Source organism: Nostoc sp. 'Peltigera membranacea cyanobiont' 232 (genome assembly GCF_002245985.1).
Classification (GTDB): Bacteria; Cyanobacteriota; Cyanobacteriia; order Cyanobacteriales; family Nostocaceae; genus Nostoc.
In genome coordinates, this window is the sequence record NZ_NOLK01000035.1 from 1 (window position 1) to 57,671 (window position 57,671).

Here is a 57,671-nt window from a genome sequence, read left to right on the forward strand (position 1 = left end):
AAAAGCAGAATGAAGTAATTCTTCAAAAGCAGCACGACCTTCAAAAGCAGAATGAAGCGATCCTTCAAAAGCAGCATGACCTTCAAATCCGTGAGTAATTTACGATCGTTACCCTCTGGGGATTCATGCTAAGTAACGCGAAATATTTAATTACAACGCAATTAAGCTATTCTGCTGTGCATATTCGGAAATAACTAGTTTGTGGAAGCGAATAGTGTCTTCCAACATAGATTCAAATTTGAGTACTATTAAGTCAACGCCAACGGCTTCGTATTCTTTCAGGCGTTGAATAATAGTATAGCGATCGCCAACGAGTTGAGCAGATAAACCGAGGTTGGCTTCGATGGTTTGACTGATATCTAGTTTGTTGTGGGCAACGACGTTAGGATCGATTTGCTCTTGAAAGTACTTAATTTGCTGTTCATCGGCAGAACGATAAATCGCTTCTAATCTGGCTTCAGCTTGGGCTGTGTGTTCCCGAACGATCGCAAAGGCACTCATGGCTACTTTAATCTGGCGTTGGTAGCGATCGCTAGCTAATCTTTTCACTTTCTGCACCAATGCTGCCGTTTTTTCAGGTTCATCAGCATTGATAAATAGATAATCTCCCTGACGAGCCGCTAAGTCAATCGCCCGATCTGATTCGCCAGCGATGAAAATAGGTGGTGTTGGTGTCGGCTTATCTGTGAGAATACCACCCGTAATATTGTAGTATTTGCCAACATAATTAAAGTCTTCAACTGTCCACAGTCCCTTAATTACATCAATGTACTCTTCTAATCGCGCGTAGCGATCGCTATGGGGTAGCCAGATATCTCCATAGCTTTCTACTTCTAATTTCCACCAACCTGCAATACCACTCAGAGCAAATCTGCCATTACTAAGTTGATTTTGAATGTTTGCACTCAGCTTGGCAACGACCGCAGGTAATTTAAAACCAGGTTGTACAGCTGCAACAATCTTGATATTCTTGGTGTTCAAACTTGCTAAAGCTGCTGTAATCCAAGCATCAGCGACATTATAGTTAGGCCCATGAACTGCATTTAAGTAATGTTCAGGAATGTAATAAAAGTCATAACCTAACTCGTCTGCCTGAACTGCCAGCTTGACCAAATCTTGAGTAGATAAATTAGCCTCATGGTTGACAACTCGCAACCATCCACCACAGACAGGCGACCAAATTCCAAACTGAAGTGCCATAAATCTTCTTCCTGTGCCTTTTTTTACGAGACATTCGCATAACTACGATACCCATATCTTTTTACCGTAGTTCAGTAGTTCACACTACCACATTTATTTCTGCTATGTACAGTTGCTTATCACGATCTGGAATAGTATCGAAACTTAGTTGAGTCCTGATTTCTGGTTGCTCTGACTGAATCAGGTTGATAACCAGCAAATATCAAACTCAGTGAAATTGGGCAGTATTCCATTTTGGAATATGGAAATGGAATTTAAGTATATTGAGTCACGACATCAGAAAAATTCTCGTGATAAAGTCTGATTCATCAAAAACTACGGTAGTTCAGTCGGCTTATGGTATATTACGACCATAAGAATCTGAAATTGTCTAATTGTAAACTCAGAGTAGTTTCTAGCCGCTCTCAAGCTTTCAATTTTGCCCTATCATTCTCGCTTGGATGCAATATACTTTGACCTCTGTCCAAACCTCTCTCCTTTCAGGAGAGAGGCTTTAAATCTTACTACCCTTCCCTACTTCCTCCTGCCTTCTCTTATAACCAAGCAGTTTCAATTACAAGCGCACAATTATGGTAGATATTAAGTTCGCATACTGGATTCCCAACGTTAGCGGCGGGTTAGTTGTTAGTAAAATTCCCCAACGCACAGATTGGACTTATGAATATAATGCTCAACTAGCTCAGACGGCTGAAGAAGTTGGGTTTGAATATGCTCTAGCACAAGCCAGATTTATCGCCAGCTATGGCGCTGAGTACCAGTTAGAGGCATTAACAACCGTATCAGCCTTGGCTCCAGTCACCAAGAAATTAAAGCTAATTGCAGCAGTTCACCCTGGATTGTGGCATCCGGGAGTAGTTGCTAAAATCGGTGCTAGCATTGATTTTCTTTCTAACGGACGGTTCGCTCTGAATGTAGTTAGCGGCTGGTTCAAAGATGAATTCACTATATATGGTGAACATTGGTTAGATCACGATGAGCGCTATCGTCGTTCAGAAGAATTTATCCGCGTTCTCAAAGGTTTGTGGACTGAGGATGAGTTTCACTTTAAGGGCGACTTTTACCGGATTAACGGCGGTTGGGTGAAGCCTAAACCAGTTAATCAAAATCCACACCCGGAGATATTTCAAGGTGGTAACTCGAAAGCAGCGCGGCGCATGGCTGGCCGCGTCTCTGATTGGTATTTCATGAATGGCAACACCATAGAAGGGGTGCGAGAGCAGATTGAAGAAGTGTCTGCATTAGCTCGTGATGAAGGACGCACAATTAAGTTTGGATTGAATTCCTTTATCATCGTGCGAGATACGGAAGCAGAAGCCCATGAAGTATTGCGCGATATTATTGCCCAAGCCGATGTAGAGGCGGTGAAAGGATTTGGTGAAGCAGTGAAACAGGCAGGAGCTTCGACTCGCGAACGTCAGGGAATGTGGGCGAATTCCAATTTTGAAGACTTGGTGCAGTATAACGATGGCTTCCGTTCCGGCTTGATTGGTACTGCTGAACAAGTAGCAGAAAAGATTCGCCAGTTCCATGAAGTGGGAGTTGATTTAATTCTTGGCGGCTTCTTACACTACACAGATGATTTACCTGCATTTGGTAAGACAGTAATTCCGATTGTGCGCGAACTTGAAGCTAATCGTCGGACAGCTGATGAGTTGGTTGGGGTGTAGATTAACCGGAACATAATTTGTCGGATTGGGCATCAGGGTTGTGGTCATAAATTGATTCGCCCAAACTCAAAATCATATAAAAGGCTAGAAATTAAGGAGTTTTACCATGACATCAGTAATTAATACTGAACAGAAGGCGCATATTATTCGGGATGATAAAGAAGCGATCGCGATCGCTCACGAACTAGCAGCGGAGTTTGCCAAGGGAGACTCAGAACGCGACCAAAATCGGCGTTTACCTGCTGAGGAAGTGCAAAAGTTCTCCCAGAGTGGATTGTGGGGAATTACAGTCCCGAAAGAGTATGGCGGTGCTTTTGTATCGAGTGCCACCTTGGCAGAAGTAATTAAAATTATCTCCGAAGCCGATTCTAGCCTCGGTCAAATTCCCCAAAACCACCTCTATATGGTGGAAGCAGTTCGCTTGGATGGCACTGACGATCAGAAGAAGTTCTTCTTTGATTTGGCTCTACAAGGCAAGCGCTTCGGTAACGCCTTCTCTGAAATTGGCACTAAGTCTGTCAACGATGTCCAAACAAAATTAACACCAGATGGATCTGACTTCGTACTCAACGGACGCAAATACTACTCTGCTGGGGCACTATTGGCACATTGGGTTCCTGTCATTGCCAGTAATCCAGATGGTAAGACAGTGGTGGCATTTGTAGAGCGAGATGCTGAAGGACTAACCCTACTTGATGATTGGACAAGCTTCGGACAGCGTACCACTGCTAGCGGCACTACCATTATTGAAAATGTGAAAGTTAAGGCAGAACACGTCATACCGCACTACTTGGCTTTTGAGCGGGCTACACCAATGGGTGCGATCGCGCAAATCATCCAAGCCGCCGTAGACGTAGGGATTGCTAAAGCCGCAGTCCGTGATACCATCCACTTTGTCCGCAAGCATACCCGCCCTTGGGTTGACAGCAATTTAGAAAAAGGCTACGAAGATCCTCTGACGCTCTATAACTTAGGCAATGTCCAAATCCAAGTTCACGCTTCTGAAGCATTGCTGCGTCGTGCAGGCGAATTTCTCGACATCGCCAACGAGTCAGGTTTAGAAGAACCCAAGGTAGTTGAAGCATCGATCGCAGTTGCTGAAGCTAAAGCACTAGCAACCGAAGCTGCATTACTAGCTACTAACAAGTTGTTTGAACTAGCAGGTACAAAGTCCACATTAGAAGAATTCAACTACAATCGCCACTGGCGAAATGCCCGCGCTCACACACTCCACGATCCCGTGCGTTGGAAATACTACGCTGTTGGTAACTACTTCCTCAATGGTGTCTATCCTCCGCGCCATCCTTGGCTGTAATTGCTGCATTCTCTACTGGGGTCAATCAATTTAGGATTAGAGAATCTTTTCAATCTTAGGATTTACGCAAAAGTACACGCAGTAGGGGCAATTCATGAATTGCCCCTACCTGATGAATCCAACATTATTTAAGTTGATACTATGAGTGTTGCAAACCCAACTCAGAGGCGGAGCATTTGGAAAAATCAGCCATTTAAGGGGCTGCTTTTTATTGCTGTAATTGCTGTAATTAGCTATATTTTTGAACTCATTTTTGGTCAAATTCTTCAGCTAAATGTGGGAACAAAATTGACTTACATCACAATATGCTTCGTCTGGTGGTGGCATCTCGGTTTTTCCCTCAACGGCTATCCAGGTTCTCGCTTTTCCTCTACCCGATTTGGACGAGGAACAGTGAATTTAGTAATCCTGTTGGCGCTAGTTTACATAACTGGAGAAGCCTGGAAATTTATCTTTGCAAAAGCAACTTTTGTTGATACACCTATTGGCTTATGGGGACAAACAGCAATCATCACAGCAGCCGCCAGTTTGTTCTTCTTTGACAACACAATTGTCACCACCGAGGAAGTACGTAACTGGCATCCAGTGAGCGGTTTTCTCAATATATTTTTTGCCATCTTCTTTATTGCTCCTGCACTTACCTTTTTGCCAGCAATGTGGGGACTGCAACCTTTTTATATCCCTTGGTACTGGTATCCTTGTTCCACAGTGTTTGGTAGTTTTTTTGAACGTTGGCCTTTAAACAAATTGGAACTACCGCAGCCACGTTTAGGGTTACTCCATGCAGGTGTTGTTTTATTACTGACTCTGATTACAGAATTATTCCTCAAACAGCTAGGAATGGATTTGTTTAAAACAACAACAGGCCCAACCTTTGCAGCAATTTGGACAACAGTTGGTTTAGGCTTTGTTTGGCAATTCAATATGTGGCCTTTTACAGATTTACCACAGCCGACAAAAGGTATAGTTGCATCTGTTGCTAGTTTAATAATTTCGGTCTTGTTTTATCTGGTGACAGTATCTCTGGTAGGTCAAGAAAATATTATCCAAGGGCTTTACTGGTGGTTTAATATCCTTTGGGTTCAAGTATTCTTAATGGCTCCGGGATTATACGATGGAATTAGCCTTTGGCAGGATGTACCGCCACTAATTGAAGAACAGCAACCCCTCAGCTTGAATCGTGAAGGACGGTAGAATAATTCGTAATTCGTAATTCGTAATTCGTAATTCGTAGTTAAATTACGAATTAGTAATTGTTGTTATCTCTGCTTCCTCAAAAATAGTGAAATCAGTGCGTAAATATGCAACACCGGAGAGTTTTTTAGCCTTTATATCTGCATTGCAGATATAAAGGCTAAAAAACTCGCCGACTTTCGATGAATTATTCTTTACACCTCTGCTGATTATCTAAAAGGTGAAAGTTGTTCTTACAGTGCCAATTACAGCATCCTGATTATCATTGTTTTGAGCAGGAGCCGTAATCCAAATTACGCCAGGAGTGATGGCAATGTTATCTGTAAGCTGATACTTGTAAAAGCCTTCAATATGTAAAGATAAATCATTTGCAGGTGCTGGATTCCCACCCCGATAAGGTTCTGCACCCACAAGAATACCACCAAGGTTACCTTGTTTACCTAAATCTGGGAATGCCAATCCCAGAGCATAGTACCAAATATCTGCACTACCACTACCTGCCAGATTCTTGGCGTTTGTGTAGCCAAAGAAGCCATTGACTGCAAATCGAGGACTAAATTTATAGAAAGCTTCGACTCCGTAAGAGTTGGTAATCATTCGGTCAAATGGAGTATTGGCTTGTTGTGTTCCGACAAGTGTAAAACCACTACCCAGGTCAAATATTGCTCCCCTATTTTGGTAGGCATTTACATAAGTCAAACCAATGCCAGAGTTCTTGTTTGGGTTCCATGCTATTTGTCCAAATGCGCTATATTGACCATTAAAAAAACCACTGTCTGGCTGAGGACTGGCATGATCTCCTGCTAAGTAACCCAAGCTCAATATCAATTGGTCGCTGAGTCGATAATTGAATCCCCCACCAGCACCACCACCAATGCGGTAGATAGGACTAGAGGAAGCAAATTCTGTCAAAGCGCGACCGCCGCCTGTAGCACTATCGAGATAGGGACTCAGAGTCGGAACAAAATCAAAATATACTCCGTTTACTGCTCCTATATAAGCATCTATTTTGCTACCTACTGGGAAATAGTAAGAGAGCCAATCTACAGCTACTTGGTTGTTACTAGGAGCAAGATTGAAGGTTTGTAAACCTTCGGCTGAACCACCAGGAAGCTGCAAAGTAGTAGTGTTTCCAGCAGTTAAACGAGTATTTAGAGTATCTCTACCTGTAAAACTAGTTTTGAAAACGAGGCGAACTCTATCTTGAAAAACTGTGTTATCACCATTAACTGAGCCTTGGAAGGCATTTGTAATTACAAAAATGGCTTCCGCAGAAAGCTTTGTAGTTGTTGAAAACTGATTGGCTTCTAGTTCCGCAGTGCGAGATTCTAAATTATCAACACGACCCCGTAGAGTTGCTAGTTCAGCAGTAAATTCTTCTTGTAGCCTTTGTACAGTAGTTAAGTCTTCTTTGCTAACTAAGTCAGATGTAGCTGTTGCAATTAGCTCGTTAATCCGAGATAAACAAGCATTTAAGCCTGCTGCAAATTCATAGCGAGTTATGGCGCGGTTTCCCCGATAAGTACTATTTGGATATCCCGCAATACATCCATAACGCTCAACTAAAGACTGGAGTGCTTGAAAAGCCCAATCACCTGGTTGCACATCTGAAAACTGAGATACAGATGTTACCTGAGACATCTTGTTTGTCTGTGGAATAGTTACATCACTATCGATTGCAGGAATTTTAGGCGTTTGTGCGATCGCAGTTGGTATATTTGCTTGAGTCCCAGTGGTCACTAAATTCCTATCTTCAGCATAAGCTGATGTGCCAGCTAGCAAAGTAGCCCCCACAATCATCGATTCGATGAATAAATTATGAAATGAACGATTGAACATTTCTATCACTCCTCACATTTTTGGTTTGAAAAATTTAGTGCAAGTCATCAGATATTTAAATGACTTGACAAGCTAGAAGATTATGGCTATCCCTGAAAAATGTTGACTTAATCTAACACTCAAAAATTTGCACTAATCTCGTTATACTTCCAGAGATTCACTGATATATCTGGCATTCTAATCCGCATATTTCAGTGGAGAAAAGACTTGTTTGCACAGAAATATAATCCCTATATAAGCTGGCCTATTTACTAAGGAAATATATATCTGTAAAAAATATTTAAACTTTAGGTATTGTAGGGTGTGTTAGAACGAAGTTCGTAACGCACCATTATCAAGGGTTTGGTGCCATACTCTCCGCGATAATACCCTACCAATCTTTTCAGAAATCAAACCGGATTCCTATATTTTTGCAACCTAGTTATTATCTACTGTTTGAATATCCAGTTAAAGTAGATTAGCAGATTCAATTTATTAATATTGCATATATTACCTGAAAAAACAAGTGTATTAAAATAATATTTTCAATTTGTTTTTTCTTTTTGACTCTCAACCAAATATTTTTTGGTATTGCATTAAGAGCTTATAGATTTATTAAAATTAATTTAATTTAAACTTGCATTTTTATCTATAATATGCAATTATATTTCTATTAGTACGGTAGTTTTATCAAAACACTGTAGATTAAAAATTTTCCAGCAAAATTTATAGTTGCTCCTCACAGAAGGTTAGCAGGAGAAGTTGCAAGATATGCAATTAATAGAAACGAAAGAGTCTCAAAATTATCTTGATATAGCTAAGTCTTTAGCAAAGGAATTTGCCCAAACTGCTGTAGAGCGGGATGCCCAAGGGGGAACACCAAAGCATGAACGCGATCGCTTGCGTCAAAGCAACTTATTGAAACTAATTATACCCACAGAGTACGGGGGGTTAGGGCAAAGCTGGATTACCGTTCTGCAAATTACCCGCGAGTTTGCCAAGGTTGATAGTTCCATTGCTCACGTCTTTTCTTATCATCATTTAGGTGTAGTTATTCCTCATATCTTTGGTTCGGCAGAACAAAAACAGCGATATTATTCAGAAACTATTCAAAACAAATGGTTTTGGTGCAATGCTCTCAACCCTTTAGATAAAAGAACTACTCTGACACCGGAAAATGATTATTTCCGTCTGAACGGGATTAAAAGCTTTTGCTCTGGCTCTCAAGACTCGGATATATTACCGATTTCTGCCACTAATCAAGAAACTGGGGAATTAAGTATTTTGGCAATTCCCACCCAACGGCAAGGCGTTATAGTTCATCATGATTGGAACAATATGGGGCAACGCCAAACAGACAGTGGTAGTGTGACTTTTGAAAATGTATTGGTATATCCTGAAGAAATTCTTGGTAGTAGAGACAAATCCGGTAAACCCTTTAGCACTATTCGCGCCTGTTTAACTCAATTAAATCTTGCTAATATCTATCTGGGAATTGCACAGGGAGCATTTGAAGCTGCTAAAACATATACTTCCACTAATACCAAACCTTGGCTGACATCAGGTGTAGAGAGTGCAACCCAAGATCCTTACATCCTTCAGCACTATGGCAAAATTTGGGTCGATCTGCAAGCAGCCGTGTATCTCACTGAGCAGGCGGGAGAATTACTGCAAGCAGCTTGGGAGCGAGAATGGTCACTTACCGCCGAACAACGGGGAGAATGTGCGCTTTTGGTTGCTACGGCTAAAGTTTTCGCCACTAAAGTTGGTTTAGACATTACCAACCGGATCTTTGAAGTTATGGGCGCACGCGCTACTAGTGCCAAATATGGCTTTGATCGTTATTGGCGTAATCTCCGCACATTTACTCTGCACGATCCAGTAGATTACAAAATCCAAGATATAGGAAAGTGGGCATTAAATGATGAACTGCCAAAACCCAACTTTTATTCTTAGAGTGTTCCAAAAAATAAATGATCCAAAACCCGTCGTTGCGAGCGAAGCGAAGCAATCGCAGCCCTTGGGATTGCTTCGCTTCGCTCGCAACGACAATTGGGCATTTTCTTTCTTGGAGTACTCTTAGTAGTCTGTCAAGCTAGTAATGAAAAGTTTGTAGTAAGCACTTTAGTGCTTAGAAAATAAGGACTGAAGTCCTTACCCTTCGGGTTCGTTAGTCGCTCATGGGGGAAACCCCCAAGACTGCGCTAACTTACTACGAACTTTTTTACCCATCAATTTAATAGTCTTGACAGACTAATAGCTATAGCGATTCTTTCACTAAGCCAAACGGTATTACGCAAAACTACACGCGGTAGAGGCAATTCATGAATTGCCCCTACCAGAAACTCAAGGTTTGGGCTATTTTTTGCGTAAGTCCTGGATATTTTCAGGCTAACCATAGACTTTCAGCTTAAAATAACTAAGTCAATCTTCAAACCAAGCTTAATCTCAGTATTTAAGTTTGTAACCCGTAAAACTTCTCATACTGGGTAAATCAGGCAAAAATATGGCTACGAAAATTCCTGTCACAGTGATTACAGGCTTCTTAGGTAGTGGAAAAACCAGCCTAATTCGCCACCTGCTACAAAACAACCAAGGCCGCCGCATTGCCGTTTTAGTTAATGAATTTGGCGAACTCGGTATTGATGGCGAATTGTTAAAATCTTGTCAAATTTGCCCAGAAGATGGTGAGGGCGACACTAATATCTTTGAATTAACCAACGGCTGCTTATGCTGCACCGTGCAGGAAGAATTTTACCCGATGATGCAAGAGTTAATCAAGCGGCGAGATAGCATCGACTGCATTTTGATTGAAACCTCTGGTTTAGCTTTACCAAAACCACTGGTGAAGGCTTTTCGCTGGCAAGAAATTCGCAACGCCGCCACTGTGGATGCGGTAATTACGGTAGTAGATTGTGCGGCGGTTGCAGCAGGGACATTTGCTAGCGATCCAGATGCGATCGCAGCCCAGCGACAAGCTGATGATAATCTAGAACACGAAACACCCTTGCAAGAACTGTTTGAAGACCAACTTGCTTGTGCAGACTTGGTGGTGTTGAATAAAATTGACTTGGTGGATGCCGAAACAAAAGCCAGAGTTGAGGAATTGATTAAGCAAGAGTTACCCAGAGTGGTGAAGATTGTCGAGAGCGATCGTTCTCAACTAGACGCATCTATATTATTAGGATTTCAAGCCGCAGTTGAAGACAATTTAGATAGCCGTCCCAGTCATCACGATACCGAAGAAGACCACAATCACGACGAAGAAATTATCTCAACTAATCTAGTTTTGGATCGGACTTTTGATCCAGAAAAGCTGCAACAGCAGTTAGAGAAATTAGCACAAGAACAAGAAATTTACCGAATTAAAGGCTTTGTGGCAGTGCCAAATAAATCCATGCGTTTGGTAATGCAAGGCGTAGGAACCCGATTTGATAAATTTTACGATCGCCCCTGGAAACCCGAAGAGGCGCGGCAAACCCGCTTAGTTTTCATCGGACGTGATTTGAAGTCTTCAGAAATTGAATCACAACTTGTAGCTTTGTAAGTATACCCAGATCCCCAACTGATTAGAGAAGTCGGGGATCTATATCCTGATAGTTACAAGTTATGAATAATTAGTTAATTCAAAACAATAACTTAAAATTCTTCACTTTACCACAATATGACGATCTCTCAACTTTTTAACGTCGCCAATCTTTTTGTGTTACCTTTTTGGGCGTTGATGATTTTATTGCCAAATTGGAAAGTTACACGGCAGATAATGTCATCATATTTACCCTTTGTGCTGTTAGCTGGGGCATATTTGTATTTATTTATCAACAGCATTACGCCAGAAAATGCCCAAGCTTTAGCGAATCCTCAATTAGCTGATATTGCCCGATTTTTCGGAGATGAGACGGCTGCTGCGACAGGTTGGATTCATTTTTTAGTAATGGATTTATTCGTCGGGCGCTGGATTTATTGGGAAGGGCAAAAAACAGGTGTTTGGACAATTCACTCTCTTGCACTGTGTTTGTTTGCTGGCCCTATGGGATTACTTTCTCACATCTTGACTGACTGGATTGTTAAGACATTTTTCCCAAAATCTCAGCATAATGAAACAGTGACGGGAGAAGAAAAAGCTGCCTCATAATCTGGCACGTAGCCATACATTAATTATTTTGCCATCCCCCCACCTCCCTTAAAAAGCTTGTCAACGAAGAGGCAGGGGCAGGGGGAAAGAGGTTTTCCGATTTTTGCATAGAGATGGCAATCATAACTCATTAAGGGCTTTCCAAGAAATAAATTATTCATTTGTGGGATGGGCAAGATGCCCATCCCACAAGAAAATTTGGGATATTTTTTTTATTTGGAAGTCATTAACCGGACATGTATGAGATGTTCTTGGATGTAGATTAACCGCTTCACCTGACTAACTGCGCGGCGGAATTGAAAAATTGACGACACAATCCTTTCGTGACTAAAACTGTTGTCAACAAGTTAGCGAAAGCCACCATGAACATAATTAAAATTTCGTAAGATACTGCATCGAGAGGTTTTACGCCAGCTAGTAACTGTCCGGTGGTAATGCCTGGTATTGCCACCATCCCGATAAGTATCATTTGATTCAGAGTCGGAATCAATCCGGCTCTGATAGCGTCTTTGCGGTACTGGCTAACTGCTTGCTGGGGCGTTGCACCTAAACTCAAGTGGGTTTCTATTTCGAGATGGCTGGAATTAATGGTGCTGACAAGACGTTCGCCTGCTAACGCAGCTGCATTGGTAGCGTTACCTAAGACTATCCCTGCTAGGGGAATTATATACTGTGGTTCGTACCATCTTTCTGGTTGAATAATCAAGAAGTTGATGTAAAACACCGTCAGGGCAGTACTAATTAAAATTGAACCCCACACCAAAGGCAATAGATGAGGAATTTTTTGGCTGATGCGATTTCGTGCGACAATCGCCGTAATTGTCAGCATTATTGCTAATAGCGCCAAAACTGCCCAAGCATTGTCTAAAGCCAAGATGAAATCTAAAATGTATCCCAATACAAGAAGTTGTAAGATAGTTCTCCCAGTAGCAAGCGCTAGGTTCAACTCTAATCCTAATTTTTCCCAGGCAGATAAACCAATGGCGATCGCCATCAATCCCACAGCAATAGCTAAATCCACGAAATTCAGCTCGATCAGATCCTGCATGGGTTCTCTATCTCCTAGTATTTTCTTTTCAAAGCAGCCCACACACCTGGAACTTTGATCCGATGTGTTGGATCTTGGTTGATATATATCACTTTCATCAATTCAAATTTCAAAAATGGTACAACCTTAACATGACAAACTCCTAGTATGTCTACTATCTGTAAATTAAATGTGCGGCAGTCTAGCTCGCCAAAATTTAAGTAAAAACCCTAATAGATGCGTATCTTGGGCGATAGTCTTTTAGTTGCTTCTTTTTGATTAATAATTCAATCAGCAAAAATTGACTCTCGAAGTGCATCCTTTGTATCTTCCGATAAAATGAGAACTCATGATCCAAAGTGTAAATCCCATCCCTGCCTTTGATATTAAGCAGCAATACACCACCATCGAAGCAGAAGTAAGTGCAGCCGTCTTAGAAGTTCTGGCTTCTGGGCGCTATATCGGCGGCCCTCTAGTAGAAGGCTTTGAGCAACAGTTTGCTGCTTATAATACTGTTACTGAATGTGTGGCTTGTAATTCTGGTACTGATGCGCTCTACTTAGCGTTACGAGTCTTGGAAATCGGTGCAGGCGATGAAGTGATTACAACGCCTTTCACCTTTATTGCTACCTCTGAAGTAATTAGCGCCGTCGGTGCAAAGCCTGTTTTCGTTGATATTGATGCTACTACGTTTAATTTGGATGTGGAGCAAGTAGCGGCGGCGATTACACCTAAAACTAAAGCGATTATCCCGGTTCACCTATTTGGACAACCCGTGGATATGACATCATTAATGGCGATCGCTCAATCTCACAATTTATCAATAATTGAAGATTGCGCTCAGTCTACAGGCGCAAGGTGGGCTGATACAAAAGTAGGAAGTATTGGACATATTGGTTGCTTTAGTTTCTACCCTACCAAAAATCTTGGTGGTTGCGGTGATGGCGGAGCAATAACGACTAAAGATCCTGCGATCGCTACTAAACTGCGAATCCTCCGAGATCATGGTAGTAAAGTTCGATATTTACACGAGAAAATCGGTGTAAATAGCCGCTTGGATGCTCTCCAAGCAGCTATCTTGCAGATTAAGCTGCGTTATTTAGATATTTGGAACGATCGCCGCCGAGATATCACCAATTATTACTATCAGTTCCTGAGCCAAATTCCGGGAATCGTCCCGCCTCAAGAATTACCTGGGGGTATTGGGGTATGGAATCAATACACTATTCGCATTTCAGGCGAAGGGCGAAATGGTTCTACCGCCAAATATCGAGATTGGGTACGTAGTCAATTACAAGAACAGGGTGTGAGTTCAATGATTTACTACCCCCACCCTTTACATTTGCAGCCAGTTTATCAAAATCTAGGTTATCAAATTGGGGACTTACCAATAGCAGAGCAAGCTTGCCATGAAGTCATAGCTTTGCCCATGTTCCCAGAATTGACACAACACCAGCAAGACCAAGTGATTTATGCGTTGAAAGAAGTTATGAGTTAGAAGTAGAGACGCGATTAATCGCGTCTCTACAGTTAGGAGTTTTGAATGAATAAGTTTCTTCAACTCATCACTCATCCCTCCCAACTCCTAACTTATTTCACTACTACATTCGCAGCTGCCAAGGCTTCTACCAAGCCACGCACAGCCGCAATCATTGCTATTTCACTATTAAGTTGGTTGATGGCGGAACCAACACCAACACCAGCCGCACCAGCTGCGATCGCTAATGGTGCAGTAACGTTAGAAATGCCGGAAGCACACAATACTGGTACTGACACCACACGGGATATTTCAAAAGCTGCTGCCAAGGTGGGAGCAGCTTTTTCAATTAATCCTAAAGTTCCAGGATGAACTGGGTTACTGCTAGTACCGCCTTCGGTTTGGATAATATCTGCTCCAGCTTTCACCAGTTCTTCGGCTAACTGTACCTGTTGATCTAGTTCCAAAATGTGGGGAACGGTGACAGATAAGGTGATTTCTGGGAGAAGGGCGCGGGTTTGCTTAGTCAGCGCTAGCACTTCTGGAGCCTCAAAGCGGCGACCTTGAGCATAAAAGGAATCGAAATTCCCGATTTCAATTAAATCAGCACCAGCTGCCACAGCTTGCACAAATTTTTCTGGTTCTACTGCTGAAACACAAATTGGTAATTTTGTAAAACTTTTAGCTAATTGTACCAAAGCGCGATCGGCGGCAATATCAACAAAAGTAGCACCGCCAAATTCAGCAGCTTTGACAGTAGCAGCAACGCTAGCAGCGTCGAAGTTATTCAAGCCGCTAATTACTTTCAGAACGCGGCGGTTAGTAAATGCACGTTGGAGTGTAGAATGCATCGTCATGGTTAGGCTTTTGAAGCTATGAAGATTATAAATTAGGTATATTCTACCGTCACTCAGTTGATGAGGAACTAAATCGCGATCGCAGTTGCCAAATTTTGATAGTTTTATGCTTTTTCTCGGATTAGCGATCGCTATCTTGTAAAAATTTTTACTGAACGCCGTCATTTACCATCCCTCTATAGCCCGGATTTCTCACCACATCTCAATAATTAAATAAGTAATGAGTAATGAGTAATGAGTAATGAATCTTACTTATTACTTATTACTTGTTACTTATTACTTCGCCCGTGAGGTTCGCTAGTGGGAGAGTTCAATCTGCCAAGTTCAATCCCTTCTCTCATGCGTGAGAAATGCGGGTATAGGGTGTTGAGTAACCGTCCTTTGTAATAAAATATAATCATCTCATTGTCCCATCACTTTTGCTTATATTCACTGACCCCCATATAATATGCCAGAACAAAACGATGTTGATGATATTAGAAAGAAGCTTGGAATTGTATCTGGTAGGGATTTCCTTGCCCAAGGAGAAGCCAATCAAAAAGAACGTCTTCAAAATGGAGTTACTATTAACAGCTTGAAGGTTTTCTTTCAAAAAAGTGATCTAACTATCCAGTTCAGAGGAACTAAGCTAGTTTCCTATGAAGTTTATTTGGAGAGATGTTGCAATAGTGATGAATTATTAGATTGGGTATTTCAGTTAAAAGGTAAAAGCTGGGAACTAGGTTTGATATACGCCTTTCTTGAAATTCTGAATGATGCTTGTCAGGATGTTTTTGGATCTCCGGCACGAACATTGTATCAACCTGGCAATCATCTAGATTGGAGAAATGGAACCTGGCATCAAAGCAGTTGAGAAGATGATAAAGGAGTATGATGAGTGAAAAACGTTTTAGAAAATGTAAATAGCGTAAAACTGTCTTTAGTTGTACGTTATACACATTGTAAACGACATAAATACGCTATCCTAGTCAAACTCTAAAGGCCACAAATCTGCAATTGGTACTTCCCATCCTGGTAGCAAATCGGGAACTGTTAAAATATCGCCATCACGAAGTATTATTGCTTCTTGTCCAAGGTTGTAAACTTCAACAATCCGCTCATCTGGATTGAGCAAAATTCCTACCTTAGTTCCCAAACTCAGAAATTCTTGAATCTTGGCTCTCAGATCCTCTAAATTATCACTAGGGGACTTCACCTCTACAGTCAAATCGGGAGCCAACTGAGCAAAAGATTTGGGACTGCGACGCAAGCGTTCGGCTAAAACAAATGACGCATCGGGTGCGCGTAAATCTGAATTTGGCAATCTGAAACCAGCGCTAGAAGCTGCTGTTCGTCCCAGTTTGCGCGGTCTAACCCAGTTACGTAACTGGGCTACCATTTCAGCTGCGACTTCATCCGATTCATATCCTGATGGACTCATGACAATAATATTACCCTTAACTAGTTCCATGCGATAGTCAGGGTGCTGTTGCTGCATTTTTTCAAAGTCTTCAAGCGTTAGGGACATAAAAACCTCTAATTATCACACGGCTTGTATATATATTATGGAGACAACAGACCTCTTGAGGAGCGATCGCCCATAAATTCCCCAGTCATTGCCAAATCTATCACTCCAAAGACTTCCTATATTCTGCTGTATTAAGCAGTAAAGTCGAATATTATTGCCTATTTTTCAAAACATTCCATTGCTGTTTGAACCTTCTCAACTTGCCTGGGTGCTTGCATTTCGTTAAACAGTGCGTATGCGTAGCCCGTCGCAGACATCGCTTGCACAAAATTTTCCCTACTTTGATCGATTTCACCCATTTTTTTATGAGTCAATGCTAACTGATAATAAGCCTCAGCCAAGTCTGATTTAGCACCAATTTTATCAAGAATTTCTATTGCTTCGGAATGATGAAAAATTGCTCTTGCAAATTCTCCCTGTTCTCGAAAAAGTTCAGCCAGACAACTTATAGCTTTAGCCTTAATTTGGGTAAAGTTATTTTCTTCAGAATGAAATATAGCTCGTTGGCACAACTCAAAGGATTTTTTCAGATCGCCTAAATTTTTATAAGTTAAGCAGAGAGTTACTAAACTGTGTCCTATTCCCCACAAAGTCACTCTACTTGATGATGACATGGCAGAAAAAGCGACTTCAGCAAGATAAAAGGCATCTTCTCTGCTACCAGAGCGTGATTTTATCAAAGCTAGACAGCATTGAGCATAAGTCATGTAATCATCAAGATTACTATTTTGTTCAGCAAGGATACAAACAGAACTGAAACAATCTTCGGCTGCTTCTATTTCCCATAATTCAAGTTTGCAAAGCCCTGTATTGAACACAATAGATATTTTTGTTTGCTTGACATCTAATGTGCCTAAGACTTTTCCTGATTTATCGTAGCATTCTATCGCTTCTCTAATACACCCGATTATTCGATATGTATAGCCAAGTATGTTGTAAAGTTTAATTAGTCTTTCTGGCGATTTTATATCATCTATTATCCGTTTAATTACAGAGAAGTTTTTCTGGAGCAGCCCCAGTTGATAAAACGAGCAACCTAAAGGCAAACCTATACTCCACTGCTTACCTCGTCCTTGTAAAATTACATCACCAGCTTCTTCAAAATCGCTAATTTCTACATAGTGATAATAAGCTTCTAAAGCAGTCAAAGCATCTGTGAGATTTTTTATAGCTGCAACTCTTCGCGTCCAAAATTCTGCGGCTTTTCGGTTGACTAATTCCCATTCTTCACTGACTAACCTTAACCTACTAATTGCTTCATCACGAATTACTGGATGCAGCCAGTATTGTCCTTTTTTCGCTTCTATTAAAGACAAATCTTGTAGAGCTTTAATGACACCTCGACGTTTTTTCTCTGGTACATCCCAAAGCAAACATAAAACTCCCTCAATAGGTAGTGAAGGAATATCTTGATAACGATAGCATCCTAAACGACACAGGAGGCGATAGGCTTCTAAGTCAATTTCTTGGAGACGGGTAAATTGACTAGCGACTAAATCTTTTAATTCTCTTTCTATTAATAAATCTGTAGAGTTTTCCTGCCAATAAGAATGGATGTCACCAGAAAAATCTGTCAATATTGCTCCTCGGAGAATTTGCATTGCTTTGGCGTTACCTCCATAAGCTCTGCACATTTCACTAAGAATAGTACAATCACAATTGATGTGGCAACTGCTGAAAAATTCTCGCCATGCTTCATCATCTAAACCTTCGAGTGGGTAGAGATAAACCTCTACACTAGACTCTCGCAAACGCTCACGACTTGTTAATAAAGTAACTGAATGCACATCCGGATCTGCTAATACTCTCAATAACTCAACATAAGGCCGACGATATTCTAGGAACTTGCCATTTTTATCGAGAGCAGTTTCTAGATTATCGATAAATACCCCGATTTTATAAGTTTGTTCTCGGAGTTTACGCCGTAGTCGTTCTAAGCTGATACCAAAGTCTCCACCTGGTTCTTCGTTAAAGTCTCGTCGCAGCCATTCTTCAACCACACTCTCCACAGGAGTAAGGTTTTGGATTTCTGTGGCCATCCACAGTTCTAGGACAAAATTAAATTTTTGACTTTTAAAATATTTGCGTGCTAATCTTGTTTTGCCAACACCACCTTCCCCCTGGATGAGGATAACTTTTTCTCCCCGACTGACTAAGGTGTGGAGTTCGGCTATTTGGCGATCGCGTCCTACAAAGTTAGAATCTAAGTCTTGGGGTTTAGCGCCATTAGTCTCTAGATTTGGAATCTGCGAAACTTTTTGCGCCTGTTGGGTTGTTCTAAACCCCTGAACCGCGCCTTGAAAGGTAGATTTTGAGACTTTCGCTCCTAGCACTTTGGAGAGTAAATGCCAAAGTTCTGCACCAACTGCTTTTAAATGCGCTTCTGTATAACCACGGCTGTTGGCGATATGCTGGTAAGTCCGCTTCTCATCCTCCCACAAATTACGCAAGATAATCCTTTGAGTTTTATCTAGGTGTTCTCCCGTCTGGAGAAAAACCAAGTTATCTACAAACTCTAAGGCCTCTTCTACACCCATTTGCTAACTTGATGTATCATTTGTAATTCATTATAACCATAAGTTTACTACTTCTTCCTACCCGCCATACTACAAAATACTTTTTCCTACTTGGTAGGAAACTTACTTTATCCGACTGCAAAGCAGTCTGGACTGTATTATCGTTGTAATTACTACAGGCGAAGTTAAGTTAAGCGCCAACAAAAGGTGGTTGAGGAGAGATTTTACGAGCGCTACTACTGCAAGCTTAGTAAATCACGGATGTTATTATCTCATATTAATTACTCATGAAAGTGGTGTCTACTAAACAGGCAGTGGGTATTAACTAACTAGATTCTGTAGAGCATATTTGCAACTAAGTATGTAAGTCTTTATCCTACAGGAGGTTCAATGATGTTAGACAGAGATTGTCATCATGATTGCAATCAAAATCAGTGCCCCTTTGCCCAAGATACACGTAATCCCAATAGATATGTTTGCCTCAAATGTGGTATTGAGCGAGAAATAAATAAGTATTCCTCTGGTTTCGGCTCGTTTTTGCTGCTGTTGTTGGGCTTGTTTATTTCGTTCCAACTATTAGCTAATTATCAAAAGCAAAACAATCCACAAAGGCAACAACAGTCTTTGAATAATTCGCCCTATCAGGGAAATACCTACGTGTAAAACTAATCTTCCGACTGGGGATGATTTCCCAGAGCTTCATTTTTTCAATGGGAAATGGGAAATCAAAAAAATATTCACTGCTAAAAATTCTGCTACTTTCGTGAGTCAAATTATGGACACCAATCAGGATACGCTTCTATTTCGCTTTGTTTCTAAATCCTTGAAGTACTTTTTGTTAGTGCTATTTGGCATTGCGATCGCTTACGTTCTATCCAGTGGTTTAGGTATCTTACAAGTTATACCCATACTGCTGTACCTTTTACAACAGTTTTTACTCCCACTAGGAATTATCCTTTTGTGTTTAATTACAATAGCAGTAATTATTGAATCCCTGCGTTAATAAGAATAGAGGAAGTAGGGAGTCGATCAATTTTTGATTTTAGATTTGGGATTTTTCCTTCAATCCAAAATTCAAAATCTAAAATTAAATCACTCCTAACTCCTTCACTTCCCGTAGTAAACTCTGGCATTCCGATATCCTATATTTCGCAGATATTTATTCCATTCCTCAGCTTGGAATCGATCGGAGAAAGGCCCGACTGCTACGTGTGGGCCTCGTGGTTGCGTCCTTTCGAGGACTGCGCCAGATCGTCCTAAATCTTGACTAAATCGGGCTAGATTCTGCCTAATTTGTGCTGCGATCGCAGATAACTGTTCTTGAGTGGTGGGAATGGCGACATAATATCTAGAGACTTGCTTGGGAGGATTTATATTATTGCGATCGCCTACAAAGCTTCTATTCCCTGCCTCTATTTCCTGTCCGTTAGCAAAGCTGATAATCCGGGCGCTATATATCCCTCGTGACTGTAACTCACTCACCCGTTGTTGGGCGTTAGATACTCTGTTAAAAACACCTGACTGAATTACATTCCTTCCTTGGTACTGGCGAATGTAAGCACTTGGTTCAATCTGACGGATTGCTTGTAGCGTCTGGAAATCACTACCATCTACGTAAACTAAGTAGCGCTCAAAATTCTGATTATATTGACTAAACTGTGTAGGTTGGGGGGGCTGAAAGTTCTGCTCAACTGGATTGTTTTGTAATGGTTGGGGGGGCTGAAAATTCTGTTCAACTGGATTATTTTGTAATGGTTGGGGAAGCTGAAAGTTCTGCTCAACTTGATTGTCTCCCACTGGTTGTAACTGCGGTGATGGCTGTTGACCAAAGGGAATTATTGGCGGTGGCGGTAAAGCTTCACCTGCTTGAGCCAATAGGACGTTGTTGTGGATTTGTGCTTGTGCTGGGGTAGAGTCGGGAATCAGCACTAACCATCCTCCCACTAGCAGAGGGAGAAGTTTGATAGTGGGCTTCCAACCCTCAGAACTTCGGCGCAGTATATGAAATGGGGTAAATTTACTTGGTATTCCTCTCGACATAGTACTTAGAAAGTAGTCAAAGTATTTTTAGGCAATTTCCATCAGGAACTAATTAGTTCACCGTTGTAGCAACTATATAGCGTTAACGTAAAATTAGCTCATCTGGGTGGCAAAAAATACATCTGTAATTAATCTTAGATAAGGGTGATGGAGGAGTGAATAGCGATGTCTACCACGGGCTACGCCTACGCTAATTCAGTGACTCTAAAACCGAAGTGCTTTGGTAGCAAGGCTTTGAAAGAGTGTGTGCTACAATTGGACAACCACGTATATCGTGTCGTGTTTTGTATGAAAAAAGTCGTCGTTGGTCTTTCTGGTGGCGTTGACAGTTCCACCGCCGCAGCTATCCTGCACCATCAGGGCTATGAAGTGATTGGTTTGACTCTTTGGCTAATGAAAGGCAAAGGTCAATGTTGCTCTGAAGGTATGATCGACGCGGCTGATCTCTGTGAACAATTGGGCGTTCCCCATCAAATTGTAGATATTCGGGATCTGTTTCAGACGCATATTGTCGATTACCTAGTGACTGGTTACAGTGCTGGGATTACGCCTTTGCCTTGCTCCCAGTGCAATAAAACGGTGAAGTTTGGGCCAATGGTGCAGTATGCTCGTGAAGAATTGGGGTGCGATCGCATCGCCACTGGTCATTATGCCCGAATTAGCTATGACGAAGCAACTGGACGTTACCAGTTATTAAGGGCTGTTGACCGCAACAAAGACCAGTCATACTTTCTCTATGATTTGTCTCAAGATTTACTTGCAGCAACTATATTCCCTTTGGGCGAACTAGAAAAAACTGATACGCGCCGCATTGCGACTGAATACGGACTGAAAACTGCTGATAAGCCAGAAAGCCAAGACTTATGCTTAGTGGAAAGTAACGGTTCCATGCGGGCATTTTTAGATAAATATTTAGCTCCCAAAACAGGCGATATTATCGATGTCACAGGTAAAGTTTTGGGACAGCATGATGGTGTCCATCACTACACCATTGGCCAGCGCAAAGGTTTGGGGATTGCGGCTGCTGAACCATTGTATGTGATTGAATTAGATGCGGAAAATAATAAAGTAGTAGTAGGCGATCGCACCAAGGTAACTCAACCAGAATGCACTGTAAATCGGGTAAATTGGGTTTCTATTGCCCAAGCATCGACCCCAATTCATGCCGAAGTGCAAATTCGCTATCGTTCAACGCCTACACAAGTGACGGTGATTCCGTTGGAAAACTCCCGTGTGCGTTTGGTGTTTGATGAACCCCAAATCAGCATCACCCCCGGACAAGCTGCGGTGTGGTACAACGGGGAAAAAGTGTTAGGTGGCGGAATAATTGAACAGTTTAGTTAACAATTAATCGCTGATGTAGAGACGTTGCAATGCAATGTCTCTTTAATTATGTCGAAGAATCATCTTCGGTATTGGGATTTTACAAGATATCCAAAATGCGATGATTTTCTGTTTGTAATCCGCGAACTTCTGCCTGCATTTGCAAACCTTTTTATTTACATAAGCTCACATAGCGTCAGATAGAGATATTATCTAGTATTACTTTTCTAATTTTTACTAGAGCATATCATGGCAAAAATTGCCATTTATTGACATGTCAGTATCAAATTGCAGCAACGAATTTTAACAAGCGATCGCACGCAGCTAGCAATTGTACAATCAACTGTTAAGCATGAGTACCTACACTTCTAAGGGGTCGATAGTTTGGATATTTTTTACTAAATTCTATTTGAAGCAGCAGTATCTCATTTTTAATTTGTTTCGATTGGTTATGGTATAACCAAGGTAGCCAATACAGCGTTTTATATACAGACAATGGAGCAATGTCTATATGAGCTTTGATAATCTCAAGTACTCGTCTCTGACCTAAACCGGGTAAAACTGCTTTAATCCACCATTCCACTGAACTTGCATCACCGTAAACAAGTCCTTTTTCGAGAATCACTTCTAAAAAAATGGGCTTGAGTTGCGATCGCTTGGCTAATTCGCATCCTTTCCAAGCATTTGCACTTAGCGCGCGCCAAACAAAGGTAAATTTCTGCTCGTCATCAAGTTGACGAAGCCACTTCAGTAACTCATTTTCCTGCTTTGAGTCCATTCGTTCATCAGTGTACTCTATCGGGTCAAACATACTTGATACAATATTAGAAATCAATCAAGAAATACTTTTGTTAATTGCCTCTTCAAACTCTTTCAATGCTTGTACGGTTCCTACTTGCCAAGCTCGTTCAACCGTAGCAGCAATAATTTGAGTTAAAGGGAGATTTGGAAAGTTAGGACTGCGATCGGATTCGATATAATGTCCATCCCTGAGTAAATAAATTCTCAGCTTTTTACTATCATAAATCCATAGTTCAGGAACAGCGATCGCAACGTATGCATCAAGTGTTGTTTTTGATGTCACATCTGTTTCAATTGCCAAATCAGGAGGCGGATCGTTTGGTTCTAGTTTGCGACGACCAATCATTCTTTGGTAATTCTGGATGTAGAAGCAAGCATCTGGTTCTACCCCCGCTATATTTTCCCGCTTAAAGGTGGTTGAACCGAAGGGTTCATAACTTTTCCCTGCGATCTTCAGCAAGATTTTGACAATATCCGAAATTAAGTCCTTTGATTTTTCGTGTTCGGGTAGAGGAACCATAATTTCTAACGTAGACTTGCTGTAAGCAACTCGTAGCGATCGCTTTTCCCCCAGTTCTTGCAAAATAGACTCAAATTCTTCCCAGCTTATATCCTGGATATTTACTGTACTACCAGGCGTTATCCGCATTTGGCTAACAGGTTTAACAACGGGGGATACAGCAGTCATAAGCACTTTCCTTATAAAGGAACTATTCTGAAAATTGAGGCTGGATTAGCTTTAGCGTAACCTAATCAGATTGCTTAAAGGCTAGTTGCAAAAATTTCCTCCATTCCCCAAACTCTTTTTCTCTACGTACCAGCATTTTGATAAGTTAGTACATAATCTGAAACAATAACAGTTAATACAAAGAGGGGATTACGTTGAGTCACAATCCAGATGCTATAGCCCCGCACGGTGGACAGTTGGTTAACCGGATCGCTACACCAGAACAAAGAGCAGAGTTTCTCTCAAAAGCTGACTTTTTGCCGCGAGTGCAACTAGACGATCGCGCCGTTTCTGATGTAGAAATGATTGCGATCGGTGCTTTTAGTCCACTCACGGGTTTTATGAACCAGGAAGACTACGATCGCACTGTTACAGAAATGCGACTAGCTAACGGTCTTGTATGGTCAATCCCGATTACACTATCGGTCAGCGAAGAAGTAGCTTCACCGTTGCAAGAAGGTAGCTTAATCCGTCTGGATAACTCCAGAGGTGAATTTATTGCGGTTTTGCAACTCACCCAAAAATATAACTACGACAAAACCCGCGAAGCCATAAAAGTCTACCGCACTGATGATGTCAAACATCCAGGCGTACACGTACTCTATAACCAAGGTATTGTACATCTGGCGGGTGATATTTGGCTGCTACAGCGCGAACCTCATCCCCAGTTTCCCACTTATCAAATCGATCCGCCTGCCTCGCGGCAACTATTTAAAGACAAGGGTTGGAAAACCATAGTTGGTTTTCAAACTCGCAACCCCATCCATCGCGCCCATGAATATATTCAAAAGTGCGCTTTAGAAATTGTTGATGGTCTATTTTTGCACCCATTAGTCGGGGCAACAAAAGAAGATGATATCGCCGCTGATGTGCGGATGCGTTGCTATGAAATTTTGCTGGAACACTACTACCCCTTAGACCGGGTAACTTTGGCAATCAATCCCGCCGCAATGCGTTATGCTGGGCCTCGTGAGGCTATATTTCATGCTTTAGTCCGCAAAAACTATGGCTGTACTCACTTTATCGTCGGACGGGATCATGCTGGCGTTGGTGACTATTACGGCACTTACGATGCTCAGTATATCTTTGATGAATTTGCGCCAAGTGAATTGGGCATTGTGCCAATGAAATTTGAACACGCTTTCTACTGTATGCGTACTAAGCAGATGGCAACATCTAAAACCAGTCCCAGCAGGCCAGAAGAACGCATCCACCTGTCGGGAACAAAAGTCCGGGAAATGCTGCGGCGCGGTGAGTTACCTCCCCCAGAATTTTCCCGTCCAGAGGTGGCGGCTGAGTTGGCGCGGGCAATGCGGATAGAAGTACCCGCATAATTCGTAATTCGTAATTCGTAATTAAGATCCCACTAGCTACCAGAAATTATGAATTATGAATTAACAATTATTTGATCGACAAACAAACAGTATCTACTGTAACTTTACAATACAAAGTTCAGCCCTGTAAGCTGCTAGCTAATGGGCTTAGGGCTGATAGCTAACTATGAAACGGCGCAGATTTTTACACAGAATTGGCTCAATACTCGCGGTATTGGGGGTAACTGAAACTGAGTGGTTGACTTTAGGAAATCGCTATTATCAAGCTTTGGCACAACCGAGTCCGCGCAAGTTGGCGTTATTGATAGGTATTAACCAATACCCAAAAATTCCAGCCCTCAGTGGTTGTCTAACGGATGTGGAACTGCAAAAAGAGCTTTTGATTCACCGCTTTGGTTTTCAAGGGTCAAATATTTTAACCTTAACTGAGGAACAAGCTAGTAGGGAATTCATTGAGGCGGCTTTTTTAGATCACCTGGGCAAACAAGCTAAATCTGGTGATGTGGTTGTTTTTCACTTTAGCGGTTATGGCAGTCGTGTTAAATTGGAAACATCGCCAGATATAATCCCAAATGCTCTGGTGACAGCTAATGTGAGTCAGGAATCACAAGACGAGAAAATAGTCAACTATATATTAGAAGAAACTCTACTGCTATTATTGCGATCGCTCTCCACAGACCAAGTAACAGCAGTATTGGATACTAGCTATGATGCTCCTAGCAAAGTAATAGGACTAAAAACTCGCACCCTTCAGGATTCGGGAGCAAAGCTAGCAGCAGGGGAACTCGACTTTCTCCAACAACTTAAAACTCAGAAGTTATCCAGCACTCCGATTGTTCTAGCAGCTACCTCAGAAGCAAAGCAGCCAGCAAGGGAAGGGCTATTTTCTGGATTTAGTGCGGGATTATTTACCTACGCCTTGACGCAGTATTTGTGGGAATTCACCCCAGCCACCAAAATTCAAGTTGCTCTCTCCCACGTAGAAAATTCTCTATCCAAATTGGGTAGTAAACAGCAACCAGCATTATTAAGTAGTCAGAAAAATTCAGATGTAACGTCTCTACTGCCAGAGGGTACGATTGGTGCAGAAGGTGCGGTGAGTGATATTCAAGAAGACGGCAAAACAGTCAATCTGTGGTTAGCCGGATTACCTCCACAAGTGCTGCTATACTATGGAGTTAATTCTCGATTCACCCTAGAAACAACAGAGCAATTAATATTGCGATCGCGGAATGGGTTAACAGCAAAAGCGCAAATTTCCCAAATTAAAGGTGCAAATTCCCTACAAATCGGGCAACTCGTCCAAGAAGCAGTTCGAGTTTTACCCCGAAATATTAATTTAATAATTGCTTTGGATACTGGATTGGAAAGAATTGAGCGGGTAGATGCCACAAGTGCCTTTGCCGGTTTTCCCCGTGTTTCCATTGTAGTAGCAGGAGAAAAACCTGCTGATTATATATTTGGTAAGCTACAGGAAATTCCTAGTCGTTATGGTCTATTTTCTCTTGGTGGCGAACTAATTCCCAATACCACGGGAGAAGTAGGAGAAGCAGTAAAATTAACAGTGCAAAAGTTAGCGCCAAAATTATCAACCTTGCTAGCAGCCAAGTTATGGCGACTCACAGAAAATCAAGGCTCTTCCCGCTTGGCTCTCAGGGCAACTTTAGAAATAATTAGTGGTATATCGCCTCGCGTCATCATGCAACGCGAAACAGTCCGAGGTCTCAAAACTGAAACTTCGATTAAAAAATCACTCTCCACTCCCATTGTGCCTATCGGTAGTCGAATGCAATATCGAGTGGAAAACCAGAGCGATCGCCCAGTATATTTAATCTTGCTGGGATTAAACAATAATCATACAGCAGTTACCTTCTACTCTTGGGAAACCCCCCAGGAATCAAACACTGCGGACACTAAGCCCATTTTGAAAGAAGTCGTCATCGCCCCAGGTGAAACCCTCACCCTACCCCAAGTTAATGCTGCTTCCCAATGGGTGATTTCAGAGCCAGTTTCTGAGTGCGAACAACAACTGATTTTTAGTCCCGTCTCTTTTAGCGGAACTCTCACCGCCTTGAACACCGCTAAGTATTCCGCATCTGAACAACGGCCGATTGGCCCATTGTTGAATTCCTTAGATGTTGCACAAGCCTTGCTGCAAGACTTGCATAACGCCAGCGCCCTCAAAACGGAGATGAACAGTACAGCAGCCGACTCATATATCTGGGATGTGAATAATTGGGCAAGTCTTAGCTTTAGTTTTCAAGTAGTGGAAACAACGAGATAATCCAAAATACCCTTAGTTTAGGGAGAATCAAGGCTTGTCCTAAATCATTTGTGACACTTTGCGGGATCTAGAACCCTGACTTCTCAAAGAAGTGGGGGTTCTAACTTTTCAGGAATGATTTAGGATTGCTACATATACCAGAAATAAGGAATATCTATAACTTATGATTATTTACCTATTGCAATAATTCATTCGGCAGAAGGAGGTAAGCAAATAAATAAAATTCTATCCTGGTTATTAGGAAATGAAAAGAATTTTTTTTGAGGTTAAATAATTAATAATGGTACTCTACAAATTAGAAGATTTTGAGCCTAACTATCGGGATACCATTGAAGGTAAAGATATTAATGGGCTTGGGGTTTATACACAGGGAAATGACGAAAAGGTTGGTACTGTTAGCGATATTTTAGTTGATGAAGAAGGTCATTTTCGCTATCTAGTTGTTGACTTAGGCTTCTGGATTTTTGGTAAAAAAGTATTACTTCCAATTGGTCGTGCCCGTATCGACTACAACACCGATCGCGTCTACACAATTGGCTTGACTAGAGAGCAAGCAGAACAATTACCTGAGTTCAACGAACGCCAAACCCTTGATTATGACTATGAAGAACGGGTGCGTGGGGTATATCGCCAACCAACAGACTACACCCTTCCTCTAGATACTTCAGCGCCAGCACCATTAGATCCTTTAGCAACACCGATAGCAGCACCGATAGCAGCACCGATAGCAGCACCGTTGGATGCAACACCTGCTTACGCTCGTGATAATTATAATTACGAAGGTGAGCCTTCTTTATTTGGGTTAAATGAGCAAGACCATCAAACCCTGAGATTGTATGAAGAACGGCTGATTGCTAGCAAACGCCGCCAAAAAACTGGAGAAGTATCCATTGGCAAGCGTGTTGAAACTGATACTGCACGAGTTGCAGTACCAGTAGAAAGAGAGCGGGTTGTGATTGAGCGTGTCACTCCAGCAGATGCAGGTACTGCCGTTTCTGGACGCGAAGCAGATTTCCGTGAAGGCGAAGTTGCTCGGATAGAAATTCACGAAGAAACTGCTGATGTTCGTAAAGAAGCATTTTTGCGTGAAGAAGTCAGAGTTAGAAAAGTGGTGGATCAAGAAACAGTTGAAACTCAAGAAACTGTGCGTCGTGAAGAATTAGATGTGAATTCTGCTAATCTTCCCATTGAAGAACGCTAACTAAAGATAGTCATTAGGTAGTAGAGTAACTAATGACTAATAATTAATTCGACACAGTACAGGTGAGGCTGTTTAATTAGCTTTACCTGTGCTTCTAATAGCTGAGAATGAGCAATACATTTAATTTAGTTAATACAAATTACTTGTGAGCTTGTATAGAACAAGGAGATTTTTACTTCTTATTTTATCAAGCCTGATATTTGTGCAGCCTCTCAGATACTTAGTATAAGTAGATAACAGTTGATAAACTTTGCATATTTATGAATAGCCAACCGATGACAAAAAACATTGGACAGGCAAACGCTAATGGCACTAACACGTCAATAGCGGATTTGAAGAAGAAGGTTAATAACTTTGCTGTATTTGATAGGCAAGGTCAGCTTATAGGAGTAGTTCATGATTTGATTGTGGATGCTAATCGCCGACTAAACCTAGTTATATCGAACCGAGCGAATCAGCAAACTCTAGAATATGACCGACAGTTAACTGATAAAAATCCTTCTTTATTTCGATTGCAGAGCCAAAGAATAAAAAAAATCGACAAGCCGACTAAATCTGTTTTCATAGACTTCAACAAATCAGAAATCGAATATATGCCTGAATATTCAGAAACAGAAAAACCAGGCGATGTCTCCGACGGGCTACGCCTAAGCAACTCAACTGAGCAATTGGCCAATAATCAAACTATAAATAGCCCAGTTGAGTCAGTAAATTTAGCAGAGGTCAGCGAAGAACAGATTATTCGTCTACTAGAAGAACGACTAGTTGTTGAAAGTAGCAAGCGGAAAGTTGGTGAGGTAATTGTTCGGAAAGTAATCGAAACTCGGATGATCGAAGTTCCTGTCCGGCGTGAAAAGTTGATTGTGGAACAAATTAGCCCAGAACACAAACAACTAGCAGAAATCGATTTGGGTCAAGGGGAAATTACTGGCGTTGACTTGACCGGAGTAGAAAGACTTGAAGTTACACATTTTGATAGTGGTTTAACGGTAAGTGGCGAATTTAGCTCACCGAAAACGGCTAGTTTATTGTTGAATGCGATCGCACTAGAGCGAAATCACGGCTGCAATCAGGTGCGAGTGACTATTGCAGTTGAAAATGAATCACACCAGAAAAAATACCAGGAGTGGTTTGACCGTTGTTCTCAAGGTCGATCGCCAAAGTCTGAAAAATAAGTTTCTAGCAGATAAATTAGTAGGGGGGCATTGCCTGCCCTATTTTTTTTGCTGATTTCAGATTTCAGCAAATCATTGTTAAAATTTCCGCTCTCTTGCGCGTGAATGTCTCCAAAGCAACTTAATTTACAATACTAAGCAGTTGCCGTTTTTTTGGCTACTTGCAATGAAATTTCGACTGAAGACACTTTCACCGAAGAAACGACAGCGCCCGATCCCACCTATTCAGATTCAAGTTCGAGATGGAAAATTTGAGATTATGGGTATGGGTGTATGGCATTCCTACTGGCGCGATCCCTACCATTTGCTGTTAACGATTCCCTGGATTGGCTTTCTGCTCCTGATTTGTACTTTCTATCTAACTATTAATGCTCTATTTGCCATAGCTTACTTAATCGGAGGAGATTGTATTGCCAACGCCCGACCTGGCTCTTTTTTAGATGTCTTTTTCTTTAGCGTGCAAACCCTAGCATCCATCGGCTATGGGGCAATGTATCCTAAAACAACTTACGCCAACATTATTGTCACCATTGAAGCAATGATCGGTTTGATTGGAATTGCTGTGATGACAGGACTAGCGTTTGCTCGATTCTCCCGACCCACAGCCCGTGTGGTTTTTAGCCGTGTTGCAGTAATTACACCTCATAATGGGATGCCGACTCTCATATTTCGCAGCGCTAATAAGCGTCGCAATATAATTCTGGAGGCGCAGATGCGAGTCTACTTAATGCGCGACGAAATAACCCTAGAAGGGCAGTTCATGCGTCGGTTCCACGATCTCAAACTGCTAACGAACCAAACACCTAGCTTCACGTTAAGCTGGTCAGTGATGCATGTCATTGATGAGTTTAGTCCTCTATATGGGATGACACCAGAATCTTTAACCCAGACAAATACTATTCTGATCGTCTCTTTGAGTGGCCTTGATGAAACGGTTGCACAGCTCGTCCATGCCCGTCATACTTATGGTGCTAATGATATTTTGTGGAACAATCAATTTGCCGATATCTTCCACCACACACCCGATGGACATCGATACATTGATTACAACCGCTTCCACGATGTTTTACCTTTAGATGAAAAGAGTTGAAATGCCTGAAAGTTACTCGGAAGTCTGATTGAGTGGTGATTGTAAGGGTTTAACCACAACCCGACCATTTTCAACTACAGTGCAACTTTTAACCATCGTCTTACAGTGCTTAACTGGGACATCCTGGCAATGGTTTTGGTAGCAGATATTTTGATTTTGCTCTTGTTGTTGGTTGAGGACGACAACACAACAGGCAGAGGAGGCTAAGGACATATAACATATATTGATCTCTATATCTATTATCGCGCTACTGATGCTATTTGGCTGAAAAATTTGCTACCGATATGTTTTGATAACTTAGGACAATAGGCAAAGTAGAGGATCGCGTCTGTGTGCCCCTAGCATCCCGAAATTTAGTTCAGTGCCGGTTATTGGACAGTAGGTTTTTCTAATGAAAAAATTTTTGAGATACCTGGGTTTAGGTTTGCTATCTACGTTTTTGACTGCTACTCCCGGATTGGGAGCTGAACGCATTAGTTTTTATTACCCTCCCTTCGGCGAATTCTCCTTGTCTGTGGACTCGCTGGAAACTTTTGCCAAAGTTGGCAAAATCGATCAAGATTTTTCATTTTATGCTAGCCGTGCTACCCCCGAACAACTCGCTCAACTGCGGGATCTACTCCAGCAACGGTTCAATGTCTCTCCGACTTTGGTGTCTCAGGTGACTTACTCACCTACAGGCGAGCTGCTGGTGCAACAACTAGGAAAATTACTCCTCACTGAGTCTCGAAAAAATGGCTTCTATGCCATCCGTGCCTCTTTGATTTTGGCTGCTGCTGATGATAAAGAGGGTTTAACGGTTGTGAATTTGCTGCGGAAATTTCCCAGCAATACTATCCGAGTGAATTTTACAGAGGGGTTAAGGATAGTTGATGACTTGTCACAATTGATCAAGAAAAAGGATGAAGTTTTTGCCTCTCTTCAAAAAGAAGCGATCGCCGAAGCAGCCAATTCAACCGTTGACTTCTCAAAACAAGCAGATTTGCGATCGCCAGGAAAATTCCGTTGGCAGAAAAAAAGCCTGGATCTAAATGACATTTCTCGCAATCGCCGTCTACCGGTGGATATCTATTTACCTACAACTCAAAACTCAGAACCAACAGATAAAAATTCTCTGTCTCCTCCCTTTCCTCTAATTGTCATTTCTCATGGTCTCGCCTCAGACCGCTCTACCTTTGTCTACCTGGCTGAACATCTAGCATCCTATGGTTTTGCTGTTGCTGTACTAGAACATCCTGGTAGTAATGCCCAACGCATTCAACAATATTTTGCGGGTTTGGCAGGGCCACCAGATGGAACAGAATTTATCAACCGACCAATGGATGTCAAGTATCTCCTCAATGAACTCGAACGTCGAGATAAAACCGATCCCACCCTCCAAGGAAAACTCAATTTTCAGCAAATTGGGGCGATTGGTCATTCTTTTGGCGGTTATACTGTTTTGACTCTCGCAGGGGCAAAGATTAACTTTGAGCAACTGCGCCAAGATTGTAATCCCAATAATTCATCTTTTAATTTGTCGCTTGTTTTGCAGTGTCAAGCAACTGAGTTATCCGCAACGAATTATGAACTCCAAGACGATCGCATTAAGGTAATCATGGCGATTAACCCGATTGATAGCTCTATTTTGGGTGAGGCCGGTGTGAGTCAAATTAAAATACCTATAATGCTGGTAGCAGGTAGTCAAGATATTTTCGCCCCGCCTGTATTCGAGCAAATTCGCCCCTTCACCTGGCTTTCCGATCCCAATAAGTACCTGGCTTTGATTGAAAACGCCACCCACTTTTCAGCGATCGCCGAACCTACTTCTGAAAATGATGTTTTACCTGTACCACCTGCTTTGCTGGGCCCCGATCGCGCTCCTGTTTATTCCTATCTCAACGCCCTCAGCGTCGCTTTTATGGAAACCCATCTCCTCAACCGCTCGGAATACCGTTCTTATTTGCAGCCATCTTATGCCAAATTTATCAGCAAGGAGCCGCTTAATCTCAGTCTTTTACAGTCGTTATCGGTAGCTCAATTTAATCAAATCTGGAGTGAATCAATTCCCCAGTCAGTAAAACTACCAAATCCTCAACTTACCCCTACTCCACGTTAGTTATCAGCCCAGCATCAAAAGACCTCTCCCTGGCTTTACTACGCAAAACCTTCCCGCTTCGAGTTGGAGAGAAATTTGAACTTTAGTTCAAGTCGTAGAGAGGTTGATCCAACTCATGTCAATACTTCTCGGTTAAGGGGAAAAGGGGAAAGGGAAAAGGGAAAGAAAAAACCTTTAACCCTTACCCTTTACCCTTTTCCCCAAACCCGATTCCGAGTTAAAAATGCTTAACCGAGCAGTATTGCAACTCATGTTAACTGTGGAGCGATCGTTACAAATTGCGTAAATATACGCAGTGCGGCAGAAGGCAGAATATTAGAAATTATTAGAACTTACAACAAGATCCCCAACTTCTTAGAGAAGTTGGGGATCTTGCTATTTAGGAATGATTTAATTTTGCGATGGATAAGTCTCAAACATTCCTTTGATAAACTCAAAGCTAAACCCAAACAAATTACTATTTACACTAAAGTTTAAGCAGATAAAACGTTGTTGTAATTTGCATTAAAGATGATCCGATAGCCCTCTTTTATTATTTAAAAAAATAAGAGGTCAGAAACCTCTATTTTAAATCAATCAGTAAATATGCTGATAGAAATCTGTCAGTTATTTAGTAACTCTAGCTATTGCAACCATAAACTAAAAGGCTATATGTCTTTTTTGTTCCTAATAGATGAATTAGATATAACAATTGCCCAAAACATGGCTATTTGTCAGGAAAGTGAGATATTTGTACTGAGGGATTTATAAAAACTTATTTAATAAAATCTTTTATATATATATGCTTGTCGTTAAGAAGTATTAAGAAATTCTTATTAAAGAATATTGCATTACCTTGATTTAATTGCTAACGTGTGTATGACAACGATGCTGATGAACGCTCTGACCTAGGAGAAATAAAATCTATGAGCTATACCGATTCAGCCAAGTGTGTTAGGCTTTGACGGGTTAAAAACGAGAAAATTCTGCCTCGTATAGACAATTATGAGGGATTGCAGATTAACCAAGAATATATCTCGTTGCTATTAGTTTCAGTTTGATTTTAATTGCAATTGATTATTTGTCTTACTTTGTGCCGACAAGCGAGTAGCTCTCGATTGTGTGTATCGGCAATAACGAAGAGGTTAGTAAGGCTTAGATTTTGGAGAATAAAACCAATGAAGATTCAAGGTAAAGTTGCCCTAATTACAGGGGCTTCGCGTGGGATTGGACGAGCGATCGCCCTAGAACTAGCGCAACAAGGCATCAAGCGACTGATATTAATAGCACGCGATCGCCGCAAGTTATTGGAGGTAGCCAACGAAATCGAGGCTATGGGTACAGAAACTGCGATCGTAGCCTTAGATTTGACGCAGACAATAGAAGTGAATATCGCTGTTGCCCAACTGTGGCGCAATTACGGACAGATTCACCTGCTAGTTAATTGTGCAGGAGTCGCATACCAAAGCTCATTTTTGCAATCTAAAATGCCCCAAGTTCAAGAAGAAATCTCTGTGAACTTGTTAGGAATGTACAACCTCACTAGTCTGATCGCTCGACGCATGGCCAGCCAAAGACAAGGGACAATTGTCAATGTATCGAGCCTGATGGGGAAAGTTGCAGCACCAACGATGGCGACTTACTCAGCAACCAAGTTTGCCATCTTAGGATTTACCCAAGCTTTGCGCCAGGAACTAGCTGAACACAATATCCGAGTCATTGCATTACTGCCTTCCCTCACAGACACAGACATGGTGCGCGACTTAAAATTATTTCGCTGGGCGATCCCCATGACTCCCCAGCAAGTGGCTAAAGCACTCGTCACTGGGATGCAAAATGATTCGCCAGAAATTTTAGTCGGATGGCAAAGTCATTTAGCAGTGTTGTGTCAACGTCTCGCCCCTTGGTTATTAGAGCTAATTTTGCGAATAGCAACACCGCCAGCACCAAGCAGACAACGGCTTATTCAAAAACTTATCCCTTCGCGTAGCGTCTCGTAGAGAAGGGAAAACGCCAAGACCCGCATTTCTCACAAGCTTCAGGCGTTTGATAGAGCAGAGGGGCAGAGGGGCAGAGGGGAAAGAACTTGGTATTTTTGTTCTCTCCCCTGCTCCCCTGCTCCCCTGCTCCCCTGCACAAGCACGGGCTTTGAGAGGTGTGGTGAGAAATCCGGGCAAGAGCGATCGCGCAGTTTGCATCAATACATAAAGTTGCAGATCAGAAATTGCTGTGCGATCGCATAATTAAACATACCTTGTTTCGGAGCAATCAGAAATGCTTTCCTTCCCCACAACCCTGACTCCTTTGCCCGAAATCATTGATGGCTTACCGAATATTTCTGGTTGGGAAACAGAGGTTCTCTCTGTAGTTAACCACGATCGAGCAGTATTTTTACCAACAACGAATATCCGCTTAGAAGATGTAAATGCTGTATTTGCGATCGCCTTACACATGCACCAGCCAACTATACCTGCTGGGAATGGCGGCACACTCATCAGCAATCTGCAATATATGTTTGAACATCCCAACGAGGGGGATAACCATAATGCAGATCCGTTTGCATATTGTTACAGCCGGATGGGAGACTTGATCCCCGAACTTGTAAATCAAGGTTGCAATCCCCGTGTGATGTTGGATTACTCAGGTAATCTTTTATGGGGACTGCGGCAAATGGGCCGCGGTGATGTTCTCGATAGTCTCAAACGGATTACTTGCGATCGCACCTACCAACCTTATGTAGAGTGGCTAGGTACAATGTGGGGCCATGCAGTTATTCCTTCCACACCCATAGCAGATATTAAATTGCATATCATTGCATGGCAACATCACTTTGCGGCAATTTTTGGCTGGGAAGCACTAGCGCGAGTCAAAGGATTTTCGCCCCCAGAAATGCACCTACCAAATCACCCTGATGCTCTCTTTGAATTTGTGAAAGCGCTGAAAGAATGTGGATATCGTTGGTTACTCGTTCAAGAACATTCTGTAGAAACAATTAATGGTCAATCTCTTACCCACAAACATTTACCACATCGTCTAATTGCCCGTAATTCTCAAGGCGAAACAATTAGTATCACAGCTTTAATTAAAACCCAAGGTTCGGATACTAAATTAGTTGCACAAATGCAGCCTTATTATGAAGCGAAAACCTTATCCAAACAACAAATTGGGAGTGTCTTTGTGCCACCAATCGTTAGCCAAATTGGCGATGGTGAAAATGGTGGCGTGATGATGAATGAATTTCCTAGCGCTTTTAAACAAGCTTGGTGGGATATGGTTAATAACGGCGGAGGAAAATCAGGTGTAGTTGGGATGTGCGGTACAGAATATTTAGAATTAATAGAAGCTGATGGATGCAAACCTGAAGACTATCCAGCTTGTCAGCCAGTGGGACAACATCAGATTTGGGAGCGAGTTTCAGCAGACAATTGCCAACCGGAAGCTGTAGAGAATGCGATTCAAGAATTAAAGCAAACAAACTCTAATTTTCATCTGGATGGAGCCTCATGGACAAATCATATCAGTTGGGTAAAAGGATATGAAAATGTATTATCTCCCATGTATCAATTAAGCAGTTTATTCCATAAAAAATTTGAGCCATTACAGCAAATTGATTCAGCAGAACCTGTTACGAGACAATCTCACTACCGTAACGTTCTTCTACATAACCTTTTGCTGCAAACCAGTTGTTTTCGTTATTGGGGACAAGGTGCTTGGACTGATTACGCACGTGAAATTTATCAACGTGGCGAAAGTTTGCTAAAAACGGTATTTTAATAATAAAGAACTCAGGTGAGGGAATGAAACAGCCCTGCTTTTTTAAGGGTGGGGCTGGGGGTATATTGCAGGGTAAAATATCACTAAATAAAGTATATTGTTTTCTAAATGGCAGTATAAATGAAAAATCTTTATGAGATTTTAGAAATGATGAGACCAAGACCACAAATGTTTTTAGGACAGCGTTCCTTAACTGCATTAAGTGGCTTTATTGGTGGCTATTTTTTTGCTATGGAGGAAAATGGGATCTTAATTGAAGAAGAGAATCCTCCCTTTAGTCAGTTCCACGACTGGGTAGCTCGATATTATAAATGGTACGAATCAACAGCAGGATGGAAAAATATCATTCTCCGAGAAGTTGGAGACGAAGCAAAAGCATGTGATGTATTCTTTGAACTCCTTGAATTATTTAAGCAACGGTTTCCTGTACTCAAGTATCGTGTTTTCTTAAATCAAAACCATAAATCTACCGGAGCTATATATCGACGTATATGTATAGATGGGATAGAAAAAGACCTAGATCCACCTAAAGAAATTAGAATTGTGCAATATACAACTGATTCTGGCTTTTACCGTTTCGATGTATCACACGCTGGAGAAATTACTGAAATTGGCTATTTTGAAACAGAAAAGTTGCTTATGGAAGAAGTTAATAGAGAATTTAAAGTTTATTTGGATGAGTGGGAAACCTTAAATACTATTTAAGTGTTTGTCTCTTAAACTTATAAAATAATAATTTAAACACGATTTCATGCTGATTTTTAAATCAGTGTTTAAGCAATCGGTTATAGGAAAAAATTATTAATATGTGAGTTATTTTAATAAATACATACTGCTACAGCAAAGGTAATAAAATTTCAAATTTTGTCCCTATACCAATCTGTGAATGGAAATTTAATTTACCACCATGTTTCACGGTGATAATTCGATAACTTACTGCTAAACTAGTATTTTTACTATTCTTTGTTTCCAGAGAAAAAGACTCCATAATTTGCTGTTGCAATTCTTGAGACATTCCAGGGCCATTGTCAGCAATGCGAATTAAGACCCAACGAGAATCTGGTGCATTTGGGTTGCTTGCTTCTTGTGAAATAACTTCTGTAGTAATCTCAATTCGAGGTTTTTGAACAGTTTTTGTATCTTCTATATGCAACTGCTGTCGCACTGCTTCATTGAGTAAAGTATCTACAACTTCACTGAAAATATTCATTAAAACCTGGTTTAACTGCCCCATAAAGCAATACATTGGAGGCAATTGACCATAGTATTTGACAATCTCAATTTCTCCTTGAAGACGACTATTAATTAATAAAATAATACTATCTATACAAGCGTGTAAATCTACTGGTTTAGGATAAAGCTCATCGATATGACAGAAGTTTTGTAAACTAGTGACAAGCTTTTTTAATCTTTCTGCTCCAGTGCGGATACTAGCAAGCGATCGCGACAAATCTTGTTCTAAAAAATCAAATTCAATCTCTTCTTTAACCTGATTAATTACCTGAGAAGTTGATGGGAACTCTTTTTCATAAGCTGCTATTAGCTTGAGTAAATCTTGACTGTAGTTTGAAACATAAGTTATGTTACCCCAAATAAAACCCACTGGGTCTAAAATTTCGTGCGCTACGCCGTCTACCAAACGTCCCAAATTTGCCATTTTATCATTTTGAATCATTTGGGCTTGGCTGCGTTCATACCGCACCAAATTGTCCATTCCTCGAATTTGCCAAGAAATAATATTCAATTCTTGGACATCTAACAATCTATAAGCACCAGATTCTGTTTCTACTACAATTGGTTCGGCTAATAATTCAGGCGATCGCTTTAAACTAAGTTGCATCGCAGTTGAAATCGCTGTTGTGTCAGCAAGCAGCAACATCGGTATCCGCGCATAGCTGTAGAGAACGCCTAATGGTTGCTGGACAAATAACTCTTGTCCGAATGGGCGAATCAAAAATTCCAGCAGTCGCCGCCGCGAAATCATCCCAATGAACTTTCCCTGTTCTACCAAAATTATTCCTGGTAGTAGGGGGTATTTTTCTAAAAAACTAGCCACTTCCATCCCAGTGTGATTAATTTCCACTGGGAAGTTATACATTGGTAGTTCTTGGAGGGTTGAATCTAAATCGAGTTCGCGATCGCTACCAAGAGACAAAAATGGCGGTGAGATTTGGCTACTGAATTCTTCTGACACTAGACACCCTGATTTTTACAAAGAATTGGGTAAACAATAAGTTAATATTTTACATTCTGCCACCCTGGAAATCTGGTTTCGGTTTAAGTATCTAATAAAACTAGTGGTCTGTCAGGGTGAAAATCGTTTACCAGCAAATGAACGAGGACATTATCCCATCGTTCCTTTGGGTGTTGAATTAGGTCTATGGCAGGGAGTTTATCAGAATGTGGAATTACTCTGGCTGCGTTGGTGGGATTTACAAGGTAATTTGTTGTTGAGTGGCGATGAAAGAGCCGAACAGGAATCCCAAAAGGCAAAACAGGAACGCCAAAGAGCCGATCGCCTAACCCGGATTTCTCACCACATCTCTCAAAGCCTGTGCTTGTGCAGGGGAGCAGGGGAGCAGAGGAGCAGAGGAGAGTTCAAATACCAAGTTCTTTCCCCTCTGCCCCTCTGCTCCTCTGCTCCTCTGCCCCTTCCCTCAAGCTTGTGAGAAATGCGGGCTAACTGCCCAACTGCGATCGCTCGGCATTGAACCAGAAATCTGATATCTGACTACGAATTACGAATTAAAAAGGGCTGGTGTAAAAGAGTCATCTATGGCTTAATTTGTTTAGATACAAATTTTACAGCTATCAGGGTAATCACGATGACAAATAGACCTCCTTCCGAACCGGAGTCATCCCAAAGAACTACTCTTGGCTTTGATGAGTTTATAGCCATTCTGGTTGCCTTCACCACCATCGGAGCGATTCTTTTTTGGTCATTGTCCCGTAGAGATTCTAGCTGGAACTTCAACGGGCTGCTGTCGGCTTCTTCCACTCCGTCGCCTAGCGTTCAACCAAATCAACTATTGCCTTCTCCTGCTACCAAGGTAAAACCAAATGTAGTCCCCAACAACATTTTGCCATATTCTCCACCGGAGGCTGTTGTTCAACCCACTACACCTTCATTCCCAACTAACAGCGCCACTCCTGACCGCGCAGTGTTACCATCTATTCTGGTAATCCCAACTCAACCCCCACAAATACAGGCACCTGTATCCCCTTCAGCAGGACTTGAGTCATCAATTAAATCATCAGCATTGCCTTTAGTAACTCCGGCAAAACAAAAATCTATTATTCCACCGCCAATTGCATTTAACGATGTGCCGACTAACTTTTGGGGTCGGCGTTTTATAGACGTTCTTTCTTCTCGTAGTATTCTCAAGGGGTTTCCTGATTATTCTTTTAGACCAAATCAGCCTGTAAACCGTGCCGAATTTGCTGCTATAGTGCAAAAAGCTTTTGACCAAGAACCGTCTAAGACTGCGATCGCATTTCAAGATGTACCAACAAAATTCTGGGCAACTCAAGCAATTGACCGAGCCATCAGTGGCGGATTTCTTACAGGCTACCCGAAAAAAACCTTCAAACCACAAGAAAATATTTCACGAGTGCAAGTTTTGGTTGCCCTTGTTAGTGGGTTAAATTTGAAAGCACCCACTTCCCCAAATCAGGTTTTAAGTGTCTATAAAGATGCTAAAGATATTCCACCTTATGCTATTGGCAAAATAGCTGCTGCTACAACCAATGGTTTGGTAGTTAACTATCCAAATCCACAAATTCTTGCTCCCAACAAAGTAGCTAGTCGGGCTGAAGTAGCCGCGATGATTCATCAAGCTTTAGTAAAACGGGGCAAACTAGAGGCAATTTCATCTCCAAGTATAGTGCGTAGGGGTAGCCCCCCGCAGGCATCACCCAGCGCGTCTCCAGAAATTTCGCCCACTCCAAAGGTTAAATTATCTCCAGGAAGCTCGCCTCAATGATAATTCGTAATTCGTAATGACGCTCTCTACGAGATGCTCTTGCTAGCTTGCTTCTTTATAGGAGTATGCGGACTCTCTTTCTCGTGTCGCTAACGTAATTCGTAATTCAACTAAGGGACTTCCAATTAAAAAAATATCCAATTTTGTAGGGTGCGTTAGCGACAGCGTAACGCACCGCCAGATATCTCGGTGCGTTACGGCTTTCGCCTAACACACCCTACTGTATATTTTATTTTTTGGAAGTCCCTAAGAATCACAGTAAGCTACCTCTAGGGATAGTAGCGTTATGGGTCAGGCTAAAATCCCCATCCATAAATTGCGAATTACGAATTGTTAATCAACTTTGTACGGAATTTTAACAGAAAGATGAACGCCGATTTCCGGCGTTCATCCTTCTATGATTTGGAATTAGAGCGTACTCTTACACAGGAGTATGTCTCATAGAGAAGCGATAATTAGATATTAAGCTTCTGGAATTTGTTTACCAACCACTTGTGATTTAAGAGTGGTGATTTCACTAGTTAACTCTTTCCTGGTTGAGGCTTTGAGTAAATAGCGGTAAACAAACCAGGCAGAGTAACCAATACCAATCAACTCAAAAGTAGGCGCTACTAAGGGAATATCATTCAAAGCATCTAATATTGCCAAGAGTACTTTAACTCCAACAATTGATCCCACAATTAAACCAACTGTTACCAGGGGTTGCTTATATTGATTAAAGAAGCTTCCGAGATAGTCTGGCAATGTTGCTAAAAAGGTAGAAATTTGCTCCCCGTATTTTAGCCATTCATCTTGAGACTGTGCGGGAGGCTGAAGTTTGGTGATGGTTCCCGTTTGGGTGTTGATCTCTGCCACTGTAGTATCTTTGGATGCGGTTTCGGTAAATTCTGGTTCTGGCATTTTCACTCCCATTAATTTGACAGTTGAGTTTTTCTAATCTGGATAATTACAACCAAAAGGCTGTTGATTAGGTAATGCACAAGTGCATCAGTACAATTGGGTAAAGGGCACAAAAGGGTTTTAGTGTCCTATAACTATAATTGCCGCCTAATATCTACTGCATCAACTACAAGGTAGACAATCAGTAGGAGAATAGAATTCAGAAGGCAGCAGGATGTATTATAATCGGACTTCTGAGTTCTTTTCTGAATCAACTGGAATCCTCTGGTTGTGATTATCCCATTCCGTGTCATTTACTCATAATCGTACTAAATCTCAGTACAAATCAGGCAAAAATCAGCCCACCTCTCATTTATATAAGCCTAAAAGCCGATTTTAGCCAATATTAAAGCTATCTTAAGCCGGGTTCGTCAATTAACGCATTCGTATTGATATTAATCCGTAATAAAAATTTTTGTGTGTTCACATAGACTAGACTTTCAACCTATTTTGTGATATGCGTACCTGGGGATTGGAGATGAGGGAGAAATAACCAATGCCCCATGCCCCATTATCAAACCTTTTGTTTTTTTCCTGATTGTATTAATTTTATTAGGAAGCAGTAAGGTAGACTAGTGGCGTAGCTGATGGCAAAAACTCATTGCTATCAACTGGATATCAAGAAAAGTATTGTGGTAAATAGAAGACAGTCTGAGGCAAGTCTTTAGTGTAGGAAATTATTCGTTGCTTCTGAAACAAGTGAATTCTGCTTGCAGACAGTAATTATACTTAGCACTAATGCTATCAAAACAACTCATAGTATATGAGGTTATGCTAATTATCTAATAAGCAATAATTTTCTATTGCTCAAAAGAAAGATAATGTAAATGTTAATCACCAATTAAACTGATTTGGTAATTTTTGCGGGAAGGCAAGGAGGTTTGGGAAATGCCAACTCAAAAGCCAACCCCTATCGACAGCAGTTCAGAAAGCAAAAAAGTGTCAGCCGAAGAGCCATCGACAGACGAACTACCGACTATAGAATTTCCCTCACGAGGGAAGCTAAAAGCCAGTTCTTGGCGTATCCATCAAAAAATTGGTTATGGGTACTTTGTAGCTATTGGAATTGGCTTTTTTGGTTCACTAACTGGGTTAGTGATTGCCAACTACTACCGGGGAAGGGAAGTGAGGCAATTCAATCAAGCTTACGAACAAGGACAACTACTGAGTAATTATAAAGATGCAGTAGTCGGGGCACAATTACATAGCTCTAATCTAGTTGCTGTACTAGAAAATTCACAACAACTACAAAGCAAAAAAGCCGATTTTCTGAAGAATGTCGAAAAAGCCCAACAATTAGAGTCAAAAATTTCTGGATTTATCGACAGTAAACCTAAAAGACTAGCAGCAACAAGTTCGACTTTACAGACGCTATTACTGGATTACAAGAATAATTTAAAAGCCTACGTTGACCAAATTGATGTCGTTTTAAAGAAAATTGACTCTCAAAAAGTGCAGTCTCAGCAGATTTCTTCTGCCCGATCGCAGTTATTGATAATTATGCGTGGTGAAACAGCCATGCGGCTAGACCAGCTTTCTGAAAGCTTGACTAATATCCTGCAAACTGCCGAAATTCAAGAGCAAGAAAGGCAAAAAGCAGTTGAGGAGGCAAAAGTAGTTGAGCGGTTCATCGTGATTTTGAGTATGCTGGTTTCGGTGGCGATCGCAGCCATTGTAGCTTGGCGTACCAGTCGAGCGATCGCTGAACCAGTTATCATTGTCACCCAAGTAGCTGAACAAGTTGCAAGGAAACATAATTTTGATTTGCGAGCGCCCGTCACCACTGAAGATGAAATTGGCCTACTCGCCAAATCTCTAAATCGTCTAATTGAGCGAGTATCTGAGCGAACCAAAGAACTACAACAAGCTAAAGAACTAGCTGAAGCTGCTAGCAAGGCAAAAAGCGTATTTTTGGCCAATGTCAGCCACGAATTACGCACACCGTTAAATGCTGTCATTGGCTTAAGCCAACTACTAGAAGACGACGCTACCGATCTTGGTTTATCGGCAGACTTTATCACAGACTTAGAAACAATTAACGCTGCTGGTAAGCATTTACTACACTTGATTAACGAAATTCTCGACTTGTCAAAAATTGAAGCCGGGAAAATGACGCTCTATCCAGAGACATTCGAGATTGCAAATCTGATTCATAACGTAGTCCTCACAGTCAAACCAGCTATAGAAAAAAATGCCAATGTTTTAGAAGTGCATTTTGATGAGCAACTTGGCACCATGTATGCCGATCAAACTAGGATGCGCCAAGTGTTGTTAAACTTGTTGAGCAACGCCAGTAAGTTCACTACAAACGGCAAGGTGATGCTGACAGTCAATAGAGAAAAGGATGAAGTCCGACTGGATGCTCCTTTGGGGATGATTACTTTTACCGTTACCGACACAGGTATAGGTATGTCTAATCATCAACAGCAGCAATTATTTCAACCTTTTACACAAGGGGATACTTCGACTACGAAAAAGTATGGAGGTACGGGACTGGGGTTAGCAATTAGCCGCCACTTTTGCCAGATGATGGGTGGTGAGATTATTGTCAAAAGTCAGCCAGGAATTGGCTCTACTTTCACTATTCGTCTGCCAATGACTGTGCAGGATTAAATATAATTCGTAATTCGTAATGACGCTTGCGGACTTGCTAATGCTACGCTAAGGTAATTCGTAGCGTCATTACGAGTTGTTTAATAGGCATTTGGTAGAACAGTTCCGTTAGCGGATAGCTAAGGTTTAGCCCGTTCTAAGTTAAAGAGGTGAGATTCCTCACTCAGAACTCAAATATCAAATTAAGCAATTATACTTATTTCTCCTGTATCTAAATCGTAACGACCCCCGACAATTTTTAACTTGCCCGATCGCACCTGCTCAGTTAAAAGCTTTGATTTCTGCAACCGTTCAATTTGATATTTCACATTTGCCACCACAGCATTTTCAACTGCGTCACCTGGCTGATCCTTGACCTTTTTCAGGGCTGGCTTAATTGCCTTCACAAAAGTACTAATATCACCAAGTAACGATTCCTTTTGGACAGCTGCGGTTACAGCCCCACAACGCTCATGTCCCATCACCATCAGCAGTGGAGAACCTAACAAGACAACGGCATATTCAATACTGCCGATCGCTTCATGTGTGGCAATATTTCCAGCAATCCGAACATCAAAGATGTCTCCGATGCCTTGATCGAAAACAATTTCTGCGGGGACTCGTGAATCAGCACAACTAAGAATAGTTGCAAATGGATGTTGAGCTTGAGCAACTTCCTTCAAGCGCAGCGCAGATTGATCGGGGTATTGGGGGTGATGCTGAATAAATCGCTGATTTCCCTCCATCAGCTTTCGCAATGCGGCATCGGGAGTAAGCGATTCAGGGGAAGTTGAGGGTATTTCGGCAGCTTTGGCCTGTTTAACCTGCCAGAGTAAATCGCTGGTAGTTACTGCTATTCCAAATGCCCCGGTGATTCCCAATTTCAAAAAGTCACGACGTTCCATGAAATGCTTCATCTGATTTATAATTTTTTACATTGAGGCAACACATCTGACAGAGCGAATTTCCATCACATCCGAAACGTAGCAAGTACCTCCGAACTTGTTGAGAAGTGGTTTGATATTTTCTACAACACGCTTGAGTTCTTCTGGCATACAAAACGCGAGGATGTAAACATTATCAAGCATGGTCATGTCTAAATCTTCTGTCGTTCCTCGTAATCCTTTGCCAGCAACATTTCGGATTACGGCATGGTTATGTACACCCGACTTGTCTAAACGATCTAAAATTTTGGCAAGCTCAAAGGAGTTGGCAATAATTTCTATCTTTTTAACTACGTGCATATTATTAGCTCCAAAATAGGTTAATTCCGTAGAGATATAACGGAATTCCCACAATAATATTGAACGGAAATGTCACCGCTAGAGCGGTAGAAACATACAGGCTGGGATTTGCTTCTGGAACAGTCATCCGCATGGCTGCGGGGACAGCAATGTAAGAAGCGCTGGCACACAATACAGCGAACAACAGCGAATCTCCGCGAGGCATACCAATGAATTTAGCGATCGCTAACCCAATACCTGCATTGAGTATTGGAATTAGTATGGCAAATAAAATCAGGAAAACTCCGGTTTTTTGCAAGTCTTTAATTCTTCTCGCAGCGACCAATCCCATGTCAAGTAAAAAGAAGGTGAGAACACCATAAAATAGCCCTTGAGTAAAGGGTTCTAATACTTTCCCACCGCGTTCTCCTGTCAAAACACCTATTAATAGACTACCGACTAATAGAAAAACTGAACTATTAAGAAATGCTTCTTGCAAAACTTCCGGCCACGAAAACTCTCGCTTTCCATCGGCGGTGAATATATTCACCAAAATTAGACCAACTATAATCGCTGGAGATTCCATCAGGGCAAGGGCTGCCACCATGTAACCATCAAAAGTGATGCCAAGCTCAGTTAAAAAAGCGCTAGCTGTGATGAAGGTGACGGCACTGATAGAGCCGTAGGTTGCGGCGATCGCCGCCGCATCGTAAGTATCCAATTTCCACTTCAGGATAAAAAAGGTGTAAATTGGCACAACACAAGCCATCATCATTGCTGCCGCGAGTGTTAGAACTACTTCCTGAGTTACACCGCTTTTGATTAGTTCTACACCTCCTTTAAAACCAATGGCAAACAGCAGATACAACGAAAAGAGTTTGGGTATTGGTGCAGGAATTTCTAGATCGGACTTGACAAAAACAGCAGTCATGCCTAAAAAGAAAAACAGGATTGGCGGATTCAAAATATTGGATACAATTAAGCTCAGATCCATATCCACCTCTCCTTGTATTGGTTAAACCTGAAATTAAAGAAATTTTTCATCTTTAAAAATTTAACGTGTTGAATCGTCATGTATTGTGTATCGCTACCCCATGTCAATTGGGGTACTCAAGGAGTGAATCGTCCTATTGGTGACAATACTTATTGTTTAGGTATTAAGTTGGGCTAAGAACAGAAAAAGTGAGGGCTTGACCAACATTTTTTTATGTTGGATTCCCCGTCGCTGATCTTACGACAGAAAGTGTCAGAAGAACTGGCGATCGACCTATTTAGCGTAGAAAAAATTAACGTATTTTAGGGGCAATTCATGAATTGCCCCTAAAATGTGGTCTATTTACCTAAAAATTAAAAAAGGCGTTTCTCAGCGCAGAAGTCTATCCATTACCTCATTTGCCTGATGATAAAGATTATCTCTAACATTAAGAAGGGCAATCCAGGCAGCTGTGTCTACAAAAACTTTCGTCTTCGTCAAAATTATGATTCTCGCTTTGGCATTCCATAGAGATGACGATCGTGCTGGTGCGCCAAGTCGCCAATGTCTGGATCAACTGCACAATTTTTAATCAACTGCCTCAGCTTATGCCAATCTGAGTCTTCTGGGATTGCTGGTTGAGATGTCTAGTTTTCTTCGACAAACACGATTATAACTGACTGCCCCTCATGCCCTTCAATTGGTTCATTGGGACGAACCACACCGTTTTGGAATGTGCCTTTAACTGACAACATAGCTTTTTCTTGCTTCTACATAAATCATGGTAGAGTACCATTCTGGTTAAGAATATTGCCACACAATCTTTATTGACCAAGTTTCGTTAGGATATTGTAACCTGGGCAATAGCGACTCTCTGTTGATGTGACACCAGGCGACGCCGATAGCGAGTATTCGAGCGTCATAGCCCGTCGTAGACATCGCTTTTTCACATCCATGACAACAACCATCGACTTTCTCAGTCACCTTAACCCTAGTCAACGTCAAGCCGTCGAACACTACTGCGGCCCGTTGCTAGTTGTTGCTGGCGCAGGTTCCGGTAAAACACGAGCGCTGACTTATCGCATTGCGAATCTGATTCTCAAACACCGTGTCGATCCAGAAAACATCCTGGCGGTTACTTTTACCAACAAAGCCGCGCGGGAAATGAAAGAACGGGTTCAACGGCTGTTTGCGGAACAACTGGCCATGAAACAACACGGTCAACGTTTTGATTTGTTGACAGAATACCAACAAACACTACTGCGATCGCAAGTTTACAAGGACACGATCAAAAATTTGTGGTGTGGCACTTTCCACAGTCTATTTTCTCGCATTCTCCGCTTTGATATTGAAAAATATGTAGACGAAAAAGGACGACGTTGGAATCGCAATTTCTCTATCTTTGATGAATCAGATGTGATGACTCTGATTAAAGAAATCGTCAATAAACAATTAAATTTAGACGATAAGAAGTTTGACGCTCGTTCTGTCCGCTACGCTATTAGTAACGCTAAAAACCAAGGTTTATCACCCCAAGAATTTGAGCAAGATCAGCCCAATTATCGCGGACGGGTGATTGCCCAAGTTTACAATTTATATCAAGATAAGTTAGCAGAAAATAACGCTCTCGATTTTGACGATCTAATTCTTGTGCCAACTAGATTATTTCAGCAAAACGAGCAAGTATTGGGTTATTGGCATCGCAAATTTTGTCATATTCTTGTAGATGAATATCAAGATACTAATCGGACTCAATATCAACTGATCCACCTATTGGTGACTAATGGCGAAACTAAAAAGAGCGAATGGGAATGGCAAAATCGCTCAGTTTTCGTTGTCGGTGATGCAGATCAGTCAATTTACAGCTTTCGGATGGCAGATTTCACCATCTTGCTGGGATTTCAAGAAGACTTTGGTGATGGTTTGGTAGATGATGACACTCGGACGATGGTTAAGCTGGAAGAAAACTATCGTTCTTGTGAAAATATTTTGCAAGCGGCTAATGAACTAATTGAAAATAACACCCAACGGATTGATAAAATCCTGAAACCAACGCGGGGCCCGGGCGAGCAGATTACTTGTCACAAAGCCGATGAAGAACTTGCAGAAGCGGCATTTGTGATCGATCAGATTAACACTTTAAAAAACCAAAATCCAGAGTTAGACTGGGGTAGTTTTGCCATACTTTATCGGACAAACGCCCAATCTCGGCCATTTGAAGAATTGTTGGTGAAATATCAAATTCCTTACACAGTTGTGGGGGGAATGAGGTTTTACGATCGCAAAGAAATCAAAGATGTCATTGCATATTTAAGAGCGATCGCTAACCCATCTGATACAGTCAGTTTATTACGAGTTATTAATACTCCCCGCCGGGGAATTGGCAAAACCACTATTGATGCTTTAATGAATGCCTCTCAACAATTAGGGACAACCCTATGGGAAATACTCAGCGACGAAACATCAGTTAATACATTAGCTGGACGGGCGACAAAAGCTGTAAATAACTTTGCCGCAATGATTAGCCGTTGGCAAGCACAGATTGGTACGCTTCCCGTGACAGAGGTTTTGCAAGGAATACTAGAAGATTCTGGTTACGTTCAAGACTTGATGAGTCAAGGCACAGATGAAGCCACAGATCGGGTACAAAACGTTCAAGAACTTTACAACGCCGCACTGCAATTTCAAGAAGAAAACGAAGAGGTTTCACTACGAGATTTTCTGAGTAGTGCTGCCCTCAGTTCCGATTTAGATAATTTAAAAGAAGGGCAGACAGCAGTTTCTTTGATGACTTTGCACGCTTCCAAAGGTTTAGAATTTCCCGTAGTATTTTTAGTGGGATTAGAACAAGGGCTATTTCCTGGCTACCGTTCGCTGGGCGATCCCGCATCTTTGGAAGAAGAACGCCGCCTGTGTTATGTGGGAATTACTCGCGCCCAAGAAAGGTTATTTTTATCACATGCGCGTGAACGGCGTTTGTATGGTTCTCGTGAACCTGCGATGCGATCGCAATTTCTCGACGAATTACCAGAAGAATTATTATCTACCAAACGCGCGAGTCGTCAAAGTTATACCAAAAGTGCCTCTACTCCTAACGGGAAGCAAGACACATCACAGAATTGGCAAGTAGGCGATAGAGTATTACACAAAACTTTTGGTCTTGGTGAAATTACTCATGTCTTTGGAACAGGTAATAAAATGTCTGTAGCAATTAAATTTGCCAGCTTGGGACAAAAAATTGTTGACCCAAGAGTAGCACAGTTGCAAAAAGTTTGAAAACAAAGCCACAGATTCCCAACTTTTCCAAAAAGTCGGGGATCTTGTTTTCATATTTCAATTTCTTCAAAATGTTCAACAGTAGGAAATGGCTCATAAAAATGATGCAAAAGTTTTTTCCACTCTTGATACTCAGCAGAACTTCTAAATCTTACAGTATGAGATTCTAAACTTTCCCATCTGACAAGTAATAAATATTTATTTTGGACTTCTATACATCTATGCAATTCATGGGATAAATATCCATCCATTGAGGAAATAATTTTAGAAGCTTTTTTGAAAGCAGCTTCAAAATCGGATTCTAGACCAGGTTTAACAGGAAGCATCACTGCCTCAAGAATCATAGAATTTTTCATAAAAATTATACTAAAGTATGGTGCAGCGATCGCACTTACTTGACTAACTCAAAAATAATTCTTAAGGATATACGCAATAGCAGCACAAAACTCTTGATTTTGCCCATTGTCATCTGGTTGAGAGAAAGCTTGGAGTAATTTTTCTTGCTCATTCTCTGTAAGTTCTTCAAAACCTTCCAAGATACCTTCTATGGCATCACTACGCATTTTTTTTAGCTTATCAATATTCAGATCGAGCTTATCAATTGTTGTGTCAGCCGCAGATTTTTTTCTATAACTTGTGTTGAGAGAATTTGTCCATCTTCTGTATATCTAAAGAACTCAGCACAGTTTATATCTAGAGGCGAAACCATAAGATTTTCGTCATACCATTCATCTTTCTTACTTCCACAGTGCAGAGGTTCTTTACGTTCTCTTTCTCTTTGGCATGAAGCTAACAGATTTGTCTATTCCAGTGCTAAGTTCTGATGAGTTTTTCTAGGCTTTAGATGTTCAATATGGCTAATATCCTTGGTAATATGCCTTCCACAATAGCAACATATAAAACCTTGCTCTTGCAACAAGGAATCATGTACATCGATTTTTTGTGGTTTCCTTAAGTCGTCCCAACTTGGTTGCCAATCCTCATTTGCTAGATTTTTCCAAACGGTAAAACTTTCTGGCTCCTCATTTTTTTTGATATATTTCACCGCTTCAAAATCTCTTTGCGTCGAATAGATACACTTGCTTTTACTAATTCTGGTTCATCTTGTCCAATAATGTCAGCAATTTCTTGAGATAACTGCCTAGCACCATCAAGATTTCCTTCATCAATTAGTCTAAATAACTCATGTAAACGATCTTTAATTTCTTGTGGGCGTGCTGGAACACCCATGAGGTCTTCTAAGATACGATTACTATCTCTCCCAAAGGAACTTTCTGGTCTTTTAGCAACAACACCTTCGTCTGTTTTTTCTAGAATATAAATTCCTTCCGGCTTGACTTGGCTAATTACTTGAGGCGAATGAGTGGTGACAATAAATTGACAATTGGGGAATGTTCTTGTCAAAGCTGGAATAATTTCCCGTTGCCATTTTGGATGTAGATGGAGTTCAATTTCATCAATTAAAACAACACCCTCACCTTCGAGTGGTTCTGTTAAACCTGGGTTAGCGATCGCTAATCGTCTTGCTAAATCTCCCACCATTGCCAGCAAGCATTTCTCGCCATCAGATAGCTGATTAACTGTAAGTTCTTCACCTTGTTTTCGCACAGTCATTCGCAGGGGTGAACGCCGTACCCGTAAGTTAGAAAACCCTGGAATTAATGAGTAAATAGATTGTCTTACTACTTCTAGCTGCTGGGTTTTAAAATCAGGATTATCCCGCCTTTCTTCATTTTCTAAATCTTCCAATGATCTAAACCATTGAAAGAATCTATGGAAACTAATTTGTACTCCGTTTAGTGCTTGATCGTAAGCATCTATCTGTTTCAATGAATGCGTTTCTGTAATCTCCATGTCAATCCCAAGAACCTAACGTTTCACTGGGTAATAAACTGCTAAAGGCAAGTTAAACTTAGAGTTTGATTTCCACTGACGGTAAATATCTTGAGCAACTGTGTTTAACCCCTCATTTTCTTTCTTTATATCTTCGCTGCGTTCTTTACTAGAGTTTGTAAGAAACCAGCTTACTTCCGTTGATTGCAGAAAAACTTCAATCCTATTATGTGTCTCATTGTGTCCGTTTGTAATATCGTCTTCCCTGAAGGAACGTTCTTCGATATTCGGTTTTCCCGGAATAGATTTCTCGTACTCATCACGATTACTAGAACGATAAGATAAATTATTTATAAATAGCATATTTGTCTTTATTGACTCTGCATATGCAATCTTCCTTATCAACTGTGACAAAAGAATAGCAAGACAATCAAGAATACTAGATTTGCCCACACCGTTAATACCAATCAGCGCCGTTGGACTCTTTTCATCGAACTCAAGCGTCAAATCACCGATTCCACGGAATGATTACATTTTCAAACACTTGATTTTCATAATAATTACGCTGATTTTAATTGAATAATACCTTTGTCCAAAACGCGATTATTAGTAGCGATCGCACTTATTTCTATTCTATCTTTATACACTTCATAAGAGGCGAAACTTAAGTCACTGGTAGAATACCCTGTCCACTCAGAACGCCCTACAGGACGATTACCAGCACCTGCGCCACAAATTAAATAAGTTGTCCCATCAATAGCACGAGTGCGTTCATAATTGTGTTCGTGACCATTGATGTAAAGTTGAACGCCGTATTTTTTAAACAGGGGAGTAAAAGTTTTAATAAAATCTGGATTATTACCATACTGACCCGATGAATAAATCGGATGATGACCAAACACTACTTTCCAAGGAGCATTACTAAGACTTAATTCTTTTTCTAACCAAGGTAGCTGGTTTTTCCAATCAGCATTCCCGTTAGTATCTAAAGCAAAAAATTGTACAGTTCCCCGGCGAAATGTATAGTAACGTCCCTTCATATTAAAGCCAGCATACTTGACTTGTGGATCGCCATTGGCGGTACGAATATCGTGATTACCTAAACAAGCCTGAAATTTCACACCTTGCTTCAGCAAAGGTTGATAAGGACGCTCAAAAACTTCGCCAATTTTTTCAATTTCGCCGTTATTGTAAATGTTATCTCCAGCTAAAACGACTAAATCATAAGGATTTTGTTTGTGATATGCATTCATCGCTCTAGCCACGGCATACTGTCCCTTAGCTCCAGTCCCCGTATCCGCTACAGACACAAAACGTAATAATAAGTCTTTTTTGGCTGGGTTCGCGGCTATAGCTGTTGTTGAATCACTAATATCAGCACTTTGATGATTTTGATGAGCAAACATCCAGCTTAAAAAGCCTGTACCAATGGCGCTGACACTACTTAAAAATAAAAATTGACGGCGTTTGAGTTTCATAAGTCACCAAATTTAATAAATAGTCAGTTTAGCGGAAACAATGAGCAATGAAGTGATACATTAAGGCAAAAGAAGGCAGCACCAGTAATAATGTACGTTGTTTGTCTTTGATTCGCTGCTTTTGGTGAAAGTTCCATGTCACAAGACAATCAGTCAAAACCGACGGATGAGCCAGTAACTCAACCTCCCCAAAAACCTTACCAGAGAGTTCAGCCAATTTGGAAGGCTAAAATTATCCAACTTCTCCGAGGGACGATTGGGGTTTTAGAAACAACAGTGGACAAACTGGAGACAGCACCCCCACCGGGTACTGAGGAAACACCCAGTTTTTTGCAGCAGCTTCAGTTGCGATGGGGTGGACTTTTAAGGACAATCCGCTTGTTTCTACCATCAAATTTGTCAACAAAGTTATCAGATACAGCTTTAACGGGAATTGTTACTGCAATTACTGTAATTTTTGTTTGGACAACTGCGACTGTCTTAACTGGTAAACCTACTGAAGTAGCCACAGTTCCACCGATTGAAGAGGTTCCTACACCAAAACCAACGATAACTACTCCACCAGAGTCAGTGGTACCAGAACCGCAGCCGCCACAGCCACCAGAGGAAATTACGCCGCCGCCAGAACCGGAAATCAAACCGGAAATAGAACCAATTCCCACGCCAATACCAACACCAGTCATAGAATTGACACCAGAACAAGCCTTGATTGCGGCTATTGAGAATCAGGTAGCTGAAACTAGCGATCGCATTGCCTCTGGTCTGATAAAGTCAATTCAAGCCAACTTCCGCACGAGTAACTTGACTGTAAAAATTAGTAACGATTGGTACACTCTCAAAGAATCTCAGCAAGACAACTTAGCTGCGGAGATATTACAACGCTCTCAAGAACTTGATTTTACCCATTTAGAAATTATCGACTCTCAAGATAAGCTGATAGCGCGGAACCCAGTTGTTGGTACTCAAATGGTGATTTTTAAACGGCAAAGAACTTCGTAATGGGCTACGCTAGCGTAATTCGTAGTGACGCTTGAATACTCGCTACCGCTACGCTAACGTAATTCGTAATTATTCGGATTATTTAAAGTAAAGTTTGTGTTCTGCAATAATTAATATCAACATCTAATTGGGACTTTTAACTTAAAGTATTTATGTTAGATAACCTTTCGCTATTACTCAAAGCTTGTGAAAACTTAAACATCAACTATGAAATTATTCATCCGGCTGAAAACTTAGTAAAAATAAAACTGAATAATAAACAACATTATTTTTGTAATTATAGTACTCCGATAATAAATCAAGCAGTAGCGCAAATTATCAAAGACAAGGAATATACTTACCATACTTTAAAGAACAAAGTTAAACTTCCTCGGACAGTAGGTTTTCTTTCCCCTTTTTGTGACCTGCAATATAAAATTTACTTAAAGTTTCCAAGTTTTGAAGATATTATATTAGAAATAAAAGAAAACTTTGAAACACCCGTAATTATTAAACGTAATTCTGGTTCAAGTGGACATAACGTTTTTTTATGTCAGAATACGGATGAAGTTGAAACTGCTTTAAAAGAGATTTTTAATATCAATAATAAAAAGTATGATTACGTTGCGATCGCTCAAGAGTTCATTAACATAAAATCTGAATATAGAGCCATTTTCTTAAATAAAGAGTTGGTTCTGCTCTATGAAAAAGATATAACTGATGCGAAATTTGTCGGTAATCTCAGTCCTTTACACTGGGATGGTGCGAAGGCCAAGTATATCAGCGATCCACAAATATTGTCTGAGATTGCTAATTTTGCTAGACCAGTTTTTGAAGAATTAGACATTGATTATGGTGGTTTAGATATTGTATTAGATCGAGATGACCAATATTGGTTAATTGAAATCAATTCTCACCCAAATTATACTATTTTCACTAGAGATAACGGAGAGGAACCGGTGTTAAGAGTTTTTGAAAAAATGCTCATTAGCCTTAACAGAAAGGAAGCAAAGGAATTTTAAACCAAAAACAACGTACAGAGATAATCGAATTATTTGCGGGATAAATTGGCAGTTGAAAGCATTGAAAAACTATTCCGCATTAAACAAACTCATCCCGTGATTAAGCAACGCCGAAATCTACAAGCGATCGCAAACGCTACTCTAGAAATCAGTATCACTAAAACTTTGAAGTTTCAACATGATAGCCTCACCCCAACAAAACTACCTCACCGCCCAAGAGTACCTTCAAATGGAGGAACAGAGCAATATCAAGCATGAATATATAGATGGTTACATCTACGCAATGGCTGGAGCGCTTGAAGCACATGTTACCATCGCTCTTAACCTTGCCGCTCTCCTCCGTAATCATGTGCGCGGTTCTAGTTGTCGTGTTTACATCGCTGACATGAAAGCCCGAATTGAATCTCTGAATCGCTTTTATTATCCCGATGTGATGATTACTTGCGATGAACGAGATCGAGAAACGCCAGGTTATAAAAGATTTCCCTGTTTAATTGTCGAAGTTTTATCTAATTCTACAGAAGCATTTGACCGGGGCGACAAATTCGCTGATTATCAAACACTGGAAAGTCTGCAAGAGTATATATTAATTAATACTAAACGTCAGCGAGTCGAGTGTTTTCGACGCAATGAGCAGGGGCTGTGGCTTTTGCAATCCTACACAGCAGAACATCAATCATTTCGACTCAACAGCGTAGATTTTGAGGAAACAATGGCAGCACTTTACGAAGATGTAGTTTTTGAATAATCAACTGATGATTGGGTATACTACACAATGTTTAGTAAACTAAATATCTATTAATATGTTCAAAGCTTCCTAACCCGGCGGAGGCATTGAGCAAAACAGACACAATTGATTGCATAAAAGTTATGGCGCTCATAGTTCAGAAATACGGTGGTACATCTGTCGGTTCAGTGGAACGCATTCAAGCTGTTGCAGGGCGTGTTTATAAAACTGTCCAAGCTGGAAACTCTCTGGTAGTAGTTGTTTCGGCGATGGGCAAAACCACCGATGGACTCGTCAAACTCGCTAATGAAATTTCTCCCAATCCTAACCGCCGGGAAATGGATATGCTGCTTTCTACTGGCGAACAAGTAACCATCGCCTTACTCAGCATGGCTTTGCAGGAACTCGGACAACCAGCAATTTCCATGACTGGCGCTCAGGTAGGAATTGTTACCGAAGCTGAACACAGCCGCGCTCGAATTTTGCATATTGAAACTACTCGCCTAACTCGCCACATCAATGCAGGTAAAGTTGTTGTAGTAGCAGGGTTCCAAGGTACATCCAACGCCGGGGAAATGGAAATTACAACTTTGGGGCGCGGTGGTTCTGACACTTCTGCGGTGGCGATCGCAGCCGCATTAGGAGCAAGCTTTTGTGAAATTTATACAGACGTTCCAGGGATTTTAACTACAGACCCCCGCTTAGTTGCCGAAGCCCAATTGATCGATGCCATCACCTGCAATGAAATGTTGGAACTAGCTAGCTTGGGTGCAAAAGTGTTGCATCCCCGCGCTGTGGAAATCGCTCGTAACTATGGTGTTCCCCTTGTAGTTAGGTCTAGCTGGACAGATGCCCCCGGTACTTGGGTAACATCAGCCCAACCCCAAGGGCGATCGCTAATCAATCTCGAAATTGCCCGTCCGGTAGATGCTGTAGAATTTGACACTAACCAAGCAAAGGTGGCTTTGTTGCGCGTACCCGACAAACCAGGGGTAGCAGCAAGGTTATTCGGCGAAATTTCTCGGCAAAAAGTAGACGTAGATTTGATTATTCAATCAATTCATGAAGGTAACAGTAATGACATTGCCTTTACTGTCACCACACCAATATTAAAACGGGCAGAAGCCGTAGCAGCAGCGATCGCCCCAGCACTGAGAAATCCATCTAACCCCAAATCTGACGAAGCCGAGGTAATGCTAGAACATAACATTGCCAAAGTCAGTATCGCAGGCGCAGGAATGATTGGCCGTCCTGGTGTAGCTGCAAAGATGTTTGCCACCCTAGCCGAAGTTGGCGTGAATATTCAGATGATTTCCACCAGCGAAGTGAAAGTAAGTTGCGTAGTCAATGCCGCAGAATGCGATCGCGCCGTCTTAGCACTCCGTACCGCCTTTGAGATTGAGGGAGGGGAAGAGGGGACAAGGGGACAAGGGGGACAAGGAAGAATCATTGAACAAACTTCTCCCTTGTCTTCCCCCTCTCCCTTGTCTCCCTTGTCTTCCCCCTCTCCCTTGTCTCCCTCATCTCCCCCCGTTCGCGGCGTTGCTTTAGATTTGAATCAAGCGCGTCTTGCTATTCGCCAATTACCAGATCGGCCAGGGATGGCGGCGAAGCTGTTTGGATTATTAGCACAGCATAATATCAGCGTTGACATGATTATTCAATCTCAGCGCTGTCGAGTGATTGATGGTGTTCCCCGGCGAGATATTGCCTTTACAGTCTCGCGCATAGACGGGGAAAGTGCCAAAGAAATGCTTACTCAAGTAGCAGCAGAGTTAGGATGGGGTGAAGTTGTTTTAGATAGCGCGATCGCTAAGGTGAGTATTGTCGGCGCGGGTATGGTGGGACAACCAGGTGTTGCCGCAAAAATGTTTGAAGCGCTAGCCCAACACCAAATTAATATTCAAATGATTGCCACCTCAGAAATTAAAATTAGTTGTGTAGTAGCACAAGAGGAAGGTGTTAAAGCTTTGCAAGCCATTCATGCCGCTTTTGGACTAGCTGGTAGTGAGAAAGTTGTTGTGCCAGCGTAGCAACTGAATTTTAACTAATTCGGCGGAATTCCCCGTCCCTCTACAGGGCGGGGATGGATAGCCGGGTGACGACGA

The 57,671-nt window shown here is 41.4% G+C and carries 49 protein-coding genes and 1 pseudogene; 29 read left to right on the forward strand and 21 right to left on the reverse strand.

Annotation, left to right across the window (positions count from 1 at the left end):
• Nucleotides 1-150 precede the first annotated feature (150 nt).
• Nucleotides 151-1,200 (reverse strand): LLM class flavin-dependent oxidoreductase, encoded by a 1,050-nt coding sequence (locus tag CDG79_RS14135; protein WP_094342681.1) that lies wholly within the window; start codon nt 1,198-1,200, stop codon nt 151-153.
• Between the two features lie 569 nt (nt 1,201-1,769).
• Here CDG79_RS14135 and sfnG point away from each other — a divergent pair.
• From sfnG to CDG79_RS14150, 3 genes are all read left to right on the forward strand, one after another.
• A complete protein-coding gene (gene sfnG / locus CDG79_RS14140; RefSeq protein ID WP_094342682.1) occupies nt 1,770-2,867 on the forward strand; it encodes a dimethylsulfone monooxygenase SfnG in 1,098 nt (365 codons plus the stop codon).
• Between the two features lie 106 nt (nt 2,868-2,973).
• Nucleotides 2,974-4,182: an SfnB family sulfur acquisition oxidoreductase gene (locus CDG79_RS14145; protein WP_094342683.1), complete on the forward strand. Its 1,209-nt coding sequence runs from the start codon at nt 2,974-2,976 to the stop codon at nt 4,180-4,182.
• 141 nt (nt 4,183-4,323) lie between these two features.
• Nucleotides 4,324-5,376, forward strand: coding sequence for a hypothetical protein (locus CDG79_RS14150; RefSeq protein ID WP_094342684.1), 1,053 nt, complete (start codon nt 4,324-4,326; stop codon nt 5,374-5,376).
• Nucleotides 5,377-5,589: 213 nt separating this feature from the next.
• Here the strand turns inward: CDG79_RS14150 and CDG79_RS14155 are convergent, their stop codons facing one another.
• A complete protein-coding gene (locus CDG79_RS14155; RefSeq protein ID WP_094342685.1) occupies nt 5,590-7,215 on the reverse strand; it encodes an iron uptake porin in 1,626 nt (541 codons plus the stop codon).
• Between the two features lie 750 nt (nt 7,216-7,965).
• Between CDG79_RS14155 and CDG79_RS14160 the strand changes: the two genes are divergently transcribed.
• The 3 genes from CDG79_RS14160 to CDG79_RS14170 all read left to right on the forward strand — a co-directional run bounded on the left by CDG79_RS14160 (nt 7,966) and on the right by CDG79_RS14170 (nt 11,329).
• Nucleotides 7,966-9,150, forward strand: coding sequence for an acyl-CoA dehydrogenase family protein (locus CDG79_RS14160; RefSeq protein ID WP_094342686.1), 1,185 nt, complete (start codon nt 7,966-7,968; stop codon nt 9,148-9,150).
• Between the two features lie 550 nt (nt 9,151-9,700).
• Nucleotides 9,701-10,741, forward strand: coding sequence for a cobalamin biosynthesis protein CobW (gene cobW, locus CDG79_RS14165; RefSeq protein WP_094342687.1), 1,041 nt, complete (start codon nt 9,701-9,703; stop codon nt 10,739-10,741).
• A 117-nt stretch (nt 10,742-10,858) separates the two neighbouring features.
• On the forward strand, nt 10,859-11,329 hold the full coding sequence (locus tag CDG79_RS14170) for an ABA4-like family protein (RefSeq protein ID WP_094331477.1): 471 nt from the start codon (nt 10,859-10,861) through the stop codon (nt 11,327-11,329).
• 271 nt (nt 11,330-11,600) lie between these two features.
• Here CDG79_RS14170 and CDG79_RS14175 read toward each other — a convergent pair whose 3' ends face one another.
• Complete coding sequence (locus tag CDG79_RS14175) at nt 11,601-12,377, reverse strand: ABC transporter permease (RefSeq protein ID WP_094342688.1); 777 nt, start codon at nt 12,375-12,377, stop codon at nt 11,601-11,603.
• A gap of 328 nt (nt 12,378-12,705) precedes the next feature.
• On the opposite strand from CDG79_RS14175, the gene CDG79_RS14180 reads away from it, so the two are divergent.
• Nucleotides 12,706-13,854 carry a DegT/DnrJ/EryC1/StrS family aminotransferase gene (locus tag CDG79_RS14180; protein ID WP_094342689.1) on the forward strand — a complete coding sequence of 383 codons (1,149 nt, stop codon included), beginning with the start codon at nt 12,706-12,708 and terminating at the stop codon, nt 13,852-13,854.
• A gap of 92 nt (nt 13,855-13,946) precedes the next feature.
• Here CDG79_RS14180 and CDG79_RS14185 read toward each other — a convergent pair whose 3' ends face one another.
• Complete coding sequence (locus tag CDG79_RS14185) at nt 13,947-14,690, reverse strand: DUF561 domain-containing protein (protein WP_094342690.1); 744 nt, start codon at nt 14,688-14,690, stop codon at nt 13,947-13,949.
• A gap of 448 nt (nt 14,691-15,138) precedes the next feature.
• On the opposite strand from CDG79_RS14185, the gene CDG79_RS14190 reads away from it, so the two are divergent.
• Entirely contained in the window at nt 15,139-15,543 is a 405-nt protein-coding gene (locus tag CDG79_RS14190) for a hypothetical protein (protein ID WP_094342691.1), read from the forward strand.
• A gap of 111 nt (nt 15,544-15,654) precedes the next feature.
• On the opposite strand, the gene CDG79_RS14195 is transcribed toward CDG79_RS14190, so the two are convergent.
• Both CDG79_RS14195 and CDG79_RS14200 read right to left on the reverse strand, forming a co-directional pair.
• Nucleotides 15,655-16,197, reverse strand: a complete 543-nt coding sequence (locus CDG79_RS14195; protein WP_094342692.1) for a Uma2 family endonuclease — start codon at nt 16,195-16,197, stop codon at nt 15,655-15,657.
• A gap of 158 nt (nt 16,198-16,355) precedes the next feature.
• Entirely contained in the window at nt 16,356-18,734 is a 2,379-nt protein-coding gene (locus CDG79_RS14200) for a tetratricopeptide repeat protein (protein WP_094342693.1), read from the reverse strand.
• Nucleotides 18,735-19,103: 369 nt separating this feature from the next.
• On the opposite strand from CDG79_RS14200, the gene CDG79_RS14205 reads away from it, so the two are divergent.
• A complete protein-coding gene (locus CDG79_RS14205; RefSeq protein ID WP_143855479.1) occupies nt 19,104-19,376 on the forward strand; it encodes a hypothetical protein in 273 nt (90 codons plus the stop codon).
• Between the two features lie 112 nt (nt 19,377-19,488).
• Nucleotides 19,489-19,716, forward strand: a complete 228-nt coding sequence (locus CDG79_RS14210; protein ID WP_094342695.1) for a hypothetical protein — start codon at nt 19,489-19,491, stop codon at nt 19,714-19,716.
• A gap of 104 nt (nt 19,717-19,820) precedes the next feature.
• Here CDG79_RS14210 and CDG79_RS14215 read toward each other — a convergent pair whose 3' ends face one another.
• On the reverse strand, nt 19,821-20,753 hold the full coding sequence (locus tag CDG79_RS14215; protein ID WP_223278145.1) for a hypothetical protein: 933 nt from the start codon (nt 20,751-20,753) through the stop codon (nt 19,821-19,823).
• 165 nt (nt 20,754-20,918) lie between these two features.
• Here CDG79_RS14215 and mnmA point away from each other — a divergent pair, with 165 nt between their 5' ends.
• On the forward strand, nt 20,919-22,097 hold the full coding sequence (mnmA, locus tag CDG79_RS14220) for a tRNA 2-thiouridine(34) synthase MnmA (protein WP_223278146.1): 1,179 nt from the start codon (nt 20,919-20,921) through the stop codon (nt 22,095-22,097).
• A 325-nt stretch (nt 22,098-22,422) separates the two neighbouring features.
• On the opposite strand, the gene CDG79_RS14225 is transcribed toward mnmA, so the two are convergent.
• The gene (locus CDG79_RS14225) at nt 22,423-22,887 is read right to left on the reverse strand and encodes a hypothetical protein (protein WP_094342696.1); all 465 of its coding nucleotides are present in this window, start codon (nt 22,885-22,887) and stop codon (nt 22,423-22,425) included.
• A gap of 24 nt (nt 22,888-22,911) precedes the next feature.
• Nucleotides 22,912-23,565 carry a Uma2 family endonuclease gene (locus CDG79_RS14230; RefSeq protein WP_094342697.1) on the reverse strand — a complete coding sequence of 218 codons (654 nt, stop codon included), beginning with the start codon at nt 23,563-23,565 and terminating at the stop codon, nt 22,912-22,914.
• A gap of 194 nt (nt 23,566-23,759) precedes the next feature.
• On the opposite strand from CDG79_RS14230, the gene sat reads away from it, so the two are divergent.
• The 5 genes from sat (at nt 23,760) to CDG79_RS14255 (ending at nt 30,688) form a co-directional block, all read left to right on the forward strand.
• Nucleotides 23,760-24,938, forward strand: a complete 1,179-nt coding sequence (gene sat / locus CDG79_RS14235; protein WP_094342698.1) for a sulfate adenylyltransferase — start codon at nt 23,760-23,762, stop codon at nt 24,936-24,938.
• Nucleotides 24,939-25,104: 166 nt separating this feature from the next.
• Complete coding sequence (locus CDG79_RS14240; protein ID WP_094342699.1) at nt 25,105-27,222, forward strand: caspase family protein; 2,118 nt, start codon at nt 25,105-25,107, stop codon at nt 27,220-27,222.
• A gap of 280 nt (nt 27,223-27,502) precedes the next feature.
• Nucleotides 27,503-28,423 carry a DUF2382 domain-containing protein gene (locus CDG79_RS14245; protein ID WP_094342700.1) on the forward strand — a complete coding sequence of 307 codons (921 nt, stop codon included), beginning with the start codon at nt 27,503-27,505 and terminating at the stop codon, nt 28,421-28,423.
• A gap of 275 nt (nt 28,424-28,698) precedes the next feature.
• Nucleotides 28,699-29,598 carry a YsnF/AvaK domain-containing protein gene (locus CDG79_RS14250; protein ID WP_223278147.1) on the forward strand — a complete coding sequence of 300 codons (900 nt, stop codon included), beginning with the start codon at nt 28,699-28,701 and terminating at the stop codon, nt 29,596-29,598.
• Nucleotides 29,599-29,764: 166 nt separating this feature from the next.
• A complete protein-coding gene (locus CDG79_RS14255; RefSeq protein WP_094342702.1) occupies nt 29,765-30,688 on the forward strand; it encodes an ion channel in 924 nt (307 codons plus the stop codon).
• Nucleotides 30,689-30,700: 12 nt separating this feature from the next.
• On the opposite strand, the gene CDG79_RS14260 is transcribed toward CDG79_RS14255, so the two are convergent.
• Nucleotides 30,701-30,901, reverse strand: coding sequence for a hypothetical protein (locus tag CDG79_RS14260; protein WP_094342703.1), 201 nt, complete (start codon nt 30,899-30,901; stop codon nt 30,701-30,703).
• A 178-nt stretch (nt 30,902-31,079) separates the two neighbouring features.
• Here CDG79_RS14260 and CDG79_RS14265 point away from each other — a divergent pair, with 178 nt between their 5' ends.
• From CDG79_RS14265 to CDG79_RS14280, 4 genes are all read left to right on the forward strand, one after another.
• Nucleotides 31,080-32,786 (forward strand): alpha/beta hydrolase, encoded by a 1,707-nt coding sequence (locus CDG79_RS14265; RefSeq protein ID WP_094342704.1) that lies wholly within the window; start codon nt 31,080-31,082, stop codon nt 32,784-32,786.
• 1,157 nt (nt 32,787-33,943) lie between these two features.
• The gene (locus CDG79_RS14270; protein ID WP_094342705.1) at nt 33,944-34,765 is read left to right on the forward strand and encodes an SDR family NAD(P)-dependent oxidoreductase; all 822 of its coding nucleotides are present in this window, start codon (nt 33,944-33,946) and stop codon (nt 34,763-34,765) included.
• A 274-nt stretch (nt 34,766-35,039) separates the two neighbouring features.
• Nucleotides 35,040-36,539, forward strand: a complete 1,500-nt coding sequence (locus CDG79_RS14275; protein WP_094342706.1) for a glycosyl hydrolase family 57 — start codon at nt 35,040-35,042, stop codon at nt 36,537-36,539.
• Between the two features lie 120 nt (nt 36,540-36,659).
• Nucleotides 36,660-37,244 (forward strand): hypothetical protein, encoded by a 585-nt coding sequence (locus CDG79_RS14280; protein WP_094342707.1) that lies wholly within the window; start codon nt 36,660-36,662, stop codon nt 37,242-37,244.
• A 130-nt stretch (nt 37,245-37,374) separates the two neighbouring features.
• Here the strand turns inward: CDG79_RS14280 and CDG79_RS14285 are convergent, their stop codons facing one another.
• The gene (locus CDG79_RS14285) at nt 37,375-38,733 is read right to left on the reverse strand and encodes a sensor histidine kinase (protein WP_094342708.1); all 1,359 of its coding nucleotides are present in this window, start codon (nt 38,731-38,733) and stop codon (nt 37,375-37,377) included.
• Nucleotides 38,734-38,860: 127 nt separating this feature from the next.
• On the opposite strand from CDG79_RS14285, the pseudogene CDG79_RS14290 reads away from it, so the two are divergent.
• Both CDG79_RS14290 and CDG79_RS14295 read left to right on the forward strand, forming a co-directional pair.
• A pseudogene (locus CDG79_RS14290) lies at nt 38,861-39,061 on the forward strand (Uma2 family endonuclease); the annotation flags it as partial.
• Nucleotides 39,062-39,364: 303 nt separating this feature from the next.
• Complete coding sequence (locus CDG79_RS14295) at nt 39,365-40,522, forward strand: S-layer homology domain-containing protein (RefSeq protein WP_094342709.1); 1,158 nt, start codon at nt 39,365-39,367, stop codon at nt 40,520-40,522.
• A gap of 462 nt (nt 40,523-40,984) precedes the next feature.
• Here CDG79_RS14295 and CDG79_RS14300 read toward each other — a convergent pair whose 3' ends face one another.
• Complete coding sequence (locus tag CDG79_RS14300) at nt 40,985-41,422, reverse strand: CAAD domain-containing protein (protein ID WP_094342728.1); 438 nt, start codon at nt 41,420-41,422, stop codon at nt 40,985-40,987.
• 927 nt (nt 41,423-42,349) lie between these two features.
• Between CDG79_RS14300 and CDG79_RS14305 the strand changes: the two genes are divergently transcribed.
• The gene (locus CDG79_RS14305) at nt 42,350-44,074 is read left to right on the forward strand and encodes a sensor histidine kinase (protein ID WP_094342710.1); all 1,725 of its coding nucleotides are present in this window, start codon (nt 42,350-42,352) and stop codon (nt 44,072-44,074) included.
• Nucleotides 44,075-44,256: 182 nt separating this feature from the next.
• On the opposite strand, the gene CDG79_RS14310 is transcribed toward CDG79_RS14305, so the two are convergent.
• Genes CDG79_RS14310 through CDG79_RS14320 form a run of 3 tightly spaced genes read right to left on the reverse strand, consistent with a single transcriptional unit; the run spans nt 44,257 to nt 46,270 of the window.
• Nucleotides 44,257-44,958, reverse strand: a complete 702-nt coding sequence (locus tag CDG79_RS14310) for a carbonic anhydrase (RefSeq protein ID WP_094342711.1) — start codon at nt 44,956-44,958, stop codon at nt 44,257-44,259.
• A 27-nt stretch (nt 44,959-44,985) separates the two neighbouring features.
• On the reverse strand, nt 44,986-45,297 hold the full coding sequence (locus CDG79_RS14315) for a P-II family nitrogen regulator (RefSeq protein ID WP_094330208.1): 312 nt from the start codon (nt 45,295-45,297) through the stop codon (nt 44,986-44,988).
• Between the two features lie 4 nt (nt 45,298-45,301).
• The gene (locus CDG79_RS14320; RefSeq protein ID WP_094342712.1) at nt 45,302-46,270 is read right to left on the reverse strand and encodes a sodium-dependent bicarbonate transport family permease; all 969 of its coding nucleotides are present in this window, start codon (nt 46,268-46,270) and stop codon (nt 45,302-45,304) included.
• Nucleotides 46,271-47,203: 933 nt separating this feature from the next.
• Between CDG79_RS14320 and pcrA the strand changes: the two genes are divergently transcribed.
• The gene (gene pcrA / locus CDG79_RS14330) at nt 47,204-49,525 is read left to right on the forward strand and encodes a DNA helicase PcrA (RefSeq protein WP_094342713.1); all 2,322 of its coding nucleotides are present in this window, start codon (nt 47,204-47,206) and stop codon (nt 49,523-49,525) included.
• Nucleotides 49,526-49,575: 50 nt separating this feature from the next.
• Here pcrA and CDG79_RS14335 read toward each other — a convergent pair whose 3' ends face one another.
• From CDG79_RS14335 to CDG79_RS14350, 6 genes are all read right to left on the reverse strand, one after another.
• The gene (locus tag CDG79_RS14335; protein WP_094342714.1) at nt 49,576-49,869 is read right to left on the reverse strand and encodes an antibiotic biosynthesis monooxygenase family protein; all 294 of its coding nucleotides are present in this window, start codon (nt 49,867-49,869) and stop codon (nt 49,576-49,578) included.
• Between the two features lie 60 nt (nt 49,870-49,929).
• Entirely contained in the window at nt 49,930-50,088 is a 159-nt protein-coding gene (locus CDG79_RS43745) for a hypothetical protein (RefSeq protein ID WP_223278148.1), read from the reverse strand.
• Nucleotides 50,089-50,327: 239 nt separating this feature from the next.
• Nucleotides 50,328-50,570 carry a retron system putative HNH endonuclease gene (locus CDG79_RS43750; protein WP_223278149.1) on the reverse strand — a complete coding sequence of 81 codons (243 nt, stop codon included), beginning with the start codon at nt 50,568-50,570 and terminating at the stop codon, nt 50,328-50,330.
• On the reverse strand, nt 50,567-51,379 hold the full coding sequence (locus CDG79_RS45170; protein WP_317616588.1) for an AAA family ATPase: 813 nt from the start codon (nt 51,377-51,379) through the stop codon (nt 50,567-50,569). Before CDG79_RS45170 ends, CDG79_RS43750 begins: the two co-directional genes overlap by 4 nt.
• A 15-nt stretch (nt 51,380-51,394) precedes the next feature.
• On the reverse strand, nt 51,395-51,865 hold the full coding sequence (locus CDG79_RS45175) for an AAA family ATPase (RefSeq protein ID WP_442946207.1): 471 nt from the start codon (nt 51,863-51,865) through the stop codon (nt 51,395-51,397).
• A 53-nt stretch (nt 51,866-51,918) separates the two neighbouring features.
• A complete protein-coding gene (locus CDG79_RS14350) occupies nt 51,919-52,836 on the reverse strand; it encodes a metallophosphoesterase family protein (protein ID WP_094342715.1) in 918 nt (305 codons plus the stop codon).
• Between the two features lie 135 nt (nt 52,837-52,971).
• Between CDG79_RS14350 and CDG79_RS14355 the strand changes: the two genes are divergently transcribed.
• The 5 genes from CDG79_RS14355 to CDG79_RS14370 all read left to right on the forward strand — a co-directional run bounded on the left by CDG79_RS14355 (nt 52,972) and on the right by CDG79_RS14370 (nt 57,596).
• Nucleotides 52,972-53,835 carry a hypothetical protein gene (locus CDG79_RS14355; protein ID WP_094342716.1) on the forward strand — a complete coding sequence of 288 codons (864 nt, stop codon included), beginning with the start codon at nt 52,972-52,974 and terminating at the stop codon, nt 53,833-53,835.
• A gap of 152 nt (nt 53,836-53,987) precedes the next feature.
• On the forward strand, nt 53,988-54,836 hold the full coding sequence (locus CDG79_RS14360) for an ATP-grasp domain-containing protein (RefSeq protein ID WP_094342717.1): 849 nt from the start codon (nt 53,988-53,990) through the stop codon (nt 54,834-54,836).
• A gap of 45 nt (nt 54,837-54,881) precedes the next feature.
• The gene (locus CDG79_RS41030; RefSeq protein WP_143855480.1) at nt 54,882-55,094 is read left to right on the forward strand and encodes a hypothetical protein; all 213 of its coding nucleotides are present in this window, start codon (nt 54,882-54,884) and stop codon (nt 55,092-55,094) included.
• Nucleotides 55,015-55,584: a Uma2 family endonuclease gene (locus CDG79_RS14365; protein ID WP_094342718.1), complete on the forward strand. Its 570-nt coding sequence runs from the start codon at nt 55,015-55,017 to the stop codon at nt 55,582-55,584. Before CDG79_RS41030 ends, CDG79_RS14365 begins: the two co-directional genes overlap by 80 nt.
• A 122-nt stretch (nt 55,585-55,706) precedes the next feature.
• Nucleotides 55,707-57,596, forward strand: a complete 1,890-nt coding sequence (locus CDG79_RS14370; RefSeq protein WP_094342719.1) for an aspartate kinase — start codon at nt 55,707-55,709, stop codon at nt 57,594-57,596.
• The last annotated feature ends 75 nt before the right edge of the window (nt 57,597-57,671 follow it).

What these genes read in the sequence shown, in the direction of transcription:
- CDG79_RS14185 (WP_094342690.1), bottom strand. Translation starts at nt 14,690, where the DNA reads ATGACGATGCATTCTACACTCCAACGTGCATTTACTAACCGCCGCGTT.
- CDG79_RS45170 (WP_317616588.1), bottom strand. Translation starts at nt 51,379, where the DNA reads ATGGAGATTACAGAAACGCATTCATTGAAACAGATAGATGCTTACGAT.
- CDG79_RS14250 (WP_223278147.1), top strand. Translation starts at nt 28,699, where the DNA reads ATGACAAAAAACATTGGACAGGCAAACGCTAATGGCACTAACACGTCA.
- CDG79_RS14240 (WP_094342699.1), top strand. Translation starts at nt 25,105, where the DNA reads ATGAAACGGCGCAGATTTTTACACAGAATTGGCTCAATACTCGCGGTA.
- CDG79_RS14255 (WP_094342702.1), top strand. Translation starts at nt 29,765, where the DNA reads ATGAAATTTCGACTGAAGACACTTTCACCGAAGAAACGACAGCGCCCG.
- CDG79_RS14300 (WP_094342728.1), bottom strand. Translation starts at nt 41,422, where the DNA reads ATGCCAGAACCAGAATTTACCGAAACCGCATCCAAAGATACTACAGTG.
- CDG79_RS14195 (WP_094342692.1), bottom strand. Translation starts at nt 16,197, where the DNA reads ATGTCCCTAACGCTTGAAGACTTTGAAAAAATGCAGCAACAGCACCCT.
- CDG79_RS14370 (WP_094342719.1), top strand. Translation starts at nt 55,707, where the DNA reads ATGGCGCTCATAGTTCAGAAATACGGTGGTACATCTGTCGGTTCAGTG.
- CDG79_RS14355 (WP_094342716.1), top strand. Translation starts at nt 52,972, where the DNA reads ATGTCACAAGACAATCAGTCAAAACCGACGGATGAGCCAGTAACTCAA.
- CDG79_RS14225 (WP_094342696.1), bottom strand. Translation starts at nt 22,887, where the DNA reads ATGTTTGACCCGATAGAGTACACTGATGAACGAATGGACTCAAAGCAG.
- CDG79_RS14310 (WP_094342711.1), bottom strand. Translation starts at nt 44,958, where the DNA reads ATGGAACGTCGTGACTTTTTGAAATTGGGAATCACCGGGGCATTTGGA.
- CDG79_RS14305 (WP_094342710.1), top strand. Translation starts at nt 42,350, where the DNA reads ATGCCAACTCAAAAGCCAACCCCTATCGACAGCAGTTCAGAAAGCAAA.
- sfnG (WP_094342682.1), top strand. Translation starts at nt 1,770, where the DNA reads ATGGTAGATATTAAGTTCGCATACTGGATTCCCAACGTTAGCGGCGGG.
- CDG79_RS14135 (WP_094342681.1), bottom strand. Translation starts at nt 1,200, where the DNA reads ATGGCACTTCAGTTTGGAATTTGGTCGCCTGTCTGTGGTGGATGGTTG.
- pcrA (WP_094342713.1), top strand. Translation starts at nt 47,204, where the DNA reads ATGACAACAACCATCGACTTTCTCAGTCACCTTAACCCTAGTCAACGT.
- CDG79_RS14320 (WP_094342712.1), bottom strand. Translation starts at nt 46,270, where the DNA reads ATGGATCTGAGCTTAATTGTATCCAATATTTTGAATCCGCCAATCCTG.
- CDG79_RS14180 (WP_094342689.1), top strand. Translation starts at nt 12,706, where the DNA reads ATGATCCAAAGTGTAAATCCCATCCCTGCCTTTGATATTAAGCAGCAA.
- cobW (WP_094342687.1), top strand. Translation starts at nt 9,701, where the DNA reads ATGGCTACGAAAATTCCTGTCACAGTGATTACAGGCTTCTTAGGTAGT.
- CDG79_RS14295 (WP_094342709.1), top strand. Translation starts at nt 39,365, where the DNA reads ATGACAAATAGACCTCCTTCCGAACCGGAGTCATCCCAAAGAACTACT.
- CDG79_RS14335 (WP_094342714.1), bottom strand. Translation starts at nt 49,869, where the DNA reads ATGATTCTTGAGGCAGTGATGCTTCCTGTTAAACCTGGTCTAGAATCC.
- CDG79_RS14210 (WP_094342695.1), top strand. Translation starts at nt 19,489, where the DNA reads ATGGACACCAATCAGGATACGCTTCTATTTCGCTTTGTTTCTAAATCC.
- CDG79_RS14275 (WP_094342706.1), top strand. Translation starts at nt 35,040, where the DNA reads ATGCTTTCCTTCCCCACAACCCTGACTCCTTTGCCCGAAATCATTGAT.
- CDG79_RS14315 (WP_094330208.1), bottom strand. Translation starts at nt 45,297, where the DNA reads ATGCACGTAGTTAAAAAGATAGAAATTATTGCCAACTCCTTTGAGCTT.
- CDG79_RS14365 (WP_094342718.1), top strand. Translation starts at nt 55,015, where the DNA reads ATGATAGCCTCACCCCAACAAAACTACCTCACCGCCCAAGAGTACCTT.
- CDG79_RS14145 (WP_094342683.1), top strand. Translation starts at nt 2,974, where the DNA reads ATGACATCAGTAATTAATACTGAACAGAAGGCGCATATTATTCGGGAT.
- CDG79_RS14200 (WP_094342693.1), bottom strand. Translation starts at nt 18,734, where the DNA reads ATGGGTGTAGAAGAGGCCTTAGAGTTTGTAGATAACTTGGTTTTTCTC.
- CDG79_RS14280 (WP_094342707.1), top strand. Translation starts at nt 36,660, where the DNA reads ATGAAAAATCTTTATGAGATTTTAGAAATGATGAGACCAAGACCACAA.
- CDG79_RS14260 (WP_094342703.1), bottom strand. Translation starts at nt 30,901, where the DNA reads ATGTCCTTAGCCTCCTCTGCCTGTTGTGTTGTCGTCCTCAACCAACAA.
- CDG79_RS14190 (WP_094342691.1), top strand. Translation starts at nt 15,139, where the DNA reads ATGCCAGAACAAAACGATGTTGATGATATTAGAAAGAAGCTTGGAATT.
- mnmA (WP_223278146.1), top strand. Translation starts at nt 20,919, where the DNA reads ATGTCTACCACGGGCTACGCCTACGCTAATTCAGTGACTCTAAAACCG.
- CDG79_RS14155 (WP_094342685.1), bottom strand. Translation starts at nt 7,215, where the DNA reads ATGTTCAATCGTTCATTTCATAATTTATTCATCGAATCGATGATTGTG.
- CDG79_RS14265 (WP_094342704.1), top strand. Translation starts at nt 31,080, where the DNA reads ATGAAAAAATTTTTGAGATACCTGGGTTTAGGTTTGCTATCTACGTTT.
- CDG79_RS14160 (WP_094342686.1), top strand. Translation starts at nt 7,966, where the DNA reads ATGCAATTAATAGAAACGAAAGAGTCTCAAAATTATCTTGATATAGCT.
- CDG79_RS14205 (WP_143855479.1), top strand. Translation starts at nt 19,104, where the DNA reads ATGATGTTAGACAGAGATTGTCATCATGATTGCAATCAAAATCAGTGC.
- CDG79_RS14230 (WP_094342697.1), bottom strand. Translation starts at nt 23,565, where the DNA reads ATGACTGCTGTATCCCCCGTTGTTAAACCTGTTAGCCAAATGCGGATA.
- CDG79_RS14175 (WP_094342688.1), bottom strand. Translation starts at nt 12,377, where the DNA reads ATGCAGGATCTGATCGAGCTGAATTTCGTGGATTTAGCTATTGCTGTG.
- CDG79_RS14150 (WP_094342684.1), top strand. Translation starts at nt 4,324, where the DNA reads ATGAGTGTTGCAAACCCAACTCAGAGGCGGAGCATTTGGAAAAATCAG.
- CDG79_RS14350 (WP_094342715.1), bottom strand. Translation starts at nt 52,836, where the DNA reads ATGAAACTCAAACGCCGTCAATTTTTATTTTTAAGTAGTGTCAGCGCC.
- CDG79_RS43745 (WP_223278148.1), bottom strand. Translation starts at nt 50,088, where the DNA reads ATGCGTAGTGATGCCATAGAAGGTATCTTGGAAGGTTTTGAAGAACTT.
- CDG79_RS14170 (WP_094331477.1), top strand. Translation starts at nt 10,859, where the DNA reads ATGACGATCTCTCAACTTTTTAACGTCGCCAATCTTTTTGTGTTACCT.
- CDG79_RS14245 (WP_094342700.1), top strand. Translation starts at nt 27,503, where the DNA reads ATGGTACTCTACAAATTAGAAGATTTTGAGCCTAACTATCGGGATACC.
- CDG79_RS14270 (WP_094342705.1), top strand. Translation starts at nt 33,944, where the DNA reads ATGAAGATTCAAGGTAAAGTTGCCCTAATTACAGGGGCTTCGCGTGGG.
- CDG79_RS14215 (WP_223278145.1), bottom strand. Translation starts at nt 20,753, where the DNA reads ATGTCGAGAGGAATACCAAGTAAATTTACCCCATTTCATATACTGCGC.
- CDG79_RS14360 (WP_094342717.1), top strand. Translation starts at nt 53,988, where the DNA reads ATGTTAGATAACCTTTCGCTATTACTCAAAGCTTGTGAAAACTTAAAC.